The sequence below is a fragment of the uncultured Bradyrhizobium sp. genome (assembly GCF_936928535.1).
Taxonomy (GTDB): domain Bacteria; phylum Pseudomonadota; class Alphaproteobacteria; order Rhizobiales; family Xanthobacteraceae; genus Bradyrhizobium.
Genome location: NZ_CAKZHY010000165.1, coordinates 56,995 through 102,306, shown reverse-complemented (window position 1 = coordinate 102,306; position 45,312 = coordinate 56,995). Strand labels below are relative to the sequence as shown.

Genomic DNA, 45,312 nt, shown 5'->3' with positions numbered 1-45,312 from the left:
GCTTTTGGCTTCAAGAAAGCGCACCACGATTACGCGTTTTTACACGACCAAGACCCTGAACGGACATCATCGCCTGCGAACGAGGCCGCGCTTCGCGCGTCTACCGAGCCGTACGCGGTGTCGAACAAAGCCAAAGGCGGCGAACAAGATAGTGAGAAGGCCAATTTCCCAACGACCGGCTGCAAACAGAGCGATGCAAATCAGATAGACCGGGAAAAGCAGGACGGTCCAAGCTAGGGCAAACCCCAGATAGCTCCGTCCGGTTGGGATGTTGCTCGTGTTATTTGCCATGACCAAGTGCAGAATTGCGGTGGTCTAGCTAAACAGGGTAGCGCCATTTCAGCGCGCGGCGCAGGAAAAGCAAAGCCACGATGATTGTGACGGCGGTGAGCCAGAGGAAGGCCGGAACGGGCAACTGATTGTGAATGTGGGCAATGTACAGCACCAGCGCCAACAAGAGGGCAACCAGGGCGTTCGATACCCAGTACAGCGGTGAACGCAAAATTCCTGTTGCCGCCAATTCAGAAGTTCGTTCGCGCGCTCGCGCTACGCGCCACCAACAAAAGCCGAAGAACGCAAGAGTAACAAGCCACTTCATTCCGGCACCGTCAGTTCAGTTAGATTTGCGTCGCCTGTCTTCGAATGCAATCGGTTTGCAAACGATCAAGTCAGCTTGCCCGTAGCGGCCATTAGCACGAAGTGATTGCTCGGTGACCCGCGCGCCGCTTACACTGCGCCCTTCAGCCGCTTTCGTGCGAGATCGGCGATAGGTTGAACGATTTGCTCACAGTTCTGTTGCGGGTAACTCTTGGTGAGGACTGAAGCAAGAAGGAGGCCCATTAAAATAACAATCTCGGGCGTGCCACCTCCAGATCTCTTTACGTGTTCGACAGCTTTCACGGCAAATGGTTCACATTCAGTCGCAAAGAAATGGTTCATCTTGGCGTAGATCAGTCGATTTCGATACGCATCCAAGAGCTTCTCAAGACGCGCAACTCCATCTTGAACGACAGAGAAGATGCGTATGTCGGCGAGTTCTTTTCGCGCAATAGGGCTATCCTCTTTCAGAAGCCCGATCTCCGCAAGTTTCATCCAAAATTTGTAGTTGCCGCTATCGACAGCCGTTGACATCGACGCGCGTTCTGCGACTGCCCCCGCGAGTACAGAAATGTCCCCATCGCTTAGCTTTGTCATCATCTCGATGATGCTCTCGGGCGGCCATTGCTCGTCCTGCATTCCAAATGGCTCCATCAAAACCGCTACGAGGTTCGCCTCTGTTACACGCCAGCCGCCCGCGTCTAAGCGCTCTATGATTAAGCTCTCGACAGGCACGCCAAGGTTGGTCATTTCAACCTGATCATTCTGTTGGATCGAATGGAAGCATAAGCTGACTTCGTCGGCCTCTACAAGAAGGGCACACCAAAATGCGTACGGTCTTTCTGCTCTGGCACAGCTATCCGCGCGAAAAAGGTCTAGATGAGCATGATACTGAAGATAAACTCGTCGGGGTCTACAGCAGCGCTGCCGAAGCGGAAGCAGCAAAAATGCGCAAGCTTCAATTTGAAGGCTTTCGTGACTATCCTGACTGTTTCCAAGTTTGCGAGATGGAAGTCGACAAGGATGCGTGGAGCGAAGGGTTCGTCACCGTGAAGACGTGAAGTGAACATCTGCGGATGTGTCCCAGTGTGACCCACATCGGACTTCTCCATCTCTAATTCCGTCAGCGAACGGCGTTCACTGGCTTTTTGATGCAAATGGGTTGGCCGTTTGGGACAGGGGTGCAATCCCACTCCGGATCGAAGTCGTTATTCGTTCTAGAAGTTGGAAACCAATGGAAGCCGAAAACGATAAGGCAAAGCACAACGACGATAAATAGAATACCCACTACATCACCGCGCCTTGGATACGGCAGTGGCCATCTCATGACAGTGTCTCAGCCTCCGTCCCGCTTTTCGCATGTAATCTGCGGCGCTGCGATGACAACCTGTAGGCGATTTGCTCTTTCACGTCGCTTAAACGCTTAATTCAAATCGTGCTGATTGTCGGCGACTGTCGCCTGTTGAACCCGAAGCGGAAACTCAGTGGGTCGCGAACCTTCAACTATGGTGGTGTCCCAAGTTTTCTGATCGACGCAATTACCTTCCGTGCACGTTCGGCATCAAATTGGCCGAAGCCCATGTTCACGGCCTCGGCCCATTCGAAGTACTTCATCAGGGCTTCGTCCGTGGCGTTGTCGCGAAGCAAGGCGGCTATCTTGCCGACATAGCCATCATATTCATCGACAGGGCATCCGCCGATCGGGTCCCACTGTTGGTTCAGAATATCTCTGATCCGGCCGCGCCAGACGCGCGACCCTTCTTTATCCATGGCCATCGACGCGATCCCGAATCTGGTGACGGTTTCTACATATCAGACCGAGCATGCCGTGTCCGCTGTTGGCCCCATCGCGACATTTTGCGCTGCCGCACAATTCCGACCGCTATTGGGGGCAAAGCGGACATTGCCTGCGCGTCACGCCGCCGGGTTTATGGGTATACGGCCTAGCTAGAACTCGCGCCGATTTCGCACGGTGATCTCGTGGACTCGCCATGCGCGATAGCTTCAACAGACGATTTAGACGCTATCTGCCGAGCGCCGCGGCGACCTCGCCGGCCAGCTGCTCCGCCAGCATGTGATAGCCCTCTGGCGTGAGATGCTGCCCGTCGGGTTGATGCGGCAATCCATGCAGCATCCCATTCGGGAGCATGACGACCTTGATTCCCATCGCGCTGAGCCGGCTCTGGATTTCAGGCGTGTTGTCGGCGGCCAGCTTTCTCCGGTCGTTTCCGCCGGGCTGGAGGATCACGACGCCCGTTCCCTTCGGAACGACCCGATCGAGGCGCGCGAGCATGCCGCCGGTGGTGTCACCGTTGATGCCGGCATTGATGACACGGACGTTGAGGCCCCTCGTACGAAGAAGCGTTTCAAGCTGTGCGGGATAGGCCTGGCTACGCGACACACCCTTGCCGAAGGTGTTGCTGGCGCCGAGGGCCACCACGGTTGCAGCGTGAGCGGCGCCAAACGTGACGACCACCCCGAATGCCCCAAGAAGAATGATTTGCCTGAGCCTGGCGATCATCTTTGCGCCCCCTGATCGAACTGAGATTCCCATCCAATATCACCGACGGCTCCATCGCCTCGCCTTGGTCCGGCGGACCCGTTGCAGGCCAAGATTGAGTTGCCCCTTGATCTCTGATGTCGGCAAGTCCTCGCCGGCGACCCATGATCTGAAATCGACGTCCAGCATATCCTCTTCCAGCGCAGCGGCATCGCCCCCGATACCGATCAGGAGACGCCGCTTTTCCGGCTCGGCCACGATCGTATGCAGCGTCTGGGCGCGACCATAATTGTGGAAGGCGGGCGAAGCCGAAAAGTTGAGCGCCTGGAACGTCTGCTCGGCCGTCAGATTTCGCGCGGCCCAGCCCTCCAGCGGCGGCAGCCGGTCGATCGAGTGCGCGACGCGGCGATTGAGGCGCCGCAGTTGCGATGACTGGAAATGATTGGTGCAGGCAAGCCAGTCGCCACCGCGCACCGCGACCGCGCCGGCCCCCGCTTCGACCACCGCAGCCACGCCAGCGGCATCGAGCAGCGAATAATTGTATTGCATGGCGTGAGGCGTGCGTCGCAGAAGGTCGATCGCCTCAGCCGTCGTCGCACAGCTGTCCAGGACGCGCCTGACCAGCAAGACGCTGTTGAGGCCGGGCGCGCGCGGTCGCGCCTTCACCAGATGCAGGCCGATTGCGAGGCCATGTTCGTTCATGCCGTCCAATCGTCCGGTGAGCTGATGGCTGCCGCCGATGCTGGCATAGCTGCCGCTGATCTGGACGAGCGCAAAGCGTCCCTCATATCCGCGCGGCCAGAAATCATAATTGCGGCCATAGACGCCACCACTCATGACAGCCGAGCAGCCGCCGGTCGGCATCCGCATGCCTTCATTGCCGAAATATGTGACGGCATGCTCCATCGAGATGTGGAGCCCCTCGGCGATGCCGCCGATTTCCTCCCAAAGCGACGGCGCATAGGTCCTGAACGCACGTTCCTCGGTGCGAATGTTGAGCCACCATGGCAGCTTCAGTCGTTTGCGCAAGAATGCCTTGCCCTTGCGGGTGGCGGCAAAGGCAGCGGCTTGAGCACGGCCGACCTCGTAGGGCGTGCCGCGACATTGCACAAGGCTGACGCGGAGCGTCTTGGGCTGGTCCTTGGGCTGGTCCTTGGGCTGGTCCTTGGGCTTGTCCGCCATGTGATGCTCACCTGGCACGGAAACTTGGGACGGAAACTTGGGACGGAATCGGGACGGTTGGGCTACGACCTCTATAGCGTAGCGCCGAGCCGCCGCAACTCGACTTGAACTCGACTCGGCGCAAAACCAGAGGCAGGCCATGCGATAAGCCGCCCCCTCCCGGCATTGGCACGCCTCTCCCAATCGTGTACCTCGACCAAAACGTTGCCGGGACGGAACGCCGATGAGTGCGGTTGCCAATGATGACGCGGGACGTGGCACAAGCGCGCTGATCCTTGCGCTGGTGGCGCTGGCCTGCGGACACATGCTCTCTACGCTGCTGCGCACCATTCCCGCGCTCAGCCTCGATCTGATGGCGGCGGATTTCCATGTGCAGCCGCAGGCGCTGGCGAGCCTGACCTCGGTCTATCATTTTGCGTTTGCGGCCTCGCAGATCCCGGTGGGCGCGGCGATGGACCGTTTTGGCGTGCGGCCGGTGTCGCTGAGCCTGCTCGCAGGCACCGTGGTCGGCGCGATCGCCTCGGGCCTTGCGACGGGGCCTTCGAGCTTTGCCTTCGGGCAATTGCTGCTGGGCATCGCGACGTCGGGCATGTTGATGTGCCCGATGACGCTGGCGGCCAAGGAATTGTCGGCGGCGCGCTTCGGGCTGTGGTCGGGCGCAATCCTGTCGATCGGCAACATCGGCATGCTGCTGTCGTCGAGCCCGCTCGCCTTCGTGGTCGACACTTACGGCTGGCGCGCCGGATTCTGGATCGCCGCAACGGGCGGCATCGCGGTGGCGCTCGCGGTATTCGTGCTGGTGCCGAACCAGCCGGCCGAGCACAAGGACGATGCCTCGCCGCTGGCGCAGATGATCGAGGTGCTCAGGCTCGGCTTCTCGCGGCCGCTGCGCGGACTGATCGCACTGGCGCTGGTATCGCTTGCGACCTCGCTGGTGCTGCGAGGTCTCTGGGGCGGGCCATGGCTGATGCAGGTCAAGGGCCTGTCGCGGGTCGAGGCCGGCAACCAGCTCGGCGCCTACACGCTGGCGATGATCGCAGGTCCCCTGCTGATGGGCCTGGTCGACCGCAAGGTCGGCCGCCGCCGCGAGCTGGTGGCCGGCACGCACACGCTCGCGGCTGTGCTGGTGGCGCTGATGGCGCTCGGCGCGCCGCATTATGCGGTTGCATGGCTGTTCGGCGTCGAGGTCATGCCGCCGCAATATGATCTCGTGCTGTTCGTGCTGATCGGCTTAGCGACCTCCGCCCAGCCACTGCTGTTCGGTATGTGCCGGCAGCTGGTCGACGCGCAGGTCGCGGGCAAGGCGCTGGCGGCGGTGAACCTCGCCTTCTTCCTCGGCACCGCGATGATGCAGTCGATGTCAGGCGCGGTCGCGGCCTTCGCGGGACTGCCGGCGGTGCTGCTGTTCATGGCGGCGATGCTGATCGTCGGCGTGATGATCTTTTTGACTTACACCTCGCCGCATTCGTAGGATGGTCGACAGCGTTCGCCAAAGGAAATTGTATCATGCCCGTCGACACCAAAGCCGCCACCGACCGTCTCATGCGCTTCCTCGCCGTGGAAGGCGTCACCGGACAGGAGGCGGCGATCGGGCGCGAGCTCACCGCCGCGTTGAAGGAGAGCGGCGTGCCTGATAAGGCGATCCGGCTCGACGATGCCAACACCCGCATTCCGGTGCCGACCGAAACCGGCAATCTCATCGTCGACCTGCCCGGCCGCGGCGCGCTGCACAACCAGCCGCGCATCATGTTCATGACCCACATGGACACCGTGCCGCTCTGCGCCGGGGCAAAACCAAAGAAATCCGGCCGCAAGATCGTCAACGAGGCCAAGACGGCGCTCGGCGGCGACAACAGATGCGGCTGCGGCGTGCTGGTGACCCTGGCGGCCGAGCTCGAGAAGCAGAAGCTCGATCATCCGCCGATTACGCTGCTGTTCTGCGTGCGCGAGGAGAGCGGGCTCTACGGCGCCCGCCACGTCAAGCTCGACGAACTCGGCTCGCCGGTGATGGCATTCAACTATGACGGCGGCTCCGCCTCCAATGTCGTGATCGGCGCGGTCGGCGCCGATCGCTGGACGGTCGAGATTTTCGGCCGCGCCTCGCATGCCGGCGTCGCGCCGGAGCGCGGCATCTCCTCGACCATGATCATGTCGCTGGCGCTTGCGGACGTGAAGGCCGGTGGCTGGTTCGGCAAGGTGGTGAAGGGCAAAGGCGCAAGCGCGAAGCAAGGCACCAGCAATGTCGGCCCCGTCACCGGCGGCGAGGGCCGCCCGGCGGGCGATGCCACCAACGTCGTCACAGACTACGTGCATGTGCGCGGCGAGAGCCGCAGCCATGACGGAAAGTTCTTCAAGGAGATCACCAAAGCCTACAAGGCCGCGTTCGAGAAGGCTGCGAAGAAAGTCACCAACGCGCAAGGCAAGTCCGGCAAGGTCAAGTTCAAGGCCGAGACCGACTATTATCCGTTCCGGATGAAGGAGAACCTGCCGGTGGTGAAGCGCGCGATCGAGGCGGTGTCGGCTGTCGGTGGCACGCCGAATGTTCGCGCCGCTAATGGCGGGCTCGATGCCAACTGGATGGTCCGCCACGGCATTCCGACCGTGACTTTCGGCGCGGGACAGAACGAGGCGCACACGATCGACGAGTGGATCAATCTGGACGAATACGACCGGGCGTGTGCGCTGGCCGTGCAGCTCGCGACGACGCGGTGAGCTGACTTTGTAGGGTGGGTTAGCCCTGCGACTGCGCAAAGCGCAGGTCGCATGGCGTAGCCCACCGCTTCTGCCGCCGCGGAGACCAAAGAGGTGGGTTACGCCAGCGGATTGCGCTTCGCGCATCCGCTCGCTAACCCACCTTACGAAGTACCAAGCAAAAACAAAAACAGGGAGGCCACATGCCGCGCATTTCATCGATCGAATCCGCGCTCTACCGGATCCCCCTCCCCGTTACGCTCTCCGACTCCACGCATGGCGACATGTCGGCGTTCGAGCTGATCACCTGCCGCGTTCGCGATGCCGATGGCGCCGAAGGCGTCGGCTACACCTACACGGTCGGGCGCAATGGTGGCGCGGTCGCCGACATTCTCAAGCGTGAGATTCCGCCGCTGGTCGAGGGACGCGAGGCCGACGACACGGAAAGCATCTGGCACCACGTCTGGTGGGGCCTGCATTATGGCGGGCGCGGCGGACCTGCGGTGCTGGCGCTGTCCGCGCTCGACATTGCGCTGTGGGATTTGAAGGCCCGGCGCGCCAAGCTGCCGCTGTATCAGCTGCTCGGCGGGTTCGATGCGCGCGTGCCGTGCTATGCCGGCGGCATCGACCTCGATCTCTCGGTCGAAGCGCTCTTGAAGCAGACCGACGGCAATCTCGCCAAAGGGTTTCGCGCCATCAAGATGAAGGTCGGCCGGCCCGATCTCAAATCCGACATCGCGCGCGTCGCGGCGATGCGACAGCATCTCGGCGACGGCTTTCCGCTGATGGCGGATGCCAACATGAAATGGACGGTGGAGGATGCGATCCGCGCCGCCCGCGCCTTCGTGCCTTACGACCTCACCTGGCTCGAAGAGCCCATAATCCCCGACGACGTCGCGGGCCACGCGCGCATCATGCAGGCCGGCGGCGTGCCGATCGCGGCGGGCGAGAATCTGCGCTCGCTGTGGGAGTTCAAGAACTACATCACAGCTAGCGCGGTGTCCTATCCCGAACCCGACGTCACCAATTGCGGCGGCGTTTCCGCCTTCATGAAGATCGCGCGGCTGGCGGAGGCCTTCAATCTGCCCGTCACCAGCCACGGCGCGCACGACATCACCGTGCACCTGCTCGCGGCCTGCCCGAACCGCTCCTACCTCGAAGCGCACGGCTTCGGGCTCGACAAATATATCGAACATCCGCTGGTGCTCGAGGACGGCAAGGCGCTGGCACCGGATCGTCCGGGCCACGGCATCAGCTTCGACTGGATGGGGCTGGCGAAGCTGGCGTGACACCCATGGTCCGTCATTCCGGGGCGCGCCTCTTGGCGCGAACCCGGAATCCATCGCGCAATGATCTCTGCGGCCCCATGGATTCCGGGTTCGCGACTTCGTCGCGCCCCGGAATGACAAGGAGAGAACGGCGCGCATAGCTGCACGCGAGGCATTCCAAGGGCTTGATGTGGAACGCGGATAATCGGCTAGAGTGGCGACTGCCGTCCCCCTTCGAGAGAGCTGCGCCTTGCCCCCCGAACTGCACCAGAAACTGACCGCGTGGCGCCAGCATCTGCATGCCCACCCTGAGCTGTCCTTGCAGGAGAAGGCGACCGCTGCCTTCGTGCAGGAAAGACTGACCGAGCTCGGGATTCCGTTCGAGGCGGGCATCGGCGGCCACGGAATCGTCGCAACGCTGACGCGTGGGTCAGCCGAGGGGCGCGTCGGCCTGCGTGCCGACATGGATGCGCTGCCGATCACCGAGGACACCGGCCTTGCCTACGCCTCGAAGAATCCGGGCGTGATGCATGCCTGTGGCCATGACGGGCACACCGCCTCGCTGCTCGGCGCAGCGGCGCTGCTCGCCGCAGATACGAGCTGGAGCGGCACCGTCGATTTCATCTTCCAGCCGGCCGAGGAAGGCTTTGGCGGCTCGCGCGCGATGGTCGCGGCCGGGCTGTTCGAGCGTTTCCCGATGGAGCGGGTGTTCGGCTTCCACAACTGGCCGGGCCTCGAGGCCGGCAGCATCGCGGTGCATGACGGCGTCGTCATGGCCTCGGGTGGCCGCGTCACCATCACCATCGAGGGTCATGCAGGCCACGCCGGCATGCCGCATCTGACGCGCGATCCCATCATGGCCGCCGGTCACCTGATTGTGGCGATGCAATCGATCGTGTCGCGCAGCGTCGATCCGCTGGACACGGCCGTGCTCTCGCTGTCTGCGATCGAGGGCGGCACGGCGGCCAATCAAATCGCCGGCAAGGTCGTGATCCGCGGCACGCTGCGGTATCACCGCAACGGCGTGAAGGACATCATCATCCCGCGGATCAGCGATATCTGCGCCGGCGTCGCCACGAGCTTCGGCGTCAAGGTCACGCCCGATATCGTCATGGGCGTCGGCGTCGTGATCAACACGCCGGAGGAAGCCGGCTTCGCGCGCATGGCTGCCGACAAGGTCAAGGCGCCCGTGCGGCGCGATCTCGCGCCGAGCATGGCCGGCGAGGATTTCGCGCATTATCTGCAGCAGCGGCCCGGCGCCTTCGTCTGGATCGGCAACGGGCCCTTGCGCGACGGCGCCGAGCTGCACGGCCCGCGCTATGATTTCAACGACGCGATCCTCCCCGTGGCGTCGGGCTGGATGGCCGAAGTCGCCAAGACCGCGCTGTCGGCGAACTGAACGCCCCGTGGCTCCGCCGGAGCGGTTGCGCTAGGATCGACACGCGTTCGAGCCAGCGAGATCAGGATGAACCGGCGCGAATTCGTCTCAAGGTTGGCGGCGGCCACCGCGCTCGCGGGCCTGGCGCCATCGGCTGAAGCCGCGGAAGGAAGGCGGATCGCGCTGGTCATCGGCAACGGCGCCTACCGGAACGTGCCCGCGCTGCTCAATCCGCCGAACGACGCCAGCGATATCGCCGCGGCGCTGAAGCGGCTCGGCTTCACGGTCTCGCTGCTGACCAATGCCGGCTTCGATGAGATGCGCCGCGGCCTGATCGCGTTCGGACACGACGCCGCCGGCGCCAATATGGCGGCGGTGTATTTCGCCGGTCATGGCATGGAGATCAACGGCGAGAACTGGCTGATCCCCGTCGACGCCGAGCTGAAGCGGGACACCGACGCAGCAAATGAAGCCATCAATTTGCAAAGCGTGATGCTGCAGGTGTCGAACACAACGAGCCTTGGCCTCATCATCCTCGACGCCTGCCGCAACAATCCGTTTGCCGCCAAGATGAACCGGTCGATCGCGACGCGCGCGGCCGCCACGAACGGGCTCGGCCGCATCGAGCCTGTCGGCAACGTCCTCGTCGCCTATGCCGCGCGCGACGGCACCACGGCGCTCGACGGCGACGCGCGCAACAGCCCGTTTGCGGCCGCGCTCCTGCGCAACATCGAGGCATCAGGCGTCGAGGTCACCTTCATGTTCCGCAATGTCCGCGATGACGTGATGGAGGCGACGCGCAACGCGCAGCAGCCGTTCGTCTACGGCTCGCTGTCGCGGAAGGCGATCTATCTCGCCGGAGCGCCAGCGGCAGGTCACGAGCAGGCGGTACCGCCCAGCCCGCTTCCAGTCGTTGTCTCCCCTGCACCACAGCAGACGCCTTTGATCGATCCCGCGCTGGTCGGCACCTGGGAGATCATGGTGCCCAGTGGCCGCGGCCAGTCGCGCTGGATCTGGCAGATCATGGGCGACGGCACCTACAAATTCCACGCCGAGCCGCAGCGCTCGGCGCGTCCACATGAAGGCATGATCACGGCCGCGAACGGCCACTGGACCCTGCACGCCACCCGTGGCCTGTCAGGCTACAGCGACGGCGGCGCCTACGAGATCCACGATGCATTGGCTGTCATCACGGGCAAGCTTGGCACTGGCGCCTGGAAACGCAGCGCCGAGTAGACGCGCAGGCGCGATGATGCCGTAGCGCTGAACGGCCGCGATCGCGGCCGCAGCATGGTGCCCGCAAACCGCTTTGGAACCCGGATTTCCCCGAAGCCTCGGCGCCGCCCGCTTGACGCACAGCGCGCGGGCATATTTAATGGATTTAAAGAACAATTGTTCGCATTCCGAACATTTCAAGTCGGGTAACGGCGGGCTCTCAAAGCCGCATCCCGCGCCACCAGAGGAAACGTCACCGATGCAAGCCATCCTTTCCGGCGACAGCACGCTCGTCATCGTGATGATCGTCGCCTATATCGCCTTCACCTCCTGGCTCACGCTGAAGCTGCGCAGCCGGACCAGCGATCAGTTCATGACCGCGGCACGCGCGATGCCGGCCGTGGTCGTCGGCGTGCTGATGATGAGCGAATTCGTCGGCGCCAAATCGACCGTCGGCACCGCGCAGGAGGCGTTTCAATCCGGCATGGCTGCGGGGTGGGCCGTGCTCGGAGCCTCGATCGGCTTCCTGCTGTTCGGGATGCTGATGGTGAAGAAGCTCTACAATTCCGGCGAATACACCATCTCGGCCGCGATCGCGCAGAAATACGGCAAATCGACCATGCTCACCGTGTCGGTGATCATGATCTACGCGCTGCTGCTGGTGAATGTCGGCAATTACGTCAGCGGCGCGGCCGCCATCGCCACCGCGCTGCATGTCAGCCTGCCGGTGGCGATGTGCATCATCGCGGTGGTCTCGACCTTCTACTACGTGTTCGGCGGGCTGAAGGGCGTCGCCTGGGTGACGATCCTGCACAGCGCCTTCAAGGTCGTCGGCGTGATCATCATCTTCGCGGTCGCGATGTCGCTGACCGGCGGCATCGCGCCGATCCAGGCCAAGCTGCCGGCCTATTATTTCAGCTGGGACGGCAAGATCGGCTTTGCCACCATCTTCGCCTGGACCTTCGGCACCGTCGGCGCGATCTTCTCGACGCAATTCATCGTGCAGGCGATCGCCTCAACGCCGAGTGCCGATGAGGCCCGCAAGGCGACGTACTATGCAGCGGCGTTCTGCCTTCCGCTCGGCTTCCTGCTGGCGCTGATCGGCGTTGCCGCAAAATATCTCTACCCCGACATGAACAGCCTCTACGCGCTGCCGGTGTTTTTGGAGAAAATGCCGCCGCTTGCTTCCGCCTTCGTGACCACCTCGCTGGTCGCCTCGATCTTCGTCAGCGTCTGCACCGTGGCGCTTGCGATCGCGTCGCTGGTGGTGCGCGATTTCTACGTGCCCTATTGGAAGCCGACGCCGGAGCGCGAGCTGAAGATGACGCGCGTGTTCTCGGTTGTGATCGCGATCGTGCCGCTGGTCTTCGTGTTCTTCATCCCGGAGATCCTGAAACTGTCGTTCTTCACCCGCGCGCTGCGGCTGTCGATCACGATGGTGGCGATGCTGGGCTTCTATCTGCCGCTGTTCGCCAGCAACCGCGGCGCCACCGCCGGCCTGATCGGGGCGGCGGTCTCGACCACGGTCTGGTACGTGCTCGGCAATCCCTTCGGCATCGACAACATGTACATTGCCGCGGTGACGCCGCTGCTGGTGATGGCGGTCGAGCGCCTGGTGATGGGCCAGGCGCCGGCCGCGCAGCCCAATGCCTTGATGGAAAGGACTTCGACATGACCATCAGTACCGAGGTCGCGATGGCCGATCCCGAGATCACGGCCGACGGCGCCGTGCGTCAGGCGGCCGGCGACCCCGACAGGTTCGACGCCTTCATTCCCTCGCCTTGCGTGCAGAATCACGCCGCCAATCTGATGCCGCTCGCCAATGGCGATCTCGCCTGCGTCTGGTTCGGTGGCACGCAGGAGGGCATGTCCGACATCTCGGTGTATTTCTCGCGGCTACCGCGGGGCGCGACAGAGTGGTCGCATGCCGAAAAGCTGTCGGACGATCCCGGCCGCTCCGAGCAGAACCCGGTGCTGTTCCCGGCCCCCGACGGCACGCTGTGGCTGATGTGGACGGCGCAGCTGGCGGGGAATCAAGACACCGCCATCATCCGCCGCCGCCTGTCGCGCGACAACGGCAGGAGCTGGGGTCCGATCGAAACGCTGTTCCCCGAGCATCGCGGCCGCGGCACCTTCATCCGCCAGCCGATCGTCGTGCTCGACAATGGCGACTGGCTGCTGCCGGTGTTCTACTGCCACAGCACGCCGGGCAAGAAATGGAACGGCGACGAGGACACCAGCGCGGTGAAGATCTCCTCCGATGCCGGCAAGACCTGGCGCGACATCGAGGTACCAGGCAGCCGCGGCTGCGTGCATATGAGCATCGTGCGCCTCGACGACGGCTCGCTGCTGGCGATGTATCGCAGCCGCTGGGCCGACAACATCTATCAGAGCCGGTCCACCGATCACGGCCGGACCTGGTCGGCGCCCGAAGCGACTGCGCTGCCCAACAACAATTCCTCGATCCAGCTGGCGCGGCTCGGCAACGGGCATCTCGCGCTGGTCTTCAATGAATCCAGCGCCAGGGATGCGACCGGGCGTAGGCTGTCCCTCTATGACGAGATCGACGACGATCTTCCGCCCGTGCTCGCCGGCGACGGCAGCAAAGCGGACGGACGCACCGCGTTCTGGGGCGCGCCGCGTGCGCCGATGACGCTGGCGATCTCGACCGACGGCGGCAAGAGCTGGCGCAAGCGCAACGTCGAGATCGGCGACGGCTATTGCATGACCAACAATTCGCGCGACCAGACCAACCGCGAGCTGTCCTACCCTAGCGTCAAGCAGACCGCCGACGGTGCGATCCACCTGGCCTTCACGTTCCATCGCCGCGCGATCAAATATGTCCGCGTGAGCGAGGCTTGGGTGAAGCAGGGCTGAGGTGATGGACAGGCACGCACTCGTCACCGGCGCCAGCTCAGGGATTGGTGCGGCAATCGTCGAGCGCCTGCTGTGCGACGGCTGGCGCGTCACCGGGATCAGCCGTCGGCCCGGACCATTCGACCATCCGGCGTTCGCGCACCTGGCGCTCGATCTCGCTGACGTCGAAACCATTGCCGCTGCGGTCACCGGTCTCGCGCCGACAGCGCTGGTTCATGCCGCCGGCCTCTTGAAGGTCGCCCCGCTCGGATCGCTCGACCACGACGACGGCGCTGCGATGTGGCGGCTGCATGTCGATGTCGCCGAGCGTCTCGCCGACGCGCTGGCGCCGCGCCTGCCGCAAGGCGGCCGCATCGTCTTCATCGGCAGCCGCACCGCATCGGGCGCGGCCGGTCGCGGGCAATATGCCGCGACGAAGGCGGCGCTGGTGGCGCTGGCGCGGTCCTGGGCGAGCGAGCTCGCACCTCGCGGCATCACGGTCAATGTCGTCGCACCCGCCGCGACCGAGACGCCGATGCTGAAGGACCCGAGCCGGGCCACGCTCGCGCCAAAGCTGCCGCCGATCGGACGTTTCATTCGACCGGAGGAAGTCGCCGCCGCCGTGGCGTTCCTGCTCTCGGCTGACGCGGCCGCCATCACCGGACAGCAGCTCGTCATCTGCGGCGGCAGCTCGCTATGAGATCACCTCTCTCTGCGAGAGAGGTGTTGTGCCCCGGAGGAACATAGCCAGTCCGTCAGGCTCGATGCCATCTCGTTTTGCTGGGCGCTGTGCAACAACATCTCTCGGGCCTTCCCCGCCGGCATGCGACGAGCCTGCTCACGGGCGTTTTCGGCAGCGATCAACAGCCGTTCCTGGAGAGAATTTGTCTGTCGCTTTCGATTACGTTTTACGGTCATGACGCGCTCACGGATCAACGACTCCCGCTGGCCGGTCCATCGACGCCGAGTGATGGACCAGGCTGCGGGAGGATTGGGACCAGAAATTCGCAAAACGCCGGACGCAAACACTAGTTCCCGCATTTGAACAATTGGGCCGGCCGGAGCCCGGAGCGGACTTAAAGCAACCAGCTCCAGGTCAGCCACCCTGCCACCACGACACATAGCAGGATGGCCAGATAGGGCAGCCTGACACGCCAGCCGAGGCCGGGCGCGCCCGTCAGCTCAGCGTCATTCATATGGTCGCCCCGAGCACGGCCAGAAATCCCGCGATCGCCGTGGCAATGAAACTCCGCTCAACGCCCCCTTACGCCTCGTCCAGAGCATCGAACATCTCCTCGACGCGGTCGAATGGGCCGTCTTGCCTCTCGCTGTGGTAGACGACGCGATCGCCGTCGCGTTGCAGCGATTTCCCCCTGGATTTCCGCAGTCGCCCCGGCAGGAACGTCGCCGCCACCGCACTCTGGCCGACATCGAGGCGGATGATGCCCCTGCGTTTGCAATCCATCCTCAGCCGCGCCGCTGCAAAGAAATCGCGGGCGGTCTGCGGCAACGGCCCGAAGCGGCGCGAGGTTTCCTCTTCGAGATCGTCCAGATCGTCCTCGCTGGCGCAGCGTGCGGCACGGGCATAGAGCTCCAGCCGCACCGGGGCGGATTGCACATAGCCGGCGGGCAGCATGTCCCCGACCGGGAGATTGAGGTCAGGCACCCACACCACGGCCATGCCGTCATCGACCTTCTCCGAGGCCATCTTCAGGAGGTGGCTATAGAGCACCGGGCCGAACACCTGGACGTGGCCGGATTGCTGCTCCGAGAACAGGTCGCCCGCGCCGCGGAGATCCAGGTCGCGCTCGCTGATGGCAAAACCCGCGCCCGGCCGGCTGAACTCCTCCAGCACAGCAAGCCGCTTCTCTGATTGCCCCGAGGTCGACTCGGTCAGGAGATAAGCGAACGCGCGGATACCGCCGCGCCCCACACGCCCGCGCAGTTGATGCAGCTGGGCGAGACCGAAATTTTCCGGCCAGCACACCACGATGGTGTTGGCGCGCGGAATATCGAGGCCGCTTTCGACGATGTTGGTAGCGAGCAGGACGTCGGCCTTGCCCTCGACGAAGGTCATCATCCGCTCATCGATCTCGTCGGCCGGCAATTTGCCGTGCAGGCAGACGATCTTCAGATCAGGCGCGACGGCCTGCACGCGCGCCAGCATCGGCTCGAGATCCTGGATGCGCGGGCAGATCAGAAAGCTCTGGCCGTGCCGTCGTTGCTCGCGCAGCAAGGCCGAGGCGATGGCGGCATCCGACAGCGGCGCGATCTTGGTCGCGACCGGAAGCCGGTGCACCGGCGGCGAGGCGATGAGGCTGAGATCGCGAAAGCCGGCAAGGCCCGCGGCGAGGGTGCGCGGGATCGGCGTGGCACTCATCCACAGCGTATGGGCATTCTTCGCGAGCCCGGACAGCTTGGCCTTCTCTGCCGCGCCAAAGTGCTGCTCCTCGTCGATGATGACGAGGCCGAGATCGCTGAACTTCACGTCCTTCGACGTCAGCGCTTGCGTTCCGACCACCACCTTGATCCGGCCGCTGCGCAGGCCCTCCCTGGTCTCCCGCGTCTCCGCACCCGAGGCAGCGCGCGACAGGCTGCCGACCTCGACGTCGACAGGCGCAAAGCGTTTGCGAAAGGTTGCAACATGCTGCCGCGCCAGCACGGTCGTCGGCACCGCGATCGCGACCTGCTTGCCCGACAGCACCACGGCCGCCGCCGCGCGTAGCGCCACCTCCGTCTTGCCGAAGCCGACATCGCCGCAGATCACCCGGTCCATGGGATGGCCGGATGCGAGATCGTCCAGCACGTCGTGGATCGCCTTGGCCTGATCGATGGTGGTGAAATAGGGAAAGCGCGCGACGAATTTTTCGTAAGTCGATCCCGGCGGCACCAGCTTGGCCGCCTTGCGCCGCTTGCGCTGGCTGATGTGCTTGGCAAGTACCTTTCCGGCGACCTGAATCTCCTGTTCAGCCGCGCTGCGGCGCGCCCACCATGTGCTGCCATCCGCCTTGTCGAGCGCGAGCTTGCCGCGCTCCGTCGAATAGGGCCACATCAGCGCCAGATCCGTCGGCGGCACCAGGACGGCGTTGTCGCCGGCGAAGGACAGCCTGACCATCTCGCGCATGGCGCCGCCGCCGGTGTTGACGGTCTGCAATCCATCGAGCACACCGATGCCGCGCTGCAGATGCACGACCACGGTGCCCTGCTCGGGTACGTCGGCATGATCGAAGGCGGCGCTCCAGCTTCGCGCCATCGGCTGCGGATGATGTGCGCGGCTGCCGAGCACGTCGGTCGCGGTCAGAACCACGGCAGGCTTCTTGCCCGACATGACGAAGCCGCCATCGAGATCGGCGAGCAGCGCCACGTCGCGAGGGCGCGCGCTCTCGGCCTCCGCCCAATCCGCGACGCGCTCCGCCTTGACGCCGCTCATCCGCTCGATCACGCGAAGATCTTCCTCCTGCGCGGCGACGAAGATGAAGCGCGAGCCGGCGCGCTGCGTTTCCTCGACGAAAGCGCGCAGGGCCTTCCTGGCGGACGACAGCTTCGAGAATTCCGGTGTCGGCTGGAACGGCGAGATGCGCGGCAGCACTTTCATGCCGCGCGTCGCGTGCTTCCAGTCGCTCCGCCCGAGATATTCGCGCTCCCTGTCGGCGCGGCCTGCAGCCTCCTCGATCGTGCTGAGCCAGGCGTCGGCATGACCGGGCACGCCGGCATCCGCAATCCATTTGGCCTTGCCGCAATAGTCGAACAGCGTCGCACGCCTGACGCGTGCGCCTGATAGGGCCAGCCGTTCCGACATGGGATCGACGAGAAGCTCTTTTGTCTCGAAGATGATGTCGTGCTCTTTCGGATCGAACGCCACGATCCGCTTGATCGCGCGCTCCGAATGCTCCACCCGGAACGGCCCCAGCGCGCCCGCGGGAAATATCTCGAAGGTCTGGCCGTGAAACAGCGCACCGCCCGGATAATCCGGCTCGTCGTCGAGATCATAGCCCAGCTCTTCCAGGCGAGCGCGCAGCTCGCTCTCGGAAAAATTGCCACCGACCTTCAAGCCGGTATTCAGACGCAACAGGCTCGCCGGCGGCGGCAAGCGCTCCATCACGGCTTCAGCCGTGGCGATGAGGAAGATCGGCTGCCTGGCTTTCGAAAGGCGCCGCAGCACCGAGGCTCTGCGGCCCGCGATCTCGCGCGATGGTTCCAACTGATCGAACGGCAGGGTATTCAGCCGCGGAAACACCAGCACTTCGCAGGACGGGTCCAACGCATGAATGACGCTGCCGAGCCGCTCCGCCCTGTTCTCGCTTTCTGCGAGGAACACGAGACCGCTGCGGCCAGACTCCTTCCATTGCGCCAGCAGATGCAGCGCCATCATACCCAGCGGCGAGGACGAGGAGATCGCGGCACGCTGCGGGCTCTTGCCTTGCTTCGGCGAAGCCTTGCCTGACGGACGCCGGCTAGTCGGGCGTTTGGTAGGGTTCTTGGTAGGGTGCTTTGTAGGGTTCTTGGCGAGCGAGCGCTTCTTGGGCGAACTCTTGACTGCCGCTTTGTTGGCTGGCCGCAATGTCTTGGAATGACGCACGTGAATCCGTTTCTCGTCGTAGGCAGTCGTCAATTTCACGCGCCGCCGAACTCAAGACGATTCGGTTGCGAATGGTCATGCATATGGATGGGGAGCACGAACGCGCGCCTCCCCAGAAAACCTCGTGCGACGCGGAGGTCGCCGGCCAACGCAAAATGCGCGAGGATGAGCCGTCCGTCGTCTAGCAGACGCGCCGGCCGATTTCCACTCTTGTGATCACGCCGCGGCTAAATGATGCCGCTCTGCCGCAGCGATGCAATCGCGGCCTTGTCGTAGCCGAGTTCCGCCAGCACGGTATCAGTATGTTCTCCGAGCGTCGGTGGACGCGTGGCGATCTCGCCAGGCGTTTCCGAGAGCCTGACGGCGGCGCGCGCAACCGGCGCCTGCTTCGGCAAGCCGGGATAGTCGACGTCCTGCAAAAAGCCGGCGGCGCGAATGTGCGGATGATCCAACGCCTGCTGCGGGCTCAGCACCGGCCCGGTCGGGATCATGGCCTTGCCGAGCGTGTCGACTGCTTCCTGCGTCGTGCGCTCGGCACACCAGCGCGCCATCCGCTCGCTGATGACAGGGCCGTTGTTGCCGCGGCTGATATCGTCGGCAAAGCGCGGATCGTTCAGCCAGAGCTCCTCCTCGCCCATCAGCTTGGCCCAGCGCTTGAACAGCGGATGACCCGTGACCTGGCACAGCACCCAGCCATCTCTGGTTCGGTAGATATCCGCGGGCGCCGCGGTCTGGCCGAGATTGCCCGTCGGCACGCGGTTGACGTTGATGACCGCCTGCTCGATCAGCGTGGCATTGGTGAAGGACAGAGCGGTTGCCAGCAACGCGCCCTCGACGATTTGCCCGCGCCCGGATTTGCCGCGCTCGATCAGCGCGGCGAGCGTCCCGAAGGCGCAATGCAGGGCCGTGCCGAAATCGACCCAGTTCACCGCGGCGCGATACGGCGGATCGCCCGCTCCCGTCATGTAGACCGAGCCCGACATGACCTGGCCGACGCCGTCGAAGCCGACGCGGTCGGACCAGGGGCCCGGCCCGCCGAACGCGGTCGCCGTCGTCAGGATGATGTCCGGTTTGGTCGCCTTGAGGGAATCGTAGTCGAGCTTCATCGCACGCAAGGTCTGCGGCGGCAGATTGGCGACAACGACGTCAGCGGTCGCCACCAGCTTGCGCATCACCTGCTGCCCCTGCTCCGTCATCGGATCGAGCGTGATGCACTTCTTGTTGCGGTTGATCTGGAGGAACAGGGCGCCCTCGCCGCCTTCGCCGACGGGCGCCACGAAACGGTCCTCGCTACCATCGCGCTTTTCGACCCTGATGACCTCGGCGCCGAACTCGGCCAGCAATGTCGCGCAATAGGGCCCCGCGATATAGCGCCCGAAATCGAGGACGCGCACGCCTTCCAGAACTCCCCCCATCGGCCTCATTCCTTATCTCTTTCCGGGCAGATTACAGGGAATGGATGCCACGGCAAGGTGGCAGCCCACAGGATGCCTCGCGCTCAAGATGTGATTGGCCGGCCGTTTCAGCTGGCGGAAAATTCTGATCTAGTATGGAGTGTCAGTCCCTCCAGCCGGAAACGCACACAACCATGCCGCAACAATTCGATCGATCCGCAGAAGATCTCGGCAACGCCATCCATTTCGAGCACGTCAACATCACGGTTCCGGACCAGCGCCTCGCCTCGCTGTTCTACGTCACCGGCCTGGGGCTGACCCGCGATCCCTATCTGATGGTCTCCGACACCAACATGTGGATCAATGCCGGACGGAGCCAGTTTCATCTGCCGCAGGGCAAGCCGCAGGTGCTGCGCGGCCATACCGGCCTCGTGATCGAGGGACGCGAGGCTTTGCTGGCGCGACTGGCTTCGGTGGAGAGCAAGCTCGAAGGCACCGCCTTCAAATATGCCGAGCACAACGATTATGTCGAGGCGACCTGCCCGTGGGGCAATCGCATTCGCGTCCACGAACCGGATGCGACGCGCTTCGGGCGCATCATGCTCGGCATTCCCTATGTCGAGTTCGACGTGCCGGCCGGATCAGCGCAGGCGATCTGCGCTTTCTATCCGGAAATCATGGGCATGCCCGCGGCCTTGCGCAACGGCGACGGCAAGGTCGCCGCGGTGAAAACCGGCCGCGACCAGCACCTCTTGTTCCGCGAGACCGACCGGCCGCAGCCCGATTACGACGGCCATCATGTGCAGATGTACATCACCGACTTCTCAGGCCCCTATCGCAAGCTGAGGGCGCGCGACCTGATCTCGCGCGAGGACAATCAGTATCAGTACCGCTTCTGCGACATCGTCGATCTCGACAGCGGCAAGCATCTCTTCACGGTCGAGCACGAGGTGCGGAGCGCGACGCATCCGATGTTCATGCGGCCCCTGGTCAATCGCAACCCTGTTGTCAACAACCGCAACTATTCCTACGGACACGACCAGGCGTCGTGGGCGATGGGACCGGATCAATACGAGGGGTAGGCCGCTAGCGCGCGCTGGTCTCGGCCGACGGCAGGTTGATGATCCGCGAGCCGCCCGATTCGCGGGGCAGCGGCGCGCCCAGCACCAGCGAGAGCCGATGCGAGGCATCGGTCAGCCGCGATGCCAGTGCTTCGAGATCGGCCTGACGAATGCGTTCAATCGGACCACTGACAGTCATGGCGCCGACCAGCGCACCCTCGTGGCCGAAGACCGCGGTGGACAACGAGGCTGTGACGGTGTCGTAGACTCCCGAGCTGACGAAGATCTGCGCACCTCCGCCAATGCGATCGGCCCAGTGCGCCGTGCTCAGCACCTGCCCCGTCGACGTCAGATCCAGTGGCGCAAGATTTGCGGGGCGCGCGACGTCGCGGACAAGCTGAGGCGAGTCCACCCGAAACAGGCAGAGCCGCTGATCGCGTTCGCGCACGTGAAACGCACTGCTCTCCAGCGTCTGCTCGCTGAGCTGCTGAAGCGCCGGCAGAACATGATGTTCGAGATTGAAATTGGCGCGGTAGGTGCTGCCGAGCTGAAAGGTCTTGGCACCGAGCGCATAACGGCCATCACTGAGGCGGACGACATAGCCCGCTTCATACAGCGACACCAGCGAACGCATCACGGTCGGCTTGGCGAGGCCCGTGATCTTGGCGATCTCGGCCAGGCTTCGCGTGCCGGATCCGATGAAGCTGTCGAGGATCGCCAATGTGCGCTGCACGGTGGCGACGCCTTGCGTCTTGAGCATCGATACTCCCGTCTCCACCAATTTCTCTCGCCGATTTCGGGTTGACCGCGGCTTTCTCACCGTTACACTAGATGGAATAGCGTTCCATTTTCAATGAGGTTCTGCATGGCCACAGGCTTCAGGATCCTCGCCCGCAGGCGAGTTGCTGCGGGCAAATGGGCGTGTGCGTTTCCGGGCGCAGGCGGCCGCGGCCTGTCCGAGGCTTAGCGATGGCCGGGCGTACGATCTCCGAGAAGATCCTCGCTCGAAAGTCGGGGCAGGCTGTGCGCGCCGGCGATCTCGTCGTCTGCGAGGTCGATTGCGCGCTCGGCACTGACGGCTCCGTCCCGATGGCGCTCGATTACTTCGAGGCCATGGGCGGAGAGCGCGTGCGTGATCCGTCAAAGCTGGTCTTTGCGCTTGATCATTACGTTCCGCCGACGAGCGCGCAGACGATCGGTCTGCATCGCATCATGCGAGAATTTGCCTGTAAGCACGGCGTCACATTGCACGGGGCCGGCGCGGGCATTGGTCATCAGCTCATCGTCGAGACAGGTCGCGCCCTGCCGGGCGGATTGGTGGTGGGCGCCGACAGTCACGCCGTCACCTACGGAGCGCTGAATTGCTTTGCGACCGGGATTGGCTCGTCCGATCTCGCCGCCATCATGCTGTGCGGCCGAATCTGGCTGCGCGTGCCCCAGACCATTCGCGTCGTCCTGACGGGGCAGCTGTCGGTCGGCGTCTTCGCCAAGGACATCGCTCTGGCGCTCGCGGGCCTGCTCGGCGCTGATGGTGCCGCCTACCAGGCGCTCGAATTTGCGGGACCCGGTGTCGCCACGCTCGCGCTCGAAGATCGCCTGGTGCTGAGCAATCTCGCGGTCGAGATGGGCGCGAAGAACGGCATCTTTCCGGCCGACGCGGAAACTGCGGCCTATCTGCGGGGCCGCACCGAACAGGCTTACGAGCGGATCACACCGGACCCGGATGCGCACTACAACAAGACAGTTGAGATCGCGCTCGATCAACTCGCACCGCAGATCGCGCTGCCGCATCTGGTGGACCAGGTCGTTCCACTCGCCGACGCCAGCGGCACGCCGATCCAGATGGTTTATCTCGGCACCTGCACCGGCGGCCGGTTGCGCGATTTTCACCAGGCTCTCGAGGTGCTCAAAGCCGGCGGCGGCGTTGCACCGGGCGTGCAGCTGGTGGTCACGCCCGCCTCGCGCGAGGTGCGCGACGCCATGGCGGCCGACGGAACGCTGGACGCCCTCGTCGGCTTCGGCGCGACCGTGGTCGAGCCGGGTTGCGGCTCATGTTGCGGCACCTGCGGTGTGATCCCCGGCGACGGCGTCTCGGTGATCTCGACCGCAAACCGCAACTTCAGGGGACGCATGGGCAACGCAAAAGCGTCGATCTATCTCGCCTCCCCCGCCGCTTGCGCAGCCGCCGCGACACGCGGGTTCGTCACCGACCCCAACAAGGTGACGCGATGACGATCTTGCGGGGACGCGCACGGATGGTCGGCGACGACGTCAACACCGACTCGATCATCAGCTCGACCCGCAAGCGAGAGAGCCTCGACCCCGCCGTGCTCAAGCAATTCCTGTTCGAGCATGTCGATCCCGGCTTTGCAGCCTCGGTGCGATCAGGCGATATTCTGGTGGCGGGAAAGAATTTCGGCTGCGGCTCGGCGATGGAAGTCGCTGTGACAACGGTGCTCGGCGCCGGCATTCCCGCTGTCATCGCCAAAAGCTTCTCGCGCACTTACTATCGCAACGCGATCAACAACGGCTTGCTGCCGCTGATCTGCGATACCAGCCTCATTCGCGACGGCGACATCCTCGTCTCCGATGCAACAGGCGCGATCCGCAACGAGCGCAGCGGCGAGACGCTGCGGCCGGAACCTCTTCCCGAGATCATGAAGGCGATCCTCAGCGCAGGCGGCCTCGTTCCCTACATGCGCAAAAATGGTGACTTCAGACTATGACGACAAGCACACCCTCAGCCATTCCCGCGACGGGATATCGTCTTCGGCTTCCCGGCCCCACCGAAGTGCCTGAAAGGGTGCGGCAGGCAACGGCACAGATGATCGTCAACCATCGCGGTCCTGAGTGCAAAACAGCGATCGGCGAGACCAAGGAGATGATCCGCCCGGTGCTCGGCACGACCAACCGCGTCATGTTCTTTGCGAGCTCCGGAACGGGCGTGATGGAAGCCGCACTCGTCAACGTGGTCGGGCCCGACAGCCGCATACTCGTGATCGAGCATGGCCAGTTCGGAGAGCGCTTCACGTCCATTGCGAAGGCCATGAACATCGCGGTCGACACCGTTGCGAATGAGTGGGGTCAGGCCATCGACGTTGCTGCAGTCGAAGCCCGCCTGCGCGAACGGAGCTATCGCGCCATCGTCGTCGTCCACAACGAGAGCTCGACTGGAATGGTGGCCGATCTCGCCGCCCTCGGCGCGCTGGTGCGCGATCGGCCCACGCTGTTGATCGCGGATTCCGTGAGCGGTCTCGGCGGCATCGCGATGCGTCAGGACGAGTGGGGCGTCGACATCGTCGTCTCGGCCTCGCAGAAGGCGCTGATGTGCCCGCCGGGTCTCGCCCTTGCCAGCGTCAGTCCCAAGGCGTGGCGCGTGATCGAGCAGGACGAGAAGCGATCCGTCTTCTTCTGGGATTTCCGCCGGGCGCTGAAATCGATCGAGCTGAATGAAACGCCGTTCACGGCGCCGGTCAGTCTGCTCTACGGCCTGCGTGAATCCCTGACGATGATGCACGAGGAAGGCCTTCCTAACGTGCTCGCCCGCCATGAGTTGCTGTCCGGCGCGCTGCGCGCCGGCGGCGCGGCGCTCGGGCTTACGGATTTTTGCGGGCGCGGACCGCGCTCGAACACAGTCGTCGTCTTCAAGGTCCCTGATGGGCTCGAGGGCGGAACGATCGTCCGGCGGCTCTACGCGGATCACCGTACTGTCATCGCCGGTGCACGCAATCGTCTCTCCGGCAAGGTCATCAGACTTGGCACGATGGGTGCATTCAGCGCCGCAACCATTCTGACCGACCTGCTTCACCTGGAAGACGTATTGACGAAGCTGGGCCTGCCCGTCGAACCTGGCGTCGGCGTCAAAGCCGCCACCGAGCATCTCGCCAAAAACAGATAAGCAACAACAGAACCGGAGAAGGCGCACCCGATGAGATATCCAGCATCACACCTCGCCCGCGGCCTCGCGCTCGCCGTCTCGCTCCTTGCCGCCGGATCGGCCTGGGCCGAGCAGCACGTCGTGCTTTATTCGGCCAACGACGACACCGTGAACAAGCTGGTCGCCGACGGTTTTGCCAAGGCGACCGGGATCAAGGTCGACGTGGTCTCGACCGGCTCGGGCGTGCTCGTCCGCCGCATCACGTCCGAGGCTGCCAACCCGCAAGGTGACGTGATCTGGGGCGTCAGCGCGACGATCCTGCGGCTGGCGAGCCCGTATCTTCAGCCCTATCCGGCCAAGGGCCGCGAGGCCGTGCCGGCGCAGTTTCGCGACCCCGGCGATCTCTGGATCGGCACGAACATCCAGGTCGTCGCGATCGGTCAAAACACCAAGGCGATCGACAATGCCAGCGGGCCGAAATCCTGGGCCGATCTGCTCGATCCCAAGTGGAAGGGCAAGCTCGCCTTCACCGACCCCAGCAATTCCGGATTCTCCTATGCGGCCGCCACCCTGCTGCTCTCGCAATGGGGCGATAACGATGCCGCCTGGAGCAAGATGAGCCAGCTGCTTGCGAATGCGAAGGTGCTCAATCGCTCGACGCAGGTGTTCGAGGGCGTCGGCAGCGGCGAATATCCGCTTGGCATCACGCTCGAATATGCCGGTTTCCTGTGGGCCCACAACGGTGCGCCGGTGAACGTCGTGTATCCGGCGGAAGGCACGCATGCCGTCGTCGAGGGCGCCGGCATCCTGAAGGGCGGACCGAATCCCGATGCGGCCAAGCAGCTCGTCGACTATCTCGCCAGCAAGGATGTCCAGGAGATGTTGCTGAAGGCGACGTTCCGGCGGCCTGCGCGCCAGGATATCGACCTCGGTGCGGTCGCGCCCGGCATGCTGCCCTTCTCTGATATCAAGGTGCTGCCCTACGACGACGCGAAATGGGAAGCGGCGCGGCGCGACACGCTCGCGCGGCTGAAGACGACGATCCAGGATACCCGCTGATTCATGACCGCGATCCGGATCGAAAACCTGACCCGGACCTTCGGTCCGGTACGCGCGGTGGACAACATCTCGCTTCATATCGCGCATGGCGAGCTGTTCACGCTGCTCGGGCCGTCGGGTTGCGGCAAGACGACGCTGTTGCGCATGATCGCCGGCTTCGTGGAAGTCGAGACAGGATCGATTTCCTTCGGCGACAAGCGCATAGACAGCTTGCCCGCGCATCGCCGCGACACCGGCATGGTGTTCCAGAACTACGCGGTCTTTCCGAACCACACCGTCGCCGAAAACGTCGCCTATGGATTGAAGGCGAGACGGATCCCGGCCGCCGAGATCAAGTCGCGCGTCGACAAGGCACTCGAGCGGGTGCGCCTCGCCGGCTATGGTCCGCGCTCGCCACACCAGCTCTCCGGCGGTCAGTTGCAACGCGTAGCCATCGCCCGCGCGCTCGTCATCGAGCCCGCGGTGCTGCTGTTCGACGAGCCACTGTCCAATCTCGACGCACAGCTGCGAACCGAGATGCGCATCGAGATCCGGCAGTTGCAGCAGACGCTCGGCCTGACCGCGATCTATGTGACGCATGATCAGGAGGAGGCGCTGGCGATTTCCGACCGCATCGCCGTGTTGCGACAGGGAAAGGTCGAGCAGGTCGATACGCCCGAGCGCATCTACCGGAGACCGCAGACCGCCTTCGTCGCGGAATTTCTCGGCTCGACCAATATGGTGCCGGGCATCGCAAAGGCCTTCGACGGCCGCGACACCCGGGTCGCGGCAGCCGGAACGGAGTTTTCGGTGAGGGGCGAGGTCGCAACACCGGGTGCGAAGGTCCTGCTGTCGCTGAGGCCGGAAGCCTTGAGCGTCGCCGCCGGCGCCGACGGTCCTCGCATTCAGGCTCGCCTGGCGCTGCGCGAATTCCTCGGCCCGGTGCAGCGTCTTCACGCGACATTGCCTGATGGGACGCAGCTCCGGGTCTCGGCACTCGGTAGCGCAGCGTATGATGCCCTGCCCGGCGCGCCGCTCGTTCTTGCCTACGACCCCGCCCAGATCATTGCGTTCCCCGCGCCATGAAGCGCTTCGCCACCATCGTGGCCCTGGCCGCCCTGGTGCTGCTCGCAGTGTTCCTGCTTTACCCGCTGGCGCTCGTGCTCGATGCCAGCCTCCGCATCGACGGCACGGGCGCATTCACTGTCGGAAACTTCGCGGCGATCATGAAGAGCCGCTACTATCTCGGCTCGATCGGCAACAGCCTGCTTGCGGCAGCGCTCGCAACAGGTCTGGCTTGCATGATCGGCATCCCGCTCGCCTTCTGCCTTGCCCGGATTGAATTGCCGGGCCGTGCGCTGCTGCTGACGCTGGCCTCGCTGCCGCTGGTGCTGCCCTCCTTCGTCAGCGCTTACGCGCTGGTGCTGCTGTTCGGCCATGCCGGCGTCGTTACCACGGCGCTGCGCGGCATCGGCATCCCGATCGGCTCGATCTACGGCATGCCAGGCATCGTGATCGTGTTCACGCTGACGCTCTATCCCTACGTCTTGATGCCTGTGCTCGCAGGCTTTCAGGCCGTCGACGCCTCGATGGAAGAGGCCGCGCGCAATCTTGGCGGTTCGCCGTCCTACGCGGTGCGCACCGTGCTATTGCCGATCGTGATGCCGGCCATTCTTGCCGGCGGCCTGCTGGTCTTCATCGAGGCGCTGGAGAATTTCGGCGTGCCGGCGGTGCTAGCCGAAGACCGGCCGTTCCTCGCCGTCGACATCTTCAAGCTGTTCGCCGGAGAATCCGACGCCAATCCCGCCGCAGCGGGGGCGCTCAGCGTGCTCCTGATCGCCTGCACCGCGCTCGCGCTGCTCGTGCAGCGGCACTATCTCGGCAAGCGTCGTTTCTCGACCAATGCGCGCAGCGCGCCGGCAAGACTGACACTGAGCCCCGAGCTGCGGCTGCTCGCAGCGATCATGAGCTGGGGCATCGTGATCGTCTCGCTGCTGCCCTTCGCGGCGGTGTTGATGGTGTCCGTCCTGCGCTTCCGCGGGCCTGTGCTGACCTGGGAGCTTGGACTGGACAATTACGCCACCTTGCTTTCAGGCTCCTATCGACCGCTGCTCAATACACTGACGCTTGCCAGCGTCGCCGCCGTCGCAACCATGCTGATCGGCGCGCCGATCGGCTATGTTGTCGCAAGGCACCGCTCGCGCCTGTCGGGGCTGCTCGACCTTATCGGCATGGTGCCGTTTGCAGTCTCGGGCACGATCCTGGCGATCGGCCTCATCGTCGCCTTCAACAGCGGACCTCTGGTCCTGACAGGCGGCTGGCTGATCCTTGTGATCGCCTATGTCGTCCGCAAGCTGCCCTTCGCCATCAGGTCGTCCTCGGCGATCGTGCATCAGCTCGATCCGTCGCTCGAGGAAGCTTCGATCAATCTCGGGGTCTCGCCGTCAAGGACGTTCGCCACCCTGACGGTGCCGCTGATGGCAAGCGGTCTCGTCGGCGGCCTGGTTCTCGTCTGGATCACGGCAGCCTCCGAGCTGAGCTCGACCATCGTGCTTTATTCGAGCAACTGGCTGACCACGACGGTCGTGATGTACCATGCGATCGAAGGCACCGGCGCAGGCCTTGCAGCCGCCGCGGCCGCAGTCCTCATTCTCGTCACCGCGATTCCGTTGCTTTTCATCAACCGGCGCATCAACAAGCAGGAAACGACCGTCATCTGACGGCAGGACAGGACGTGATGAACGAAAAGGCCCGGATGCTCCCGAATTTTCGCAGCGACAATGTCGCGCCGGTTGCGCCTGAAATTCTCCAGGCGATCACCGAGGTCAATCGCGGCGCGGCGGCCTCCTATGGCGATGACGATTATTCGGCGTTGCTGAACCGGCGCTTCTCAGCGTTGTTCGAGAGTGATGTCACCGTGTTTCCGGTGCCGACAGGCACGGCGGCCAATGCCTTGTCGCTCGCGAGCTGCGTGCGGCCCTATGGCGCCGTCTATTGCCACGAAGAGGCGCACATCCACACGGCCGAAGGCGGTGCGACGGAGGCCTTCACAGGCGGTGCAAAGCTCATCGCAATGCGGGGCCAATATTTTCGGCTCGAGCCAGCGATGCTGCGCGCGGCGCTGGCCAGCGCCGGCTGGGGCATCCGCAATCGCGCTCAGCCCGATGCTGTGTCGATCACGCAGGCCAGCGAATACGGCACGGTCTATTCGCTCGCCGAGATCGCAGAGATTGGCGCAATCGCGCACGAAAGGAATCTGTCGGTGCATATGGACGGAGCCCGCTTCGCCAATGCGCTGGCGCGGCTCGGCTGTACGCCGGCCGACATGACCTGGCGGGCCGGCGTCGACATCCTGTCCTTTGGCGCGACCAAGAACGGCGCGATGTCGGCGGATGCCATCGTCGTGTTCGATCAGGATCTCGTCGAGTCATTGTCTTATCGGCTGCGCCGCGCGGGACTGACCTGGTCGAAGATGCGCTATCTCTCCGCACAGCTTCTCGCCTATGTCGAGGATGGCCTCTATCTGCGCCTCGCAACCAAGGCCAATGCGGTGGCCGCCCGTCTCGGCGCAGGATTGGCCGCGCTGCCTGACGTCCGCCTCGTTGCACCCGTGGAAGCCAATCTGGTGTTCGCCAGCCTCCCTGTGCCAGCCATCACCCGTCTCGCTGCGACCGGATTGGCATTCGCGCGACGGGGCCAGGACATCGTCCGCCTCGTAACCCGCTTTGACAGCACCGAACAGGAAGCAGACGAGGTCATCGCACTGGTCCGGGAAGCGATTGCGGGGAGCTGAGTGCCGCGCGGAGATTCCTGGCTGGGGCGGGAGAGCTCGAAGTTCGATGCGCCTGCCCTGCCGCACCGGACGTTCGACCCGTATCGCCGAAACTGTGCGCTGCTTGATCCCGATCAAATCGGCCAACTCTCGCTCGGGCAAAATTACCCTGGCAATCAGCGATATGGAGGCTGCCATGCAGGCACGAGACGTGATGGTGTCACCCGTGGCTACGGTTGGGCCGACCGCAACCGTCCGCCAAGTCGCGCAAATATTGCTGCAGCGCCGGATCAGCGCCGTACCGGTCGTCGATGCCGACAACAAGGTTCTCGGAATCGTGAGCGAGGGCGATTTGCTTCACAGGGCCGAGAGCAAGACCGAACGCACGTCCTCCTGGTGGTTGCAGCTATTGACCGGCGACGCCCAGCTTGCGACCGACTACGTCAAGTCGCACTCGATCAGGGTGCAGGACATCATGACGCAGGACGTCGCGACCGCTGCACCCGAGACGCCATTGCATGAGATCGCCATGCTGCTCGAGGAGCGCCAAATCAAGCGCGTTCCCATCGTCAATAAGGAAGGCCAACTCGTCGGAATCGTCAGTCGCGCCAACCTGCTCCAGGCCATCGCGAGCGCCAGGCCGAAACTCGAGATATCACTGCCAGATTCGGCAATCAGAAAGAGGTTTTTCGAGGAAATCAGGAAGCAGCCCTGGGCTCATACGTTCAATTTGAACGTGACGGTCCAGAATGGTGTGCTGGACATCTGGGGCTTCGCGCCGTCGCGCGCGGAACGTACGGCCATTCGCGTTGCCGCGGAGGCAATCCCCGGCGTCGTGACGGTGAACGATCACCTCCTGGAAACTCCCGCTTTCGTCTATTGACCGACGCAGCGTCACTGCGCGTGGCGGCCCGACTTCAATCCAGCGTCACCAGGGCGATGATCAGGTGAAAGACCTGCCATCCAAGGGCGAGCAACATTGCCCCAATAACAAATATCTTGCCATACCGAGAAACCTTCGGGCCGATACTGACAGGCCTCCGGGAGGTTTGCTTCGCCGCCTCTGGCCGAGGGCCTGTTGTCGTCGGCGAAGGCACGACACCTTCGTCGGGTTCAGTCCTGCGCTCCGCCACTATTCCCATGATGTCTTCCTTTCGAGCCGCAGGCCGTCCCAACTCAGCCGATCGAAACCGCCACGAAGCTCATAACGCCCGCGCGTTTGATGCGAAGCAGAACAGTGCGCTTGCCTTGCGTCCTGGCCTCATTGACCATTTTGTTCAAATCGGTCGCGGCGCCGATCGGACGTTTGCCGAAGGAAAGAACGATATCGCCGACCTGTAAGCCGCCAACTGCGGCGGCGCTGTCTGGCTTGATGTCGAGTATCACCATGCCCGCATCGCCGGCGCCGGAGACGGAGCGCGCCGGAGCAAGGGTCACGCCCAATGCCGACCTCTCTCCCGCATCCGGTTGCTCTTCCTGCTCGATTTTCGCTGCTCGCGGGAGTTCCGCTACGGTCATTTCGATCGCAATCTCCCGCTCGTTTCGCAACAGGCGGAGATTGATGACGGTCCCGGGAACGATGGCCGCGACCGTTCTGGCGAAATCCCGCGGATTTCGCATCTCCTGGTCATCGACGAACGTGATCACGTCACCAACCTCGACGCCCTGTTTTGCTGCCGGTCCTTCGTCCAGCTGTGCAACGAGCGCGCCCTGGGCTTTCTTCAGGCTCAACGCATCGGCGATCCCGGGTGTGACCTCCTGAAGGCGGACGCCGACCCAGCCCCGCGTGACATGACCCTTCTCGCGAAGCTGGCGCAGAACGAGGCCGACGACGTCAGCCGGAATGTCGAACGCGACTCCTACGGAGCCCCCCGAAGGCGAATAGATGGCGGTATTGACGCCAATGACCTCCCCCCGCACGTTGAAGGTTGGTCCGCCGGAATTGCCCTTGTTGACCGGCGCGTCGATCTGAATGAAATCGTTGTAGGGCTCCTCGCCAATGTCTCTCCCGCGAGCCGAGACAATCCCAGCCGAGACCGTGCCGCCAAGCCCGAAAGGATTGCCGATCGGCAGCACCCACTCGCCGATCCGAGGCTCCTTGGCGGCAAGACGCACATAGGGCAGATCACCCGGCGCGGAGGTCCTGATCAGCGCGAGGTCGGTTTGCGGATCGCTGCCGATGATCTCGGCGGGATAGATCTTCCCGTCGTCCATCGTCACCTCGATCTCGATGCCGCTCGCCACGACATGCTCGTTCGTGACGATATAACCGTCGCCCGACACAAGGAACCCTGCCCCCACCGTCAGGTCTGATCCAGGCGCGGGATCCGTCGGAATCTGCATGCCGAACTGGCGGAAGAACCGATCCAGGAACGAGCCCGGCGGCAGCGGCTGGCCGCGCGCGACCTCCTGACCTCGCTGCTCGGTCTTCACACGAATACCGACGACAGCCGGCCTCACTCGCTCAATGACTTCTTCGAATCCGTGCGGCGCGTTGGCGCCTACGGCATCGACCTCGGCGGCAAAAGCCAAACTCGTTTCAGCAAGCGCGAGAAAAATGACTGTCATTGCGGCCAACGCAATGATGCGCAGCAGTCTGGCACCTGCGCCGCCACAAATGGCAGTCACTCTCGCACCTCATTCCCGTCTGCAAAATAACGCGAAGCTTGGCGACTTTTGCCGCAACAAACTTGATTTGCATCAATCGATGGAAATCTTGACCTGGCTCAAGCGGCAGGCGTCACGACATGATCTGCTTTTTGCATGACCCGGTTCATCAGATCATTTCTCGAAATTGGCCTGGCCGATGTTGGCCTGGTCGGCGGCAAGACTGCATCGCTCGGCGAACTGTACACTGCGCTCTCATCGCAGGGGATCGCGGTTCCCAACGGCTTCGCGATCACGGCCGACGCCTATCGCGAGGCGCTGTCACGTGACGGCGTCGCGGACGAGTTGCGCCGGCTCCTCGACGACATCGACAAGAGTAACATCAGGCAGCTCGCCAGCAGGGCGGCGAAGGCCCGCGCGGTCATCTACGCGGCGATGGACACGCCCGAGCTCCGCAGGCAGGTCGTGGAAGCATATCGGCAACTCGAGCGCGAGGCCGGGACCGGCGTTGCCGTCGCCGTACGCAGTTCTGCGACCGCCGAGGATCTGCCGACGGCAAGCTTTGCGGGCCAGCACGAAAGCTTTCTCAACGTGCGCGGGCCGAAGGAACTGTTCGAGGCCTGTCGGCGCTGCTTTGCCTCCATCTTCACTGATCGTGCGATCTCCTACCGCATCGACAACGGCTTCGATCACTTCAAGGTCGCGCTTTCTGTCGCGGTGATGAAAATGGTTCGATCCGACCTGGCCGCCAGCGGCGTGGGCTTCACTCTCGACACGGAATCAGGCTTTCGCGACGTCGTCTTCGTCACGGGCTGCTATGGTCTCGGCGAGACCATCGTGCAAGGTCAGGTCGATCCGGACGAATTCTATGTCCACAAGCCGACGCTGGCCCTAGGATATCGCCACGTGCTGCGCCGACGGCTCGGAGCCAAGCAGATCCGCATGGTCTACGGCAAGCGGGGCGGCGATCATGCAACGCTGACCCGCAAGGTCCCGGAGGCTGAACGCCAGAGATTCTGCATCTCCGATCCGGAGGTGCTGAGCCTTGCCGAGATCGCGGTCCGGATCGAAGCTCACTATTCCAAGCACGCGGGCGCGGCGATGCCGATGGATATCGAGTGGGCCAAGGACGGCGCCGATGGAAAGCTCTATATCATCCAGGCCCGACCGGAGACGGTTGCCTCGCAGCGTTCGGCCGACGTGTACGAGACTTACAATCTGAAGCAACGCGGCCCTGTTATCGTCGAGGGGCGAGCGGTTGGCGAAAAGATCGCTTCAGGACGCACACGCCGCATCGCGTCGGCGCGCGACCTGGCAGCCTTCAGGCCGGGCGAGATCCTGGTCGCGCCGGCCACCAGCCCCGATTGGGAGCCGGTCATGAAGATCGCGGCCGGCATCATTACCGACAAAGGCGGCCGCACCTGCCACGCGGCAATCGTCGCTCGCGAACTGGGCATTCCCGCCGTGGTGGGAGCCACGTTCGCGACGGAGAAGATCAAGACCGGGACCGACGTCACGATTTGCTGCGCCGAGGGCGACGTTGGACGAGTCTATCAAGGCAAGGTCGCGTTCGACGTGACCAGGACGCCCGTCGGCGAGTTGCGGCAGCCGCGCACCGCCATCATGGTGAATGTCGGGACGCCGGAGATGGCGTTCCGCACGGCGATGCAGCCGCAGGCTGGAGTTGGCCTGGCCCGGATGGAGTTCATCATCAGCGAGCATATCCGGGTTCATCCCATGGCCTTGCTCAAGCCTGAGAAGGTCAAGTCGGCCAAGGCGCGGACCGAGATCGCGCGCCTCGTGAAGGGCTTCAAGAGCCCCGCCGATTTCTTCGTTCAAAGACTGGCGGAAGGCGTCGGCACCATCGCCGCCGCCTTCTATCCGAAGCCTGTGATCGTGCGGCTTTCCGATTTCAAGACCAATGAATATGCCAGCCTGATCGGCGGTGACGGCTTCGAGCCCCGGGAGGAGAACCCGATGCTGGGATTCCGGGGCGCCTCCCGCTACAGCCATCCCGCTTACGCCGAAGGATTTGCGCTGGAGTGCGCCGCACTCCGGATCGTGCGACACGAGATGGGTCTCTCCAACCTGCGCGTCATGGTGCCGTTCTGCCGAACCGTCGAGGAGGGCCGGCGCGTGATCGCGACAATGGCAGCCAATGGCCTGAAGCGCGGCGAGGACGGCCTCGAGATCTACGTCATGTGCGAGATTCCGAACAACGTCATTCAGATCGACGCGTTCGCAGAATTGTTCGACGGGTTTTCGATCGGCTCCAATGACCTCACGCAGCTTACGCTCGGGGTCGACCGGGATTCCGACATCGTCGCCTTCGACTTCGACGAGCGCGATCCGGGGATGCTGGAGATGTTCCGGCTGGCGATATCCGGCGCCAAGCGCAACGGTCGCCATATCGGCATCTGCGGCGAAGCGCCGGCGAACTATCCGGAGATCGCGCGATATGTGACGGGGCTCGGCATCGATTCGATCAGCGTCAATCCGTCAAGCGTGTTTCGCACCATGGCTGCCGTGGCCGACGCCGAGAGCAATCCGTCAAAATCCGGGACGTGACGCAACGGTCCACTCAGATCAGAGCCGGGACCGCTGCGGCATGAATGCGTTCTGCCGCAGCGTTGACCCTTGTCATCGTCTGCGTCAACGCGTCATAGACCCGATCGTCGATGGTCACTGTGCCGTAGTTCGAATCTTCACCGTCAAAACGCCCCTGCGCGGGCTGATCGGCATGCTCGAACCAGTGATATCCAACCAGATTCGCCTTGCCGAGGGCGGCCGCGACGTAGCCCTCGAAGGCCCGAGCACGATCGAGTTGGGTGGCCAGCCGCGGTCCGGCCCCCCTGGTATTTGGCAAGCCTGCGTCATCGCCGCGGAATGAGAATTCGGAGATCAAGCATGGCTTGCCGGCCGCGGCATAGGCGTCAATGAGCGGACCGGGCTCGAAGTCGTAGCAGTTGAACGAGATCACATCGAGATGCCGGCCAGCCGCTGCAATGACGCTCGCCGGCGGCTGGTAGCCGAACCGGGATCCGAGCACGAGATGATTTGGATCGGCCGCCTTGATCGCCGCGACGCAGAGTTCGAAATATTTGTCGGCCACGACCGCCACGAAGGCATCGCAATCTGCCGAGAATGCTTCGCGGACGGGATTTGCCAGATTGGCCTTGGTCTCGAGCGCATCGTTCAAGACGCCGGGCCGAAGCCTGACGAACGGCGCCAAGACATGCTCGATCCTGCCGAGCTCCTCCCAGGATCGCGCCTGCGTGCGCCATACCGCATTGAACTGGGCAAAATCCCGGTAATGCGCCTGCAGACCGGCGAGTGCGGCGATCTTGCCTGCTCGGTGGGGCGGCAGGTTCAAGAACAGTGTCAGAAGCTCGTCGGTGCCGCGCCAGTCGGGCGACCAGTAGAGCTCGTTATCGATGAAGGTGCCGAGCAAGCCCGGATCGTTGCGCCGATGCCTGCACCGAAGTTCGGCGCTTGCGCAGATATGGGCGGAGAATTCGGGATCGAAGACATCCGGAAAGATCTGATCGCGACGATGCAAGCGGAAGGATGCGCCAAGCGCCGCGGTCGGGGTGGTCGCCAGCAACTGGGATCCCGAGATGGCGACGAGCTCGTCCGACCAGCAGCCGACCGTGTTGAACTGCCAGCTCGCCAGGCGATCGGACACCGCGGTGCGCCAGATCGGCAGCTCCCCGTATTTGCTCCGGCAGGCCTCGGCGTAAGGCACGCGTTCGGTCCCGACGACGTGATCCTGATCGAAGCGGACCGTATTGACCCCCTTTGAGAGAAATCGGCCACCATCGGGATCGAGCAGCCAGAAGACGCCGTCGCGCTCGGTCACGCGGAAGAAGCCGTTTCCACTGAGATCGTCGTCGACGACCCCTCCCCATTTCGTTCTCCGCACGCGCGGCCCCCCAGCGACAATTCAGGGATTTCACCCATCGCACGGTCCGGCTCGGGCGTCTTGACCTAACTCAATACCACCGGGAACGAGCATGACTACCAATGTGGCAAGGAGACAACGAGCCTGAGATCAACGGGTTGGCTGCGCGACAGCATTCGCCCGATAGAGCAGGACCAAGCAGGTCGTTCATGCCGACAATCCAACTGCCGAACACCGCAAGCCTGCGCCCCGATTTCATCTGGGGCGTTTCCACCTCCAGCTTCCAGATCGAAGGAGCAACGCGGGAGGATGGACGCGGACAGAGCATCTGGGACATCTATTGTCAGACCGGTGAGATCAAGAACCACGATACCGGCGACGTCGCGTGCGATCATTATCACCGCTATCGAGAGGACGTCGGCCTCATGAAGGCGCTGGGCGTGCAGGCGTACCGGTTCTCGGTGGCCTGGCCGCGCGTCTTGCCGCTCGGATGCGGATCCGCCAATGAGGCCGGCCTGTCATTCTATGACCGGCTCATCGACGAGCTCCTGGCCGCCGGCATCGAACCATGGCTGTGCCTGTATCATTGGGACCTGCCGCAGGCCCTTGAGGAGCGCGGTGGATGGCTCAATCGGGAATCGATCCTCTGGTTCGCGGACTATGCGGCTCTGATTGCCACGCGCCTTGGCGACCGCGTCAAGCGCTTTGCGACGTTCAACGAGCCCTCGATGTTCAGCCTGTTCAGCCGTTCGCTCGGTCAACGGGATCGCAGCAGCGAGGACAAGCTCCATTGCATGATCCACAACGTCAATCTCGCTCACGGCGCTGCGGTGGATGTGCTCCGCGCCAACGTCATCGACGCCTCGATCGGCTGTATCCACAATCGACAACCCTGCCGGCCGTCCGGCGCAGGCGAAGCCGACGCGGCGGCCGCGGCGCGGCTCGACGTGTACTGGAATGCAGCCTTTCCGGATCCGCAGTGCCGCGGCGCGTATCCAATGTCGATGCGAGCTGCGATCGAACCACATATGCAACCCGGCGACCTGACCCGTATTTGCCGTCCGCTCGACTGGTTCGGACTGAACCACTACAGCCCGGTCTATGTGAAGGCGCGGGCGGATTCGATGCTGGGCTACGATTTCGGCGACAAGCCGGCCGGCGTTCCCCTGACGCCGATCGGATGGCCGATCGAGCCCGACGCCTTCAGCGGCACGCTGCAGGACGTCCACGCGAGATATGGCCTGCCGATCTACGTGCTCGAGAATGGATACGGCGATTCCGCTCAGCCCGACCAAACCGGTGCGGTGATCGACCCAGGACGAATAGAGTTCCTGAGAGACTATATCGGCGCGATGAATGAGGCCGCCGTCCGCGGCGTCGACATTCGTGGCTATTTCGTCTGGTCATTGCTCGACAATTTCGAATGGGACTCCGGCTACAGCATCAGGTTCGGCCTGACCCATGTGGATTATGCTTCGCTGCGACGAACCCCGAAGTCGTCGTTCGGTTGGTATGCCGGACTGATCAGGGCGAGGCAGCCATGACACAAGCAGCCCCGCAAGTCCGAACCACCCTGCTCGCAGATGTCGGAGGGACCAACGCCCGCTTCGCGTTGCTGTCCGACGGAATGCTCGGTGCGATAACTCATATGGCCGTCAGTGACCACGCGACCTTTCAGGACGCGCTCGCGGCCTATCTCGGCGCTTCGGCCAAGGCCGGCGGACCAGCTCGTGCAATCCTTGCCGCTTCCGGCTTGGTTCAAGGGGGCCGCTGCGCGCTCACGAACAATTCCTGGGTGATCGATGCAGACGAACTGCGTCGCACCTATGGATTCTCGACCGTTCGTCTGATCAATGACTTCGAAGCCGTCGCGTGGGCCCTGCCCCGTCTTGGCGCGAGCAGTCTGCTGCATCTGGGTGGACGGCAACGGATCGCTGGCGCGCCCCTCGCCGCAATCGGTCCCGGCACCGGCCTCGGAATGGCCATCAGCATCCCGCACCCCGGCGGGCAGATCGTCTTGTCGAGTGAAGGCGGCCATTCCACGATGGCGGGCGGCTCCCTGCGCGAGGATGCCGTGATCGCGCATTTGCGGCAACGGTTCGGGCATGTCTCTGCCGAGCGCGTCCTGTCGGGCGCAGGGTTGGAAAACCTCCACGACGCTCTGGCCGAGATCGGCGGCGCGAACCTACCAAAACGTCGCGCCGCCGACATTACGCGGGCCGCGATTGAAGGGACTTGCATGGTCAGCCGCGGCAGCGTCGACATGTTTTGCGCGATGCTGGGCTCGGTCGCAGGCAATCTGGCGCTCGCATTGAACGCAAGAGGCGGGATATTCATCGCCGGAGGCATTTTGCGTCAGATGCCCGACTATCTCGCCGCGTCCCAGTTTCGCCGGCGCTTCGAGGAGAAGGGCCGGCTCCAACATTTGCTGGAATCGATACCGGCCTATCTCATCCTGGACGACGATGTTGCGTTCGTCGGCCTTCGCAACCTGACGGAGGCCGAAGGACTTGGCTGACTTGCCGCACATCGTGACCCTGACCATCAACCCGGCAGTCGATATCTCGACCTCGGTCAAGAAGATGGTGCCCTACACGAAGATGCGCTGCGCCGAGCCCCAGCGCGATCCCGGCGGTGGCGGGATCAATGTGGCCCGAGTCCTGAAACGGCTCGGCCTTGAACCAACCGCAGTCTATCCGGCCGGAGGCGCAACCGGGCAGACCTTGACGAGGCTGGTCGAGCGCGAGGCGGTGCGCAGCATCGTGATCCCGACCGCAAACGATACCCGCGAGGACATTACCGTTTTCGACGAGACGACCCGGCAGCAGTTTCGTCTGGTGTTTCCGGGTGCCTTGCTCAGCGAATTCGAATGGCAGCAGTGCCTCGACGCAATTGCGCGCATCAGTTCGCAAGCGGCGTTTGTCATCGCAAGCGGCAGCCTGCCTCTCGGCGTGCCAACCGACTTCTACGGCAGGGTGGTCCGGGCCTCGAAAGGGGCGGTCAAGGTGATCGTCGACACGTCCGGCGCCTCGCTCAAGGCCGCGCTGGAGGCGGGCGTTTATCTCATCAAGCCCAATCTTCATGAATTCCAGGACCTGGCGGGGATCAGCACCGAGAACGAGCCTTCGCTCCTCGAGGCGGGGCGTCGCCTGTTCGAGCTGTACCGGATCGAGATCATCGCGCTCTCGATGGGCTCGCAGGGCGCCCTGCTCCTGACGCGCGACATCGCGTTGCGTGCGAATGGACTGCCGATCGAGCCCGTCAGCGTCTCGGGCGCCGGCGACAGCTTCCTCGGCGCGATGGTGTCGAGCCTTGCGCAGAACGACAATCTCGAAGCGGCGTTGCGCCATGGCGTCGCCGGCGGTTCGGCCGCATTGCTGAGTCCGGGCACCGGGCTATGTTTGAGCGAAGACATTCATCGCCTCGCGTCCTGTGTGAACGTGACAGCCATCGCCGGTTATCATGCCTAGCAACGAGGTGTATCAATCACCGGGCGAGCGCAAGTTGCTGGTGCGCTTCTGGCAGAGTGCGCGCGGATTCTGGGGCGGGAAATCGGCCGGCTGGGCGTGGGTCCTCACCGGCCTGCTCATCGTCACGATCGTTCTGCAGCTGCTGACTCAATACGCGCTGAACTTCTGGAACCGCGACTTCTTCAACGCCGTGGAGCGCAAGGATGGGAACGAGCTCCTGACGCAGGCCATTCGCCTGCTGCCGCTGGTGGCCGCCAGCCTGTCGCTCGCCCTGTTCTCGGTCTGGGGACGCATGACCCTGCAGCGGAAATGGAGGGCCTGGCTGAGCAGCGAACTCTATCGCCGCTGGCTGGAGCAGGACCGGTTCATTCGGCTCAATCGCGTGACGGGAGACTATCAGGCGCCTGAGTATCGAATAGCGGAAGACGGCAGGCTGGCCACCGACCTGCCTGTCGATCTTATCCTCGGGCTCGCCTCTTCCCTGCTGACCGCGGCGACGTTCATCGGCATCCTCTGGATGGTCGGAGGCAGCCTCGACGTCGACGCAGCCGGTCGGACCCTGACCATTCCGGGCTATCTGGTGATTGCCGTGGTGGTCTACTCGATCATGGTGTCAGCCATGACCATGCTGATCGGCGGTCGGCTGACGCAAGTCCTGGAGGAGAACAAGTGGGCCGAAGCCCAGTTGAGGGCCGTCGGAACCCATGTCCGCGAAGGAGGAGAAAACGGGGCACCCGGAGCGAGCGGCGAGGACGGCATGCGCACGATCTTTCCCGCACTCGAAGCGGTGATTGCCACGTGGCTGAACTATTGCTGGCAACTCATACGGCTGACAGTCGTATCCCACACCAACTCATTGCTGGCGCCAGTGATTGGATTGCTGCTTTGTACTCCTAAGTACGTTGCAGGCACGATGTTGCTTGGAGAAGTTGTCCAGGCGGCGGCAGCCTTCGTCATGGTCCAGGGTGCCTTTAGCTGGTTTACGGACAATTATCCGCGGCTGGCGGAATGGGCCGCATCTGCCAACCGCGTTGCCTCGCTTCTTCTTGCTCTGGACAAGCTCGATCGGAGCCAAGTGGCTGACGAGCCTGCCGGCCTGCGCAGTTGATTGCCATGGACCGAAAGGCAGACCGGTGAACGACGAACTGCTTTCGAAACTTGAGCTGCGCCTCGGGCGGATCTACGCCCGGCAGCGGCTCGGCATCGAAATTGATCATGAAGCCCAGATCTTCGGCCAAGGCCTCAATTTCTTCCATATCGAAAACTGGTACTCCGTTCATTCGCTGATACGAAATATTCTGAAGCTGGCTGGCCTCTACTGGCGCGGGCGACGAAATGCCGAGCGCATTGTCGTGAAGAACAACGATATCGAGTGCGCCAATTTGCCGGCTCCGTTCGACGGCTTCACGATTCTCCAGATCAGCGATACCCACGTCGATATGAGCGAGCGGGCCATGCGGCGCCTCGTCGAGCTGGTCCCTGGCCTCGACTACGACCTGTGCGTCCTTACGGGCGACTATCGCGGCAAGACGTTCGGAAAGTTCGACGCTGCGCTTGAAGGCATGGCACGGGTCACCGCTCACCTGAAGCAACCCATTCTCGGCGTGCTGGGCAACCACGATACGATCAGGATGCTGCCCGGCCTCGAGGCGATGGGCATACGCATGCTCCAGAACGAGTGCGCTACAATCAAGCGCGGGGATCAGGAGATATACGTCGCAGGCATCGACGATGCGCACTACTACAGGGTGGATAACATCGAGAAGGTCGGATCAGATGTCCCCGACGGCGCCTTCTCGATCCTGCTGTCGCACACCCCGGAAGTCTACCGGCAGGCGGCCCATGCCGGCTTTAACGTATTGTTGAGCGGGCATACGCATGGAGGTCAGATCTGCCTTCCAGGATCAGTCCCCCTCACACTGGACTCAGTACTGCCGCGCAGGATGGGGGCCGGCGCCTGGCGCTATCATAACATGCGCGGTTATACGTCGGTGGGCGCCGGATCGAGTGTCGTGGCCGTGCGCTTCAATTGCCCGCCGGAGATCACATTGCACCGATTGCACCGGCCCGCCGATGCTTCAGTACGGCTGATCTCGAACACGCAACACGTATAGCACGCGCGAAAGCGCGAGTTCGCCGACGAAGAACAGCGATACCGTCAGGAGGATATCCACGTAGTTCAGCCCCAGCATTTCCCGGCACACCACGAGCGGGAACAGCGATTCCGGGATCTGGTCCAATCCGAGTGCCTGGCTACTCGAGGGAAGGTTCATCCGCCGCTTCACGAAGCTGGAGAACAGGTCGCCGGCCATGGCGAGGATTGCCACCAACGCACCGATTTCGAAACTCAGGCCAACACCGGTCGCGCCTATCGCGGTCGCGACGATCGACGCCACGATGCCTCGGATTGTCTTGGACGCTCCGAAGACCGGTCGACCATCGAGAAACAGCACGCCCCCATCCAGCGCCAGCGCAAAGCGGGAGGCAAAGAGCTTCTTGGCAAGGACTGGCGCCCCGTTTGCGAGCGCCAAAAGCAGGATCGAATGGAGAATAGGTACAGCAGCCATCATGTCATTCGGCGCCGTGAGGCAACATTCGGCAGGCTGTCCTGAATTCCGCTCCAGGCGTTGACGTGAATCAAATTTGCACGCCGTCGCTGACCTCAGCTCGGCGGGTCATCGCGCGGAGGCTCGGCATCGCCGACATGAAAGCGGAAGTGCTGCCGGATCAGACGTCCGCGATGGCCGGCGGCGGACGAGAGGATTTCTCAAACAACATCAAATGGCTGGGGCGGGAGGGATCGAACCTCCGAATGGCGGAATCAAAATCCGCTGCCTTACCGCTTGGCTACGCCCCATCAGGCGACGACGGGAACGGCGGACGAACTGGCACCCGCAGATTCCCTCTGGTCGCAGCCGGTCTATAGGGTGCGGCGCGGCATTTCAACCGCCTGGGAGCGCAAAATACCACAGACGGACCTGGGACGCGCCACACCTTATTATAGGCTGGGATAAGTCCCCGATCCGGTCCCGTATCGTAGCCATTGAGGCCTCCCCCGTTTCATGGGAATACGGCGGCAAACCTGTCCTCGGGAGTGAGCCATGACCTACCGCGCGCCGATCTCTGACATGCTGCTGTCGCTCAACCATGGTGCCGGCCTCAAGGCCGCGGTGGACGCCGGGCATTATGGCGATTTCGACGCGGACATTGCCGCTGCCGTGCTGGAAGAGGCCGGCAAGTTCGCAACCGATGTGCTGGCGCCGCTGAACAAGGTCGGTGATGAGCACGGCATCAAGCTCGAGGCCGGCAAGGTGACGACCGCGCCGGGCTGGCCGGACGCCTACAAGCGCTGGACCGAAGGCGGCTGGAACGCGGTGTCCGGGCCGGAAGATTTCGGCGGCCAAGGCCTGCCGATGGCGATCAACGCCGCCTGCACCGAGATCTGGAGCGCCGCCAACGTCGCCTTCGGCCTCTGCCCGCTGCTGACGGCGTCGGCGATCGAGGCGCTGGAGGCGCATGGCAGCGACGAGCTGAAAAAGATCTATCTGGAAAAGCTCGTCACCGGCGAATGGACCGGCACGATGCAGCTGACCGAGTCGCAGGCCGGCTCCGATGTGGGCGCCCTGCGCACCCGCGCCGAAAAGCAGGCCGACGGCACCTATCGCATCAAGGGGACGAAGATCTTCATCACCTATGGCGAGCACGACATGACCGACAACATCGTGCATTTCGTGCTGGCGCGCCTGCCGGACGCGCCTGCCGGCACCAAGGGGATCTCGCTGTTCCTGGTGCCGAAATTCATGGTCAATGAAGACGGCTCGCTCGGTGCGCGCAACGATATCTTTGCCAGCGGCGTGGAGCACAAGCTCGGCATGCACGCCTCGCCCACCTGCACCATGACCATGGGCGACCATGGCGGCGCGATCGGATTTTTGATCGGCGAAGAGAATCAGGGCATGCGCTGCATGTTCACGATGATGAACCAGGCCCGCCTCGGCGTCGGCCTCGAAGGCGTCGGCGTGGCCGATCGCGCCTATCAGCTCGCCTTGTCTTATGCGCAGGAGCGCAAGCAAGGCCGCGCCGTCGGCAAGAAGGGCGACGGCTCGGATGCGATCTTCGTGCATCCTGATGTCAAGCGCATGCTGATGCGGATGCGGGCGCAAACCGCGGCCGCGCGCACCATTTGCTACGCGACCGCGGTCGCACTCGATGTCTCCGTCCGCGCCAGGGACCCGAAGGTGCGCGCCGATGCCGCCGCACGCGCGGCACTGCTGACGCCGATGGCGAAGGGCTATTCCACCGATATCGGCAACGAGGTCGCCTATCTCGGCGTGCAGGTGCATGGCGGCATGGGCTTCATCGAGGAGACCGGCGCCGCGCAGCATTATCGCGATGCCCGCATCACCGCGATCTACGAGGGCACCAACGGCATCCAGGCAATCGACCTCGTCACGCGCAAGCTTGCCGCCAATGGCGGCGCGTCGGTGTGGGCGCTGATTGACGAGCTTGCGGCGACCGTGAAGCAGGTCGAAGCCTCGAACGATCCCGCCTTCGGCACCACCGGCGTGAAGCTGCGCGAGGCGCTGGAGGCGCTGACGCGCACCAGCAAGTGGCTGCTCCAACGCGTCACGTCGGCGCCGAACGAGGCGCTCGCCGGCGCGACGCCCTATCTACAGCAGTTCGGCGCCACGCTCGGCGGCTGCATGCTGGCCTCCGAGGCGCTGGCTGCGAAGGCCGACGGCAACACCGAGGCGGCACGCTACGTCTCGCTGGCGCGTTTCTTCGCCGAGAACATCACCGTGCAGGCGGGCGCGCTCGAGCGCACCGTGACCGAGAGCGCGGAGTCGGTCGCGGCAGCGGATGCGGTGCTGCTTGGGTAGGCGGATGCGTAGGGTAGGTTACGACGCAACGACCTCCACCTTCTTCCCCGGCCGCCACAGCACGATGCCGGCCGCGATGACATCGAGCGCCACGCACATCGCGAATGCCATGGTGTAATCGCCGCTCATGCTGCGCACGAGGCCGACGATGCCGGGGCCGAACGCGCTGACGATGCCGCTGATCGAGGTCCCCAGCCCCATCGCGGCCGCGAACGCCGCACTGCCGATCTCGCGCTGGATGATCAGGGGCGGAAAGGTGATCATGTTGCCGATCGAGAAACCATAGACCGCGCAGCACATCAGCAGCACGATCGGGCTCTGGCTTTGCAGCAGCACGAGCAGCGCCGCCGCCTGGCTCGTCATCGACGCCGCGCAGGCAAGCCGCGGATCGAGCCGGTCGACGAACAGGCCGAGCGTCAGCCGGCCGACAACCGCCATCGCGGCCATGATGGTGACCGCAAGGCCCGCGCTGGCGCGGCCGATCAATGGCTCGAGAAACGTCACCTGGTGGATGATGAATCCCATCTGCGCCAGCAGCGCGATCGCGATCGGCAGCACCATGGTCCAGAATGAAGCATTTGCGAGCAGAGCCCGCCGCGAATGTCGCGCGGCCTTGCTGCCGGAGGCACCCGCGGCATGCAGCGACGCACCGACCCGCCAGCCGGTGAAGACGACGACCACCGGCAACACCAGCACCACCATCACGACGGTCGCCGCCAGCATGGCCGAACGAAAGCCGATGCTGGAGCTCAGCGCCAGCAGAACCGGAACGAGGATGATGCCGCTGCAGGTGGCGCCGTTGAAGGCGAGGCTGAGCGCGAGCCCGCGCCGCCGCTCGAACCAGGAGTTCAGCACGGTCGCGATCACCACCGAGCCCATTCCGGTCCAGCCCACCGACATCAGCGCATAGGCGAGGTAGAGCTGCCAGGGCGATTGCATCAGCCCCAGCAGCGCGGTCGATGCGCCAAGCGCCGCCAGCCCGCACAGGATCAGCGCGCGCAGTCCGATTCGGACGAGCAGGTCATCGGTAAAGATCACGAGGACGG

General features: G+C 63.8%; 39 protein-coding genes and 1 tRNA gene (1 of these 40 only partly in view). 27 read left to right on the top strand and 13 right to left on the bottom strand.

Going from position 1 to position 45,312, the window contains the following annotated elements; translation table 11 throughout:
* Positions 1 to 237: hypothetical protein (locus tag Q0687_RS30910; RefSeq protein ID WP_298885308.1), on the top strand; the 237-nt coding region annotated here is incomplete at its 5' end.
* 82 nt (positions 238 to 319) lie between these two features.
* Here Q0687_RS30910 and Q0687_RS30905 read toward each other — a convergent pair.
* Positions 320 to 598, bottom strand: coding sequence for a hypothetical protein (locus Q0687_RS30905; RefSeq protein ID WP_298885306.1), 279 nt, complete (start codon positions 596 to 598; stop codon positions 320 to 322).
* 128 nt (positions 599 to 726) lie between these two features.
* Positions 727 to 1,347 (bottom strand): hypothetical protein, encoded by a 621-nt coding sequence (locus Q0687_RS30900; protein WP_298885303.1) that lies wholly within the window; start codon positions 1,345 to 1,347, stop codon positions 727 to 729.
* Between the two features lie 77 nt (positions 1,348 to 1,424).
* On the opposite strand from Q0687_RS30900, the gene Q0687_RS30895 reads away from it, so the two are divergent.
* Positions 1,425 to 1,658: a hypothetical protein gene (locus Q0687_RS30895; protein ID WP_298885302.1), complete on the top strand. Its 234-nt coding sequence runs from the start codon at positions 1,425 to 1,427 to the stop codon at positions 1,656 to 1,658.
* Between the two features lie 442 nt (positions 1,659 to 2,100).
* On the opposite strand, the gene Q0687_RS30890 is transcribed toward Q0687_RS30895, so the two are convergent.
* From Q0687_RS30890 to Q0687_RS30880, 3 genes are all read right to left on the bottom strand, one after another.
* Positions 2,101 to 2,373, bottom strand: coding sequence for a hypothetical protein (locus Q0687_RS30890; RefSeq protein WP_298885300.1), 273 nt, complete (start codon positions 2,371 to 2,373; stop codon positions 2,101 to 2,103).
* A 247-nt stretch (positions 2,374 to 2,620) separates the two neighbouring features.
* Positions 2,621 to 3,118 carry a GDSL-type esterase/lipase family protein gene (locus tag Q0687_RS30885; RefSeq protein WP_298885298.1) on the bottom strand — a complete coding sequence of 166 codons (498 nt, stop codon included), beginning with the start codon at positions 3,116 to 3,118 and terminating at the stop codon, positions 2,621 to 2,623.
* A gap of 39 nt (positions 3,119 to 3,157) precedes the next feature.
* Positions 3,158 to 4,279 (bottom strand): C45 family peptidase, encoded by a 1,122-nt coding sequence (locus Q0687_RS30880; RefSeq protein ID WP_298885295.1) that lies wholly within the window; start codon positions 4,277 to 4,279, stop codon positions 3,158 to 3,160.
* 223 nt (positions 4,280 to 4,502) lie between these two features.
* On the opposite strand from Q0687_RS30880, the gene Q0687_RS30875 reads away from it, so the two are divergent.
* From Q0687_RS30875 to Q0687_RS30840, 8 genes are all read left to right on the top strand, one after another.
* Positions 4,503 to 5,750 carry an MFS transporter gene (locus tag Q0687_RS30875; protein WP_298885293.1) on the top strand — a complete coding sequence of 416 codons (1,248 nt, stop codon included), beginning with the start codon at positions 4,503 to 4,505 and terminating at the stop codon, positions 5,748 to 5,750.
* 35 nt (positions 5,751 to 5,785) lie between these two features.
* Positions 5,786 to 6,991, top strand: coding sequence for a M20/M25/M40 family metallo-hydrolase (locus Q0687_RS30870; protein WP_298885291.1), 1,206 nt, complete (start codon positions 5,786 to 5,788; stop codon positions 6,989 to 6,991).
* A gap of 182 nt (positions 6,992 to 7,173) precedes the next feature.
* The gene (locus Q0687_RS30865) at positions 7,174 to 8,259 is read left to right on the top strand and encodes a mandelate racemase/muconate lactonizing enzyme family protein (protein ID WP_298885289.1); all 1,086 of its coding nucleotides are present in this window, start codon (positions 7,174 to 7,176) and stop codon (positions 8,257 to 8,259) included.
* Between the two features lie 229 nt (positions 8,260 to 8,488).
* Positions 8,489 to 9,637, top strand: a complete 1,149-nt coding sequence (locus Q0687_RS30860) for an amidohydrolase (RefSeq protein WP_298885287.1) — start codon at positions 8,489 to 8,491, stop codon at positions 9,635 to 9,637.
* Positions 9,638 to 9,703: 66 nt separating this feature from the next.
* Entirely contained in the window at positions 9,704 to 10,852 is a 1,149-nt protein-coding gene (locus tag Q0687_RS30855; protein WP_298885285.1) for a caspase family protein, read from the top strand.
* 238 nt (positions 10,853 to 11,090) lie between these two features.
* Entirely contained in the window at positions 11,091 to 12,506 is a 1,416-nt protein-coding gene (locus tag Q0687_RS30850; RefSeq protein WP_298885283.1) for a sodium:solute symporter family protein, read from the top strand.
* The gene (locus tag Q0687_RS30845; protein WP_298885281.1) at positions 12,503 to 13,708 is read left to right on the top strand and encodes an exo-alpha-sialidase; all 1,206 of its coding nucleotides are present in this window, start codon (positions 12,503 to 12,505) and stop codon (positions 13,706 to 13,708) included. The genes Q0687_RS30850 and Q0687_RS30845 overlap by 4 nt, the downstream gene beginning before the upstream one ends.
* Before the next feature lie 4 nt (positions 13,709 to 13,712).
* On the top strand, positions 13,713 to 14,387 hold the full coding sequence (locus Q0687_RS30840) for an SDR family oxidoreductase (protein WP_298885279.1): 675 nt from the start codon (positions 13,713 to 13,715) through the stop codon (positions 14,385 to 14,387).
* A gap of 564 nt (positions 14,388 to 14,951) precedes the next feature.
* On the opposite strand, the gene Q0687_RS30835 is transcribed toward Q0687_RS30840, so the two are convergent.
* Entirely contained in the window at positions 14,952 to 18,059 is a 3,108-nt protein-coding gene (locus Q0687_RS30835; protein ID WP_298885319.1) for a DEAD/DEAH box helicase, read from the bottom strand.
* 434 nt (positions 18,060 to 18,493) lie between these two features.
* Positions 18,494 to 19,681: a CoA transferase gene (locus tag Q0687_RS30830; RefSeq protein ID WP_298885277.1), complete on the bottom strand. Its 1,188-nt coding sequence runs from the start codon at positions 19,679 to 19,681 to the stop codon at positions 18,494 to 18,496.
* Between the two features lie 173 nt (positions 19,682 to 19,854).
* Between Q0687_RS30830 and Q0687_RS30825 the strand changes: the two genes are divergently transcribed.
* Entirely contained in the window at positions 19,855 to 20,742 is an 888-nt protein-coding gene (locus Q0687_RS30825; protein ID WP_298885275.1) for a hypothetical protein, read from the top strand.
* A 4-nt stretch (positions 20,743 to 20,746) separates the two neighbouring features.
* Here the strand turns inward: Q0687_RS30825 and Q0687_RS30820 are convergent, their stop codons facing one another.
* A complete protein-coding gene (locus Q0687_RS30820) occupies positions 20,747 to 21,481 on the bottom strand; it encodes a helix-turn-helix domain-containing protein (RefSeq protein WP_298885273.1) in 735 nt (244 codons plus the stop codon).
* Between the two features lie 209 nt (positions 21,482 to 21,690).
* Between Q0687_RS30820 and Q0687_RS30815 the strand changes: the two genes are divergently transcribed.
* The 8 genes from Q0687_RS30815 (at position 21,691) to Q0687_RS30780 (ending at position 30,291) form a co-directional block, all read left to right on the top strand.
* Positions 21,691 to 22,953, top strand: coding sequence for an aconitase/3-isopropylmalate dehydratase large subunit family protein (locus Q0687_RS30815; protein WP_298885271.1), 1,263 nt, complete (start codon positions 21,691 to 21,693; stop codon positions 22,951 to 22,953).
* A complete protein-coding gene (locus Q0687_RS30810) occupies positions 22,950 to 23,447 on the top strand; it encodes an alpha-IPM isomerase (protein WP_298885269.1) in 498 nt (165 codons plus the stop codon). The genes Q0687_RS30815 and Q0687_RS30810 overlap by 4 nt, the downstream gene beginning before the upstream one ends.
* A 98-nt stretch (positions 23,448 to 23,545) precedes the next feature.
* Complete coding sequence (locus Q0687_RS30805; RefSeq protein ID WP_298885267.1) at positions 23,546 to 24,619, top strand: alanine--glyoxylate aminotransferase family protein; 1,074 nt, start codon at positions 23,546 to 23,548, stop codon at positions 24,617 to 24,619.
* 30 nt (positions 24,620 to 24,649) lie between these two features.
* The gene (locus Q0687_RS30800; protein WP_298885265.1) at positions 24,650 to 25,657 is read left to right on the top strand and encodes an extracellular solute-binding protein; all 1,008 of its coding nucleotides are present in this window, start codon (positions 24,650 to 24,652) and stop codon (positions 25,655 to 25,657) included.
* 3 nt (positions 25,658 to 25,660) lie between these two features.
* Complete coding sequence (locus Q0687_RS30795; protein ID WP_298885263.1) at positions 25,661 to 26,722, top strand: ABC transporter ATP-binding protein; 1,062 nt, start codon at positions 25,661 to 25,663, stop codon at positions 26,720 to 26,722.
* A complete protein-coding gene (locus Q0687_RS30790) occupies positions 26,719 to 28,356 on the top strand; it encodes an iron ABC transporter permease (protein WP_298885261.1) in 1,638 nt (545 codons plus the stop codon). Before Q0687_RS30795 ends, Q0687_RS30790 begins: the two co-directional genes overlap by 4 nt.
* A gap of 17 nt (positions 28,357 to 28,373) precedes the next feature.
* A complete protein-coding gene (locus Q0687_RS30785; RefSeq protein ID WP_298885259.1) occupies positions 28,374 to 29,429 on the top strand; it encodes a beta-eliminating lyase-related protein in 1,056 nt (351 codons plus the stop codon).
* Between the two features lie 175 nt (positions 29,430 to 29,604).
* Entirely contained in the window at positions 29,605 to 30,291 is a 687-nt protein-coding gene (locus Q0687_RS30780; protein WP_298885317.1) for a CBS domain-containing protein, read from the top strand.
* A 293-nt stretch (positions 30,292 to 30,584) separates the two neighbouring features.
* Here the strand turns inward: Q0687_RS30780 and Q0687_RS30775 are convergent, their stop codons facing one another.
* Complete coding sequence (locus tag Q0687_RS30775; protein ID WP_298885258.1) at positions 30,585 to 31,976, bottom strand: trypsin-like peptidase domain-containing protein; 1,392 nt, start codon at positions 31,974 to 31,976, stop codon at positions 30,585 to 30,587.
* Here Q0687_RS30775 and Q0687_RS30770 point away from each other — a divergent pair.
* Together Q0687_RS30770 and ppsA are read left to right on the top strand one after the other, a co-directional pair.
* Positions 31,966 to 32,175, top strand: coding sequence for a hypothetical protein (locus tag Q0687_RS30770; RefSeq protein ID WP_298885256.1), 210 nt, complete (start codon positions 31,966 to 31,968; stop codon positions 32,173 to 32,175). The genes Q0687_RS30775 and Q0687_RS30770 overlap by 11 nt on opposite strands.
* Positions 32,172 to 34,583 carry a phosphoenolpyruvate synthase gene (gene ppsA / locus Q0687_RS30765; protein WP_298885254.1) on the top strand — a complete coding sequence of 804 codons (2,412 nt, stop codon included), beginning with the start codon at positions 32,172 to 32,174 and terminating at the stop codon, positions 34,581 to 34,583. Before Q0687_RS30770 ends, ppsA begins: the two co-directional genes overlap by 4 nt.
* A 13-nt stretch (positions 34,584 to 34,596) precedes the next feature.
* Here the strand turns inward: ppsA and Q0687_RS30760 are convergent, their stop codons facing one another.
* Complete coding sequence (locus Q0687_RS30760) at positions 34,597 to 35,937, bottom strand: agarase (protein WP_298885252.1); 1,341 nt, start codon at positions 35,935 to 35,937, stop codon at positions 34,597 to 34,599.
* A gap of 188 nt (positions 35,938 to 36,125) precedes the next feature.
* Here Q0687_RS30760 and Q0687_RS30755 point away from each other — a divergent pair, with 188 nt between their 5' ends.
* The 5 genes from Q0687_RS30755 to Q0687_RS30735 are packed head-to-tail and all read left to right on the top strand — an operon-like array spanning position 36,126 to position 41,500.
* On the top strand, positions 36,126 to 37,460 hold the full coding sequence (locus Q0687_RS30755) for a GH1 family beta-glucosidase (RefSeq protein WP_298885250.1): 1,335 nt from the start codon (positions 36,126 to 36,128) through the stop codon (positions 37,458 to 37,460).
* Positions 37,457 to 38,434 (top strand): glucokinase, encoded by a 978-nt coding sequence (gene glk / locus Q0687_RS30750; RefSeq protein ID WP_298885315.1) that lies wholly within the window; start codon positions 37,457 to 37,459, stop codon positions 38,432 to 38,434. The genes Q0687_RS30755 and glk overlap by 4 nt, the downstream gene beginning before the upstream one ends.
* Entirely contained in the window at positions 38,427 to 39,386 is a 960-nt protein-coding gene (locus tag Q0687_RS30745; protein ID WP_298885247.1) for a 1-phosphofructokinase family hexose kinase, read from the top strand. Before glk ends, Q0687_RS30745 begins: the two co-directional genes overlap by 8 nt.
* A complete protein-coding gene (locus Q0687_RS30740; RefSeq protein ID WP_298885245.1) occupies positions 39,379 to 40,494 on the top strand; it encodes an SbmA/BacA-like family transporter in 1,116 nt (371 codons plus the stop codon). Before Q0687_RS30745 ends, Q0687_RS30740 begins: the two co-directional genes overlap by 8 nt.
* A gap of 25 nt (positions 40,495 to 40,519) precedes the next feature.
* Positions 40,520 to 41,500, top strand: a complete 981-nt coding sequence (locus Q0687_RS30735; RefSeq protein ID WP_298885243.1) for a metallophosphoesterase — start codon at positions 40,520 to 40,522, stop codon at positions 41,498 to 41,500.
* Here Q0687_RS30735 and Q0687_RS30730 read toward each other — a convergent pair.
* Together Q0687_RS30730 and Q0687_RS30725 are read right to left on the bottom strand one after the other, a co-directional pair.
* Positions 41,465 to 41,956 (bottom strand): CDP-archaeol synthase, encoded by a 492-nt coding sequence (locus Q0687_RS30730; protein ID WP_298885241.1) that lies wholly within the window; start codon positions 41,954 to 41,956, stop codon positions 41,465 to 41,467. The two genes, Q0687_RS30735 and Q0687_RS30730, sit on opposite strands and share 36 nt — an antisense overlap.
* Positions 41,957 to 42,168: 212 nt before the next feature.
* A tRNA-Gln gene (locus Q0687_RS30725) sits at positions 42,169 to 42,243 on the bottom strand.
* A gap of 244 nt (positions 42,244 to 42,487) precedes the next feature.
* On the opposite strand from Q0687_RS30725, the gene Q0687_RS30720 reads away from it, so the two are divergent.
* The gene (locus Q0687_RS30720) at positions 42,488 to 44,266 is read left to right on the top strand and encodes an acyl-CoA dehydrogenase (RefSeq protein WP_298885240.1); all 1,779 of its coding nucleotides are present in this window, start codon (positions 42,488 to 42,490) and stop codon (positions 44,264 to 44,266) included.
* A gap of 18 nt (positions 44,267 to 44,284) precedes the next feature.
* Here the strand turns inward: Q0687_RS30720 and Q0687_RS30715 are convergent, their stop codons facing one another.
* A protein-coding gene (locus tag Q0687_RS30715) for an MFS transporter (RefSeq protein WP_298885238.1) crosses the window boundary here: on the bottom strand, positions 44,285 to 45,312 show its 3' portion. It continues 202 nt past the right edge of the window; only the last 1,028 of its 1,230 coding nucleotides appear in the window; the start codon falls outside the window, past its right edge; its stop codon occupies positions 44,285 to 44,287.

Coding starts and splice junctions, on each gene's coding strand:
- Q0687_RS30905 (WP_298885306.1), bottom strand. CDS start 598: ATGAAGTGGCTTGTTACTCTTGCGTTCTTCGGCTTTTGTTGGTGGCGC.
- Q0687_RS30900 (WP_298885303.1), bottom strand. CDS start 1,347: ATGACCAACCTTGGCGTGCCTGTCGAGAGCTTAATCATAGAGCGCTTA.
- Q0687_RS30895 (WP_298885302.1), top strand. CDS start 1,425: ATGCGTACGGTCTTTCTGCTCTGGCACAGCTATCCGCGCGAAAAAGGT.
- Q0687_RS30890 (WP_298885300.1), bottom strand. CDS start 2,373: ATGGCCATGGATAAAGAAGGGTCGCGCGTCTGGCGCGGCCGGATCAGA.
- Q0687_RS30885 (WP_298885298.1), bottom strand. CDS start 3,118: ATGATCGCCAGGCTCAGGCAAATCATTCTTCTTGGGGCATTCGGGGTG.
- Q0687_RS30880 (WP_298885295.1), bottom strand. CDS start 4,279: ATGGCGGACAAGCCCAAGGACCAGCCCAAGGACCAGCCCAAGGACCAG.
- Q0687_RS30875 (WP_298885293.1), top strand. CDS start 4,503: ATGAGTGCGGTTGCCAATGATGACGCGGGACGTGGCACAAGCGCGCTG.
- Q0687_RS30870 (WP_298885291.1), top strand. CDS start 5,786: ATGCCCGTCGACACCAAAGCCGCCACCGACCGTCTCATGCGCTTCCTC.
- Q0687_RS30865 (WP_298885289.1), top strand. CDS start 7,174: ATGCCGCGCATTTCATCGATCGAATCCGCGCTCTACCGGATCCCCCTC.
- Q0687_RS30855 (WP_298885285.1), top strand. CDS start 9,704: ATGAACCGGCGCGAATTCGTCTCAAGGTTGGCGGCGGCCACCGCGCTC.
- Q0687_RS30850 (WP_298885283.1), top strand. CDS start 11,091: ATGCAAGCCATCCTTTCCGGCGACAGCACGCTCGTCATCGTGATGATC.
- Q0687_RS30845 (WP_298885281.1), top strand. CDS start 12,503: ATGACCATCAGTACCGAGGTCGCGATGGCCGATCCCGAGATCACGGCC.
- Q0687_RS30840 (WP_298885279.1), top strand. CDS start 13,713: ATGGACAGGCACGCACTCGTCACCGGCGCCAGCTCAGGGATTGGTGCG.
- Q0687_RS30835 (WP_298885319.1), bottom strand. CDS start 18,059: ATGATGGCGCTGCATCTGCTGGCGCAATGGAAGGAGTCTGGCCGCAGC.
- Q0687_RS30830 (WP_298885277.1), bottom strand. CDS start 19,681: ATGGGGGGAGTTCTGGAAGGCGTGCGCGTCCTCGATTTCGGGCGCTAT.
- Q0687_RS30825 (WP_298885275.1), top strand. CDS start 19,855: ATGCCGCAACAATTCGATCGATCCGCAGAAGATCTCGGCAACGCCATC.
- Q0687_RS30820 (WP_298885273.1), bottom strand. CDS start 21,481: ATGCTCAAGACGCAAGGCGTCGCCACCGTGCAGCGCACATTGGCGATC.
- Q0687_RS30815 (WP_298885271.1), top strand. CDS start 21,691: ATGGCCGGGCGTACGATCTCCGAGAAGATCCTCGCTCGAAAGTCGGGG.
- Q0687_RS30810 (WP_298885269.1), top strand. CDS start 22,950: ATGACGATCTTGCGGGGACGCGCACGGATGGTCGGCGACGACGTCAAC.
- Q0687_RS30805 (WP_298885267.1), top strand. CDS start 23,546: ATGATCGTCAACCATCGCGGTCCTGAGTGCAAAACAGCGATCGGCGAG.
- Q0687_RS30800 (WP_298885265.1), top strand. CDS start 24,650: ATGAGATATCCAGCATCACACCTCGCCCGCGGCCTCGCGCTCGCCGTC.
- Q0687_RS30795 (WP_298885263.1), top strand. CDS start 25,661: ATGACCGCGATCCGGATCGAAAACCTGACCCGGACCTTCGGTCCGGTA.
- Q0687_RS30790 (WP_298885261.1), top strand. CDS start 26,719: ATGAAGCGCTTCGCCACCATCGTGGCCCTGGCCGCCCTGGTGCTGCTC.
- Q0687_RS30785 (WP_298885259.1), top strand. CDS start 28,374: ATGAACGAAAAGGCCCGGATGCTCCCGAATTTTCGCAGCGACAATGTC.
- Q0687_RS30780 (WP_298885317.1), top strand. CDS start 29,605: ATGCAGGCACGAGACGTGATGGTGTCACCCGTGGCTACGGTTGGGCCG.
- Q0687_RS30770 (WP_298885256.1), top strand. CDS start 31,966: ATGACTGTCATTGCGGCCAACGCAATGATGCGCAGCAGTCTGGCACCT.
- Q0687_RS30775 (WP_298885258.1), bottom strand. CDS start 31,976: ATGACAGTCATTTTTCTCGCGCTTGCTGAAACGAGTTTGGCTTTTGCC.
- ppsA (WP_298885254.1), top strand. CDS start 32,172: ATGACCCGGTTCATCAGATCATTTCTCGAAATTGGCCTGGCCGATGTT.
- Q0687_RS30755 (WP_298885250.1), top strand. CDS start 36,126: ATGCCGACAATCCAACTGCCGAACACCGCAAGCCTGCGCCCCGATTTC.
- glk (WP_298885315.1), top strand. CDS start 37,457: ATGACACAAGCAGCCCCGCAAGTCCGAACCACCCTGCTCGCAGATGTC.
- Q0687_RS30740 (WP_298885245.1), top strand. CDS start 39,379: ATGCCTAGCAACGAGGTGTATCAATCACCGGGCGAGCGCAAGTTGCTG.
- Q0687_RS30730 (WP_298885241.1), bottom strand. CDS start 41,956: ATGATGGCTGCTGTACCTATTCTCCATTCGATCCTGCTTTTGGCGCTC.
- Q0687_RS30720 (WP_298885240.1), top strand. CDS start 42,488: ATGACCTACCGCGCGCCGATCTCTGACATGCTGCTGTCGCTCAACCAT.